49 protein-coding genes and 1 tRNA gene (2 of these 50 cut by a window edge) are annotated in these 57,671 nt (G+C 61.2%); 8 read left to right on the top strand and 42 right to left on the bottom strand.

Translation table 11 applies throughout. The features are described 5' to 3' along the window. The 8 genes from AAAV21_RS06780 to AAAV21_RS06745 all read right to left on the bottom strand — a co-directional run. A protein-coding gene (locus AAAV21_RS06780) for a signal peptidase I (RefSeq protein WP_349108338.1) crosses the window boundary here: on the bottom strand, positions 1–269 show its 5' end (the start). It extends 436 nt beyond the left edge of the window; the window shows 269 of its 705 coding nt (coding positions 1–269); it begins with the start codon at positions 267–269; the stop codon falls past the left edge of the window. After that, entirely contained in the window at positions 269–2,533 is a 2,265-nt protein-coding gene (locus AAAV21_RS06775; RefSeq protein ID WP_349108337.1) for a DUF2357 domain-containing protein, read from the bottom strand. Before AAAV21_RS06775 ends, AAAV21_RS06780 begins: the two co-directional genes overlap by 1 nt. 69 nt (positions 2,534–2,602) lie before the next feature. After that, the gene (locus AAAV21_RS06770; RefSeq protein WP_349108335.1) at positions 2,603–4,294 is read right to left on the bottom strand and encodes a hypothetical protein; all 1,692 of its coding nucleotides are present in this window, start codon (positions 4,292–4,294) and stop codon (positions 2,603–2,605) included. Beyond that, the gene (locus AAAV21_RS06765) at positions 4,287–5,036 is read right to left on the bottom strand and encodes a signal peptidase I (protein ID WP_349108334.1); all 750 of its coding nucleotides are present in this window, start codon (positions 5,034–5,036) and stop codon (positions 4,287–4,289) included. The genes AAAV21_RS06770 and AAAV21_RS06765 overlap by 8 nt, the downstream gene beginning before the upstream one ends. Before the next feature lie 60 nt (positions 5,037–5,096). Next, positions 5,097–5,900 carry a hypothetical protein gene (locus AAAV21_RS06760; protein WP_349108332.1) on the bottom strand — a complete coding sequence of 268 codons (804 nt, stop codon included), beginning with the start codon at positions 5,898–5,900 and terminating at the stop codon, positions 5,097–5,099. Between the two features lie 2 nt (positions 5,901–5,902). Further along, the gene (locus tag AAAV21_RS06755) at positions 5,903–6,889 is read right to left on the bottom strand and encodes a hypothetical protein (protein WP_349108330.1); all 987 of its coding nucleotides are present in this window, start codon (positions 6,887–6,889) and stop codon (positions 5,903–5,905) included. Between the two features lie 14 nt (positions 6,890–6,903). Next, the gene (locus AAAV21_RS06750) at positions 6,904–7,740 is read right to left on the bottom strand and encodes a hypothetical protein (RefSeq protein ID WP_349108328.1); all 837 of its coding nucleotides are present in this window, start codon (positions 7,738–7,740) and stop codon (positions 6,904–6,906) included. Between the two features lie 11 nt (positions 7,741–7,751). Then, positions 7,752–8,636, bottom strand: a complete 885-nt coding sequence (locus AAAV21_RS06745; RefSeq protein ID WP_349108325.1) for a hypothetical protein — start codon at positions 8,634–8,636, stop codon at positions 7,752–7,754. 230 nt (positions 8,637–8,866) lie between these two features. Between AAAV21_RS06745 and AAAV21_RS06740 the strand changes: the two genes are divergently transcribed. After that, positions 8,867–8,941 (top strand) — tRNA-Val (locus tag AAAV21_RS06740). 465 nt (positions 8,942–9,406) lie between these two features. Here the strand turns inward: AAAV21_RS06740 and AAAV21_RS06735 are convergent. Then, positions 9,407–10,420 carry a hypothetical protein gene (locus tag AAAV21_RS06735; RefSeq protein ID WP_349108322.1) on the bottom strand — a complete coding sequence of 338 codons (1,014 nt, stop codon included), beginning with the start codon at positions 10,418–10,420 and terminating at the stop codon, positions 9,407–9,409. Between the two features lie 408 nt (positions 10,421–10,828). Between AAAV21_RS06735 and AAAV21_RS06730 the strand changes: the two genes are divergently transcribed. Beyond that, a complete protein-coding gene (locus tag AAAV21_RS06730; RefSeq protein WP_349108319.1) occupies positions 10,829–11,527 on the top strand; it encodes a DUF5710 domain-containing protein in 699 nt (232 codons plus the stop codon). A 550-nt stretch (positions 11,528–12,077) separates the two neighbouring features. Here AAAV21_RS06730 and AAAV21_RS06725 read toward each other — a convergent pair. The 4 genes from AAAV21_RS06725 to AAAV21_RS06710 form a co-directional block, all read right to left on the bottom strand. Beyond that, positions 12,078–12,560, bottom strand: a complete 483-nt coding sequence (locus tag AAAV21_RS06725) for an HNH endonuclease (protein WP_349108317.1) — start codon at positions 12,558–12,560, stop codon at positions 12,078–12,080. A 101-nt stretch (positions 12,561–12,661) separates the two neighbouring features. Further along, a complete protein-coding gene (locus AAAV21_RS06720; protein WP_349108315.1) occupies positions 12,662–13,057 on the bottom strand; it encodes a hypothetical protein in 396 nt (131 codons plus the stop codon). Between the two features lie 249 nt (positions 13,058–13,306). Next, on the bottom strand, positions 13,307–14,251 hold the full coding sequence (locus AAAV21_RS06715) for a hypothetical protein (RefSeq protein ID WP_349108312.1): 945 nt from the start codon (positions 14,249–14,251) through the stop codon (positions 13,307–13,309). A gap of 64 nt (positions 14,252–14,315) precedes the next feature. Next, a complete protein-coding gene (locus AAAV21_RS06710; RefSeq protein ID WP_349108309.1) occupies positions 14,316–15,101 on the bottom strand; it encodes a hypothetical protein in 786 nt (261 codons plus the stop codon). 399 nt (positions 15,102–15,500) lie between these two features. Between AAAV21_RS06710 and AAAV21_RS06705 the strand changes: the two genes are divergently transcribed. After that, the gene (locus AAAV21_RS06705) at positions 15,501–16,010 is read left to right on the top strand and encodes a hypothetical protein (protein ID WP_349108307.1); all 510 of its coding nucleotides are present in this window, start codon (positions 15,501–15,503) and stop codon (positions 16,008–16,010) included. A gap of 56 nt (positions 16,011–16,066) precedes the next feature. Here the strand turns inward: AAAV21_RS06705 and AAAV21_RS06700 are convergent, their stop codons facing one another. The 8 genes from AAAV21_RS06700 to AAAV21_RS06665 all read right to left on the bottom strand — a co-directional run bounded on the left by AAAV21_RS06700 (position 16,067) and on the right by AAAV21_RS06665 (position 23,139). Beyond that, a complete protein-coding gene (locus AAAV21_RS06700) occupies positions 16,067–17,188 on the bottom strand; it encodes a hypothetical protein (protein ID WP_349108305.1) in 1,122 nt (373 codons plus the stop codon). A gap of 5 nt (positions 17,189–17,193) precedes the next feature. Beyond that, on the bottom strand, positions 17,194–17,859 hold the full coding sequence (locus AAAV21_RS06695; RefSeq protein WP_349108303.1) for a PilZ domain-containing protein: 666 nt from the start codon (positions 17,857–17,859) through the stop codon (positions 17,194–17,196). A 552-nt stretch (positions 17,860–18,411) separates the two neighbouring features. Then, complete coding sequence (locus tag AAAV21_RS06690; RefSeq protein WP_192924133.1) at positions 18,412–19,260, bottom strand: PTS system mannose/fructose/sorbose family transporter subunit IID; 849 nt, start codon at positions 19,258–19,260, stop codon at positions 18,412–18,414. Beyond that, a complete protein-coding gene (locus AAAV21_RS06685) occupies positions 19,260–20,033 on the bottom strand; it encodes a PTS sugar transporter subunit IIC (RefSeq protein WP_117563725.1) in 774 nt (257 codons plus the stop codon). Before AAAV21_RS06685 ends, AAAV21_RS06690 begins: the two co-directional genes overlap by 1 nt. Positions 20,034–20,114: 81 nt before the next feature. Next, entirely contained in the window at positions 20,115–21,149 is a 1,035-nt protein-coding gene (locus AAAV21_RS06680; protein WP_117797216.1) for an SIS domain-containing protein, read from the bottom strand. A 194-nt stretch (positions 21,150–21,343) separates the two neighbouring features. Beyond that, the gene (locus tag AAAV21_RS06675; protein WP_349108298.1) at positions 21,344–21,817 is read right to left on the bottom strand and encodes a PTS sugar transporter subunit IIB; all 474 of its coding nucleotides are present in this window, start codon (positions 21,815–21,817) and stop codon (positions 21,344–21,346) included. Positions 21,818–21,889: 72 nt separating this feature from the next. Next, positions 21,890–22,309: a hypothetical protein gene (locus AAAV21_RS06670; RefSeq protein ID WP_349108295.1), complete on the bottom strand. Its 420-nt coding sequence runs from the start codon at positions 22,307–22,309 to the stop codon at positions 21,890–21,892. A gap of 125 nt (positions 22,310–22,434) precedes the next feature. Beyond that, positions 22,435–23,139, bottom strand: a complete 705-nt coding sequence (locus AAAV21_RS06665) for a GntR family transcriptional regulator (RefSeq protein ID WP_349108293.1) — start codon at positions 23,137–23,139, stop codon at positions 22,435–22,437. Positions 23,140–23,728: 589 nt separating this feature from the next. Between AAAV21_RS06665 and AAAV21_RS06660 the strand changes: the two genes are divergently transcribed. Next, positions 23,729–26,770, top strand: a complete 3,042-nt coding sequence (locus tag AAAV21_RS06660; protein ID WP_349108290.1) for an insulinase family protein — start codon at positions 23,729–23,731, stop codon at positions 26,768–26,770. Positions 26,771–27,098: 328 nt separating this feature from the next. Here the strand turns inward: AAAV21_RS06660 and AAAV21_RS06655 are convergent, their stop codons facing one another. Continuing rightward, a complete protein-coding gene (locus AAAV21_RS06655; RefSeq protein WP_349108287.1) occupies positions 27,099–29,198 on the bottom strand; it encodes a heavy metal translocating P-type ATPase in 2,100 nt (699 codons plus the stop codon). A gap of 118 nt (positions 29,199–29,316) precedes the next feature. Then, positions 29,317–29,574, bottom strand: coding sequence for a DUF6110 family protein (locus AAAV21_RS06650; RefSeq protein WP_117758500.1), 258 nt, complete (start codon positions 29,572–29,574; stop codon positions 29,317–29,319). Positions 29,575–29,896: 322 nt separating this feature from the next. Between AAAV21_RS06650 and AAAV21_RS06645 the strand changes: the two genes are divergently transcribed. Continuing rightward, positions 29,897–30,529: a 5-formyltetrahydrofolate cyclo-ligase gene (locus AAAV21_RS06645; protein ID WP_349108285.1), complete on the top strand. Its 633-nt coding sequence runs from the start codon at positions 29,897–29,899 to the stop codon at positions 30,527–30,529. 24 nt (positions 30,530–30,553) lie between these two features. On the opposite strand, the gene metA is transcribed toward AAAV21_RS06645, so the two are convergent. Then, complete coding sequence (gene metA / locus AAAV21_RS06640) at positions 30,554–31,480, bottom strand: homoserine O-succinyltransferase (RefSeq protein ID WP_271739874.1); 927 nt, start codon at positions 31,478–31,480, stop codon at positions 30,554–30,556. Positions 31,481–31,734: 254 nt separating this feature from the next. On the opposite strand from metA, the gene AAAV21_RS06635 reads away from it, so the two are divergent. Beyond that, positions 31,735–32,712 carry an L-lactate dehydrogenase gene (locus AAAV21_RS06635; protein WP_349108283.1) on the top strand — a complete coding sequence of 326 codons (978 nt, stop codon included), beginning with the start codon at positions 31,735–31,737 and terminating at the stop codon, positions 32,710–32,712. Positions 32,713–33,124: 412 nt separating this feature from the next. Here AAAV21_RS06635 and AAAV21_RS06630 read toward each other — a convergent pair whose 3' ends face one another. The 3 genes from AAAV21_RS06630 to AAAV21_RS06620 form a co-directional block, all read right to left on the bottom strand. Beyond that, positions 33,125–34,093: an SIS domain-containing protein gene (locus AAAV21_RS06630; protein ID WP_349108280.1), complete on the bottom strand. Its 969-nt coding sequence runs from the start codon at positions 34,091–34,093 to the stop codon at positions 33,125–33,127. 144 nt (positions 34,094–34,237) lie between these two features. Then, complete coding sequence (locus tag AAAV21_RS06625; protein ID WP_349108278.1) at positions 34,238–35,002, bottom strand: GntR family transcriptional regulator; 765 nt, start codon at positions 35,000–35,002, stop codon at positions 34,238–34,240. A 2-nt stretch (positions 35,003–35,004) separates the two neighbouring features. Beyond that, on the bottom strand, positions 35,005–36,978 hold the full coding sequence (locus tag AAAV21_RS06620; RefSeq protein WP_349108277.1) for an ATP-dependent DNA helicase RecQ: 1,974 nt from the start codon (positions 36,976–36,978) through the stop codon (positions 35,005–35,007). 291 nt (positions 36,979–37,269) lie between these two features. Between AAAV21_RS06620 and AAAV21_RS06615 the strand changes: the two genes are divergently transcribed. Further along, positions 37,270–38,391, top strand: a complete 1,122-nt coding sequence (locus tag AAAV21_RS06615) for an IS110 family transposase (RefSeq protein WP_349108274.1) — start codon at positions 37,270–37,272, stop codon at positions 38,389–38,391. Positions 38,392–38,816: 425 nt separating this feature from the next. Here AAAV21_RS06615 and AAAV21_RS06610 read toward each other — a convergent pair whose 3' ends face one another. From AAAV21_RS06610 to AAAV21_RS06570, 9 genes are all read right to left on the bottom strand, one after another. Continuing rightward, complete coding sequence (locus AAAV21_RS06610; RefSeq protein ID WP_349102589.1) at positions 38,817–39,536, bottom strand: GntR family transcriptional regulator; 720 nt, start codon at positions 39,534–39,536, stop codon at positions 38,817–38,819. A 219-nt stretch (positions 39,537–39,755) separates the two neighbouring features. Continuing rightward, on the bottom strand, positions 39,756–40,763 hold the full coding sequence (locus AAAV21_RS06605; RefSeq protein ID WP_271743097.1) for a YitT family protein: 1,008 nt from the start codon (positions 40,761–40,763) through the stop codon (positions 39,756–39,758). Positions 40,764–41,117: 354 nt separating this feature from the next. Next, a complete protein-coding gene (locus AAAV21_RS06600; protein WP_271743096.1) occupies positions 41,118–41,747 on the bottom strand; it encodes an HAD family phosphatase in 630 nt (209 codons plus the stop codon). A gap of 156 nt (positions 41,748–41,903) precedes the next feature. Beyond that, a complete protein-coding gene (locus AAAV21_RS06595; RefSeq protein ID WP_226790479.1) occupies positions 41,904–42,887 on the bottom strand; it encodes an SIS domain-containing protein in 984 nt (327 codons plus the stop codon). A 200-nt stretch (positions 42,888–43,087) separates the two neighbouring features. Further along, complete coding sequence (locus tag AAAV21_RS06590) at positions 43,088–43,921, bottom strand: PTS system mannose/fructose/sorbose family transporter subunit IID (protein ID WP_346971924.1); 834 nt, start codon at positions 43,919–43,921, stop codon at positions 43,088–43,090. 13 nt (positions 43,922–43,934) lie between these two features. After that, entirely contained in the window at positions 43,935–44,729 is a 795-nt protein-coding gene (locus tag AAAV21_RS06585) for a PTS sugar transporter subunit IIC (protein ID WP_022095161.1), read from the bottom strand. A gap of 36 nt (positions 44,730–44,765) precedes the next feature. Continuing rightward, positions 44,766–45,689: a PTS sugar transporter subunit IIB gene (locus tag AAAV21_RS06580; protein WP_349102590.1), complete on the bottom strand. Its 924-nt coding sequence runs from the start codon at positions 45,687–45,689 to the stop codon at positions 44,766–44,768. 183 nt (positions 45,690–45,872) lie between these two features. After that, the gene (locus tag AAAV21_RS06575; protein WP_349102591.1) at positions 45,873–46,955 is read right to left on the bottom strand and encodes a DMT family transporter; all 1,083 of its coding nucleotides are present in this window, start codon (positions 46,953–46,955) and stop codon (positions 45,873–45,875) included. A 310-nt stretch (positions 46,956–47,265) separates the two neighbouring features. After that, on the bottom strand, positions 47,266–48,258 hold the full coding sequence (locus AAAV21_RS06570; RefSeq protein ID WP_118226093.1) for an SIS domain-containing protein: 993 nt from the start codon (positions 48,256–48,258) through the stop codon (positions 47,266–47,268). A 205-nt stretch (positions 48,259–48,463) separates the two neighbouring features. Between AAAV21_RS06570 and AAAV21_RS06565 the strand changes: the two genes are divergently transcribed. Then, the gene (locus AAAV21_RS06565; protein WP_117637435.1) at positions 48,464–49,186 is read left to right on the top strand and encodes a GntR family transcriptional regulator; all 723 of its coding nucleotides are present in this window, start codon (positions 48,464–48,466) and stop codon (positions 49,184–49,186) included. Between the two features lie 374 nt (positions 49,187–49,560). Here AAAV21_RS06565 and AAAV21_RS06560 read toward each other — a convergent pair whose 3' ends face one another. The 6 genes from AAAV21_RS06560 to AAAV21_RS06535 form a co-directional block, all read right to left on the bottom strand. Beyond that, positions 49,561–50,163, bottom strand: a complete 603-nt coding sequence (locus AAAV21_RS06560) for an N-acetyltransferase family protein (RefSeq protein WP_349102592.1) — start codon at positions 50,161–50,163, stop codon at positions 49,561–49,563. Between the two features lie 78 nt (positions 50,164–50,241). Beyond that, complete coding sequence (locus AAAV21_RS06555) at positions 50,242–51,267, bottom strand: aminotransferase class V-fold PLP-dependent enzyme (protein ID WP_118271027.1); 1,026 nt, start codon at positions 51,265–51,267, stop codon at positions 50,242–50,244. Positions 51,268–51,312: 45 nt separating this feature from the next. Beyond that, positions 51,313–52,176 carry a phosphatase PAP2 family protein gene (locus tag AAAV21_RS06550; RefSeq protein ID WP_271743089.1) on the bottom strand — a complete coding sequence of 288 codons (864 nt, stop codon included), beginning with the start codon at positions 52,174–52,176 and terminating at the stop codon, positions 51,313–51,315. An 87-nt stretch (positions 52,177–52,263) separates the two neighbouring features. Further along, complete coding sequence (gene mfd / locus AAAV21_RS06545) at positions 52,264–55,896, bottom strand: transcription-repair coupling factor (RefSeq protein WP_349108272.1); 3,633 nt, start codon at positions 55,894–55,896, stop codon at positions 52,264–52,266. Positions 55,897–56,016: 120 nt separating this feature from the next. Next, positions 56,017–56,682 (bottom strand): endonuclease III, encoded by a 666-nt coding sequence (nth, locus tag AAAV21_RS06540; RefSeq protein WP_349108271.1) that lies wholly within the window; start codon positions 56,680–56,682, stop codon positions 56,017–56,019. A gap of 63 nt (positions 56,683–56,745) precedes the next feature. After that, a protein-coding gene (locus AAAV21_RS06535; RefSeq protein WP_349108269.1) for an ABC transporter ATP-binding protein crosses the window boundary here: on the bottom strand, positions 56,746–57,671 show its 3' portion. 877 nt of this gene lie beyond the right edge of the window; only the last 926 of its 1,803 coding nucleotides appear in the window; its start codon lies off the right edge, out of view — the gene reads right to left on this strand; its stop codon occupies positions 56,746–56,748.

Here is a 57,671-nt window from a genome sequence, read left to right as displayed (position 1 = left end):
TTGAGCGAACCCTCCAGCGCGTCATCGGACGAATGGAAGGTGATGATATCGCCTACCTGGTAGGCCTGGCTGCTGTCGGTATCGACGACGATAAACGAGTGCACGGGAATCGCCGGCTCCATCGAGCCGGTCAGCGTACGCATAAAGCCGTAGCCCATGATGGTGGGAATCTCGCCGGCGGGCGTGAACACCGTGCGCAGCAACACCACAAAGGCGACCAGAATCACCACGGTCGCCAGCACGTTGATCACGCGGAGCACGTGCTTCATCACTTGTCGTCGTCCTTTGCAGAAAGCGCAGTGTCGGCGGCGTCAGTGGCCTCGGCGGCGTCCTCTGCAGAAGCCGTAGCGTCGCCCTCGGCGCCCGCGGCCGTCTCGGCACCCGCAGCCGGCTCGCCAGCCTCGCCGCGCAGGCGGGCCAGCAGATAGCGCGACAGGCTGTTGCCCTCGGCGCGGCGCTCGGCACGCTCGCGATTGCGCTCGGCCTGCTCCAGCTCATGCGCCAACGAGTCCAAGCGTTGCTGCATCTCCGCGCGGGCGGCCTCGAGTTCGCGCTCGTGCGCGGCCTTGGCGGCGGCGAGTTCTTGCTCAATACGCTCCCCTGCCTCGAGCTCGGCTGCGGCGACACGCGCGTCGGCGTCGGCACGAGCCTCCTCGGCGGCACGCGCGGCGGCATCGCGCTCGGCAGCGGCAGCGGCGACCTTCTCGTCGGCATCCACCGCAGCCTGCTCGACGGCAGAATCGGCGGCAGCACGGGCGGCATCGATCGCGGCATCGGCCGCCTGCTGAGCGGCGGAAACCTTCTCCTCGGCCGCGGTGACGGTGTCGGCAAGCGCCTGCTCCGCTGCTGCCGCGGCGGCGTCTGCCGCCTCCTGCGCGGCGCGGGCATCGCGCTCAGCCGCTAGCTGCATTTCCTCAATCTGCAGCTGAGCGGCGTCCAGCTTGGCATGCAGCTCGGCAACCTCCTTAGCGCACGCCTCGCGCACGCCGGCAAGCTCAGCCGCGGCGGCATCCTTGGCGGCCTGCAGCTCGGCGGCATCGGCAGCCGTCTTGGCAGCAAGGGCCGCGGTAGCGTCGCTCTTGACCTGTGCGACCTGCTCAGAGGCTGCCTGCTCGGCGGCGGCAACCTTCGCATCGGCATCAGCGTGAGCAGCCGCGACCTCGGCATCGGTCTCGGCGCGCATCTGCTCAAGCTGTGCCGCAGCGGTCGAACGCACCTCGGCGGCAGCTTCCTCGGCGGCTTTCTTGCCGGCCTCGACATCCTCCAGAGAGCCGCGCAGCTCTTCGGCGTCTGCCTCGGCAATCTGCGCGCGCTGCGTCAACGCCAGCTCACGCGTCTTGGCCTCGTCCAGCTCGTCGGCCAGGTCGTCACGCTCGTCGGTCAGCGCGTGCGCCTGCACCTTCCAGGACTTGAGCTGCCCCTGCAGCTCCTCAATCTGCTCGCGTGCCTCGGCCAGCGCCTGCTCGGCATCGAGCTGGGCCTGCGTGACCTCCTCCACAAACACACGACGGACCTCGACATCGGGCAGGTCGGGGCTATCGACCTGCACCTCCTTAATCTCTTTAATAAACTTGGGCGCCACCGGCGCGTGTTGCACGCTCTCGAGCTCCTGCAGGTTGCGCTCATCGTCGGTCAGGCTCTTAAAGACGGCGTAGTTGTTAATGAGGTTGGTGTACATCTGCACCATGTACTCGTCATCGAACGCCAGCGCCTGCTGCTGCACGTCGATGTTGTAGCCCACCTTGTCGTAGCGCTCCATAAACTGCCACAGCTGGTAGCACTTGCGGTAGTTGGGGTCCTTCATGATGAGGTTGGTGCGCTGGATGGGGCTACGGACCGCGCTGCACCCGTTCATAATCTGGCAGAACGACGCGCCGCGCAGCGCCATGACCAGGCGTCGCACGCGGTCGATGCGCATAAAGACGTCCATGTTGTCGGCGTCGTTCTCGGCAAAGCTCTGGCGGTTTTTGACCGTCATCTCGACGTTGTACTCGATCTCTTCGTACGCGTCGTCGATCTTGCTGTGCATCTTAAAGCGGTTGCGGATCTCGTTGCCCGTCGACCAAAAGATCACATCGGTGCGCTTGTCCACAAACGTCAGCAGGCGCTGAATCAGGTGGTAGATAAAGCGGTTCTCGTACAGGTCGTACGTCTCGACGGTATTGACGTTGAGGATGCGCGTAGGGTGAACGCCGCCGTCCTCACTCGGCGCCAAAAACTGCGTGTTCTGGCTCAGATGACGGACGCTGTCGGCGCTAATCTTTTTGGCGAGCGAGACCGGCACCACCTCTTCCTCGGTGGTGATAAAGCGGCGCGGCTTTTCGATAATGGTGTTGATGGCGTCGAGCGAGTCTTCGATCATGCTGATCCATTCCTCGTCCACCACCTTGACGAGCTCCTCGCGCTGCTGCTCGATCGTGGTGCCCGAGGCCTGCGCCATCTCAAACAGATAGCGAAAGTAGCGGCTGTCCTCCTGGATGGGCTCCATCTGCTCGGAGAAGCTGGTATAGAGGTCCTGAATGGTCTCGGACATGGGTTACTCCATAGGTTGGATCGATCGGAAAGGAGCGGGGCGACGTCACGCCGCCCCGCACTTACGCCATTAGTAGAAGTTCTGGATCCGCTGCAGGTACATGACGGAATCGGGCAGGCCGCCCTCGCCAAAGGTCTTCTCGATGTACTCGATCAGGCCCTTCATCTCGTCGCGCACAAAGCTCACGTTCATGGACTCAAACTTCTTGAGCACCTTACGGGCGATGATGTAGTCCATGCCGCCCAGCTCGGTGCCGCCGCACGCCACGTACACGGGGATAAAGTCGTACATCTGCTTGATGATACGGTTGCCAAAGGCCAGCTTAAAGCGGGTCTGCAGGTACTGGTCCAACTTGTGCATCTTCTGGAGCAGTTCCTCGTCGATCACATACTCGACCTTGGCCTTTTGGAACAGATACTGCAAGTGGTCGGCCGTCACGTGCACGCGCTCGTGCGGCTCGCACTCAAACGCGTCGGCGCGCTCGTTGAGCTCGATGGGGATCGCACGGTCGTACACCTTGTCCGTGATGGTAAAGGTGGAGTCGTCGTTGTTGGCCGTGCCAATGAACCACAGGCTGTCGGGGATGGTGAGCTTGCCGTCGTGCAGGCCCTTGGGGTCGGCGGCCCACTGGGTGGGGACCAGATCGAGCACCCACTCGTCGTGGCTGGGCATCTCGAGCACCGACAGGATCTCGGCAAAGTAGTACTCCACGCGGGCGAGGTTCATCTCGTCGAGCACGATCATGGACGGGTCCTGGCGAAGGCCCGCCTCGTACACGGCGCGGAGGAACTCGGTCTCGTTAAAGCGCTTGGAGAACTCGTTAAAGTAGCCCAGCACCTCGGTGCGATCGCGAAAACTCGGCTGCACCGACACGATGGTCGCGGGGTTATCCAGGTAGCGGCTAAAGCTGTAGGGCAGCGACGTCTTACCGGTGCCCGAGATGCCCTCCAGGATCAGCAGCTTGGAGGCGGCCATGCCGGCCACAAAGCGGCGGATGATCTCGGGCGTGTAGTAAAGCTTCATCTGGCTGCACGCAAACGCGCGGAAACTGTCGACAAAGTCCTCCAGCGAGATGGCATCGTCGTAGACCGGCGATTCCCAGTCGCGGTACTTAAGGTCCACCAGGGACAGCTTGGGGAAGCGGTTAGCCTGGGCGATCTCTTTTTCCTCGGCAAGGGTCTTGGCCTCGACGGTGGCCTTGGCCATGGCGGCCGCGGCATCCTTGACGCCCGCGCCATCGAGCGCGAGCGATGCGTTGCCCGACACCACGGCGGCCGTGGCACCCTCGCCCGCACCGGCACCCGCGGCGGCGCCCACCACGTTGCCCACCGTGGGCAGATGGTCGTCGGCCAGGGCCGAGGCGCCCACGTACGGAATCTGCTTGGTGCCGCCCATGGCGTTGACTTTGAGCGCCAGCAGCTTGTTCTTCTCGTCCATGAGGTCGAGCACCTGCTTGTTCAGGCGGCCGATCTCGCGATAGAGCGCCTTGTTGGACGTATCGTCGCGATGCAGGCGACGGTTGATGCGGTAGTGGTGGATCAGAATGGCCACGATCAGCACGGGGACCGCGATGAGCATGGCAAACAGGATGACAGCGCCAATCTTGCCCACCAGGTCAAACGTGGTGAAGTAGGTCATAAAGATGTTGAAGTACTCAACCCAGCCAAACACCAGCAGGTTAAGGATGGAGCTCACAACGGCAACGACGTTGTAGACGACCTTTGCCAGCAGCTCCCAGGCAAATCCCAGAAACTCACTCACCGTCGGTATCCTCCTGCTTGGTCGCGTTCATCGCCGCCTCGGCCTCGGCCTTCAGACGACGGGCTTCCTCGAGCTTGGCCTCGGCCTGGGCGAGCTGCTCGGCGGCGTTATCGGCGGTGACGATGGCGGCAGCGCCCTTGCCCTCGGCGTCCACGATGGCGGCCGCGGCGGCCAGGCGGTCTTCCTCGGCCATAGCGCGCTTGAGGTTCATGCCCACCACGATAAGGTGATACACCTGGTAGATAAAGAACAGCAGCATGGGCAGCACAATCACAATGAGGAAGCCCATGGAGCTGGACAGGAAGTCCATGACCTTGCCCATCTGCGGCAACGCGAACAGGTATTTGCCCACGATGTCGCCGTCGCTGATGATGTGCGTATCGGCCACGTCGTTGTTGTCGCCCTTGGTGGTAAAGCTGCGCATGCCGTTGACCTCGTCGATGGCGGCGATGCGGTGCGTGTTGAGCGCGTACTCGTTGTCGATGATGGTATGGAACGTCACGATGTCGCCCACCTCGAGCTTGGAGGTGTCGCACTTTTTGATGACGATGAGGTCGCCCTTGTTAAACGTGGGCGCCATGGAGTCGGACTGCACGGCGAGCGGGGTGAAGCCGGCGATGTCCGAGACGCTGCCGTCCTCGCGCGTGGCAAGCGTGGTAAACGCATACAGGGCCGCCACCAGGATGATGATCCACATGACAACGCTCAGCGCGATGGATGCGACTTTTTTAACAGATTGCATGATGTCCCTTACTACCGTGTCTGTCTAGGCCGTGTGCGGCCCGATGGCCGCCGTGCATATCTACTGTTCCTCGATGCCCTCGAAGCGCATCGATACCGAATAGTTAGCTCCCTTTAGCATATTAGTGCAATTTGGGTCCGTTCCCTCGAGCCATATGCGAACGGTTACCGGCTTGTCCGTTTCTGCTATCAGGTCGAACATGTCGCTGGCCGCGGTGGCAGCACCCGAGTCGAGCCCAAAGACGGTGGCCGCGCCGGACGAGCCCCCGCCCCCGTTGGGGTTGTAGACCCAAGTATGGCCGTCGGCGGTAAAGCTCATGCGCATGGCGCTGGCCATGCCCTGCGTGTCGGAGCTAAACCGCGTGCCGGACACGCCGCCGTCGCCATCCTGCCCGGTCAGGCGAACGCGCAGGTCCGTACTGCTCATAAAGTGCAGCGTAAACTCCAGGTAGGCGCCGGTGGCGGGATCGGCGGTGGAGCCGTCCTCGAAGGTGAAGGTCTGGTAGTCGCTCGTGGTGACGGGCTTGAGCTTGGACGCGTCGATGTCCACGCCCTTTTCGCTGGTAATGCGCGCCGAGATCTGATCAAAACCCAGGCTGTGCACGTATTCGTTGAACGCGGCGTGCCCGTCCAGGTCAAAGCGCAGCGAGCCGTCGGCGTTGGCATCGATCATGAGCATGCGGGTCTTGGCGCTATCGGCAATGGAGAACCAGGCAAACGTTGCCATGGCTATCGCCACCAGGGCAAACAGCACCAGTACCACGGTGGTGGTGAGCTTGCGGCGCAGGTCGGTGTCGGCGGGCGCGGCGGCGTTGGGCTTGCCGGTGGCGGGCGTGCAGTTGGCGGCGGGTCGCTTACGCGTCATGGCTACTCACCGTCCAAGGTCGCAAAGAGGGCCAGGTGCAGGGTGCCCGGGTCTTGATGCAGGTAGTCGGCGCTATCGGGGTCGGTACCCTCGATGTAGTAATAGATATCCAGACGATAGGTCTGGTCAAGCCCCAGCGTGGCAAGCGTGTTTTGCGGACGCGCGGCCGCCTCGCTCGTGTCCAGCGTAAAGGTGGCCGGGTCCTGCGTCACGTTGGCGCCGCAGGTAAGCTGACCGTTTTGCCAGCCCAGGAGCATGCCCTCGGTGTAGCCCGCCAGGCCTGCAGGGGCAGTCGCCGGGTGCTCGGCGCGGTGACCACTATCGGAGCCGTCGAGTTCAAAGATGTTGGTGGCAAGCACCTGGTTGCCGCTCGAGATCTTTATGCCCACGCGGGCCGCGCACAGCAGCTCGGCATCGGCGCCCTGCGGGACCAGCGATTCGGCCAGATACAAGCTGACCTTACCCTTTACTTTACTGGCGCCCGTTCCGGTAATGGTGGGGCGCAGATTGATCCAGCCGTGGTAGAACGCGGAACCGTTGTCTTTTGCCTGCTCAAACACCGTGGCATCGCCGGCGGAGTTGTTTTGCGCGCAGGCAGCAAAGCCGTTGAGATCGAAGGTCGAGACCGGATAGAGCGTCACGGCGCCAGTCGCATTGGAAGTCAGGGAAACATCGCCCTGCTGCGACCAGCTGCCGCGATCGGCGTCGCCCAGCTCCAGCACCAGCTTGGACGTGTCGCTGTGCACGCTCACCGAATTGGTGTTGACCTTCATGTTGTTGGTAAACCAGGCGTAGGTCGCGGCGCCCAAGGTGGCGGCGAGCGCCACCATAACGAGTGCGATGTAGGCACGCGCGCGGCGGGCGTGGCAGCGGGCGGAGGTGCCCTCGTGGCCTTGGCGCCCGGCGGTCGCGCTGGAGGGGGCCGCGTGACCCGTGCTCTCGGTTTGGGCCTTGCGGCTATCTTCTGGCATGCGCTTCTTGTCTCCCATGTCGCTTCGCCCCCTTATGCCTTGTCCGCGGCAAAGGCAAGCTGCAGCACCACATCGCGGGCCTGAGCCTCGTCTATGCAATTGGCGTCGCAGCCTTCCATGTACACAACGTAGCGAACGCTTGCCACCTCGTTGGCGGCCAGCGTGCAGATGGGCGTGGCGCCCGCGCGCGCCGTGGGCGTGTCGCCGGTGCCATCCATGCTGTAAGCGCTTATGGCGCGGGCCGGGTCGGCAGTGTAGCTCCAGCCCGAGGCGGCGCCCGCTACGACCACGCCGCCCTGCGCCGTGGTGCGCCTGTTGGTGGCGCCTGCGGTGTTGCCCAAGTCGTCACAGGTAAAGATATGCGTCTGCGTGCCCGACTGAGTCGTAATGACCAGACCCAGGCGCAGCGCGGCCAGCAGTTGCGGGTCGCTCGTCACGCTCATCTGGCCCTGATACAGGTACACATTGAGCGCGCTGTCGCTACCTTTGAGGTACAGCGTGCCCGAAAGGGCGTAGTCGTCCAGCTGCGCGGTGCAGTCGGCGTAGTCGGTCGTGATGCCCGCGGCGTTTTGGAACGTGCCACGCCAAAAGCGGGAAAGATCGGCCGTCGAGATGGGATAGAGCGTCTTGTCGGCGGCAGCAAGCGTTGCCGTCGCGTCCCAGGGGCCGTTGGCCGAAAGTCCAATCTGCAGGTCGGAGCTCTCGTCGCTTACCGTGTGTGCCACGGGCGTCACGTTGGTGTAGCGCGAGTTACTAAACCAGGCGTAGGTGGCGGCGCTCAGGGCGGCTGCCAGCACGAGCATCCACGCGGCCGCGACAACCATGCGACGACGCGAGCTTAGGATGTCTTTGATGTTCGATGTACTCATCCCTGGCCCCCTTATGAACGCTTGCCGGCAAAGCGCAGCGCCAGCGATTGCAGGCTGGTAGCGGCCAGATTGTTGGTGCAGTCGGGGTCGCAGCCTTCCAGCCATACGTACACATCCACGCGCACGGGCGTGCTACGGTTGGCGCCCTTGGCAGCGGCGGGCAGGCTGCAGATCTTGGTCGTGGCCTCCTTGAGGCTCACGATGCCGGTGTCTTCGTTGTAGTCGCAGAAGTTTTCGCTGGTCAGCTGGTCAAAATGGACCGTTGTTCCATCGGAGCGGGTGCTGTCGAGCACCAGGTGATTTTGCTCGCTCTCGGCGGCATCCTTGCCGTCGAGGGTGTTGTAGCGCGCTTGGGGATTGTGCTCGCCCGAGACCTCAAAGATGTACTGGCCCGTAACGGTGTCGCCCTGTCCCGGAGCATAGGTAACCAGGCCCACCCGCAGGGCGGTGGAGATGGGGTTTGCCGGATCCTGCTCGGTAAAGTCGATGCCCGACAGGTACACGTCGGTCGCGGCCGAATTGGTGGCCAGGTACAGAGAGGTCTTGTAGTAGTCGGAGTGCTCGGCGGCGCCAAACATGCTGGCAAAGAGCGAGTCCTGAGTGGTTCCGCCGGTAAAGCCCGTAACCTTTTGGAAGCCGTTGAGCACGTTGTCGGTCGAGACGGGATCGAGCAGGCCCGAAAAGCTCAGGCCGGCGTTGGTTTTGTATTCGCCGTCGTACTCGTTGGAGATGAGGAAGGTCACGCCCGTGCCGGCGGCCATCTTGACGTCGGTGATGTGGCGGTTGGCGTTGTAGATGTACCAGGCGTACGTTACAGCTCCGGCAGCAACAAGGGCAACCAGCAACGTGGCGAGCATGCGATTGAACTGTTTTCGCAGCGACTGCGCGTCCGACATGCCCCTCCCCCATTTGCCGCGTTGTAAACTGCCTGGGCACCATTTGCCCATAATGGATTTATTTTACGCGAATGTGCAGTTCATCGGGGGTACAAACGGGACTTTTCGCGTGCTGTTCGCGCTGCGGCAGGCTCCGATGGGGCCACAATTCACCAGTTTTTTAAAATAGTTCTTGCCACCGGGTGGGAGCTCCGTTATATTATTCCCTGCGCACTCGCGCACCCTTGATCGGGCGTTTAGCTCAGGGGGAGAGCGCTTCCCTGACACGGAAGAGGTCAGAAGTTCAAATCTTCTAACGCCCACCAAATGTTCGCAGCTCAGAGGCTTCGCCTCTGAGCTGTTTTGTTTTACGGCTCCAAGCCAAGAGAGCGCCGCGGTACCCAAAGTCACTTCAGCGGAGCCGGCAACCACCCCAACCAAGACCGATGTCGCCCAAAGAACCCTTGTGATCGCCCCGGCTGCACCCAAAGCACCCAAACGCCCCCAGCGATTGCCCCGATCACGCTCGAGTGAGGCTCACTGCCATATATAAATAACCCCCTTCTGGATTGAGGTCTAATACTATTCCTGCAAAGTGTACGAGTTTATTTGGACCCCCGAAGCATCCACACTTTTTGACGCCAAAACCGCAGGATTGCACCAGTAAAACCGCAGGAAACGAGCCCCTAAAAGTGTCGATGTTTCGGGGGTCCGTTCTGGTTCGTTCACTTCCCAGGAAAAGTATTAGACCTGAAAAAATAACCGTAAATATCAACCCCCTACAATCGCCCCTACCAATACTGATGGGCTTTGATAACGGCATACCAGAGCCTAAATCGCTTCATCTCGACGCGCTTGAGGGCAAAATATCGCTGCTCCTCGCTCATGCGCTTGTTAAAGATGGGGCGCTTGTTCCGATGCAGCTTGCGCCGGATGCGCTCGCACAGGCGAACGAGCTTGTCGTAATCATTTGCCTGGTCGGTCGTCACGGTAAAGTGCGCCACGCCGTCAAGCAGCTCCAGCTCGTTGCGGCGCTCGGCATCCTTGTGGATCTTCTCGCGGCCGTCATGGATGGCATCGCTGTCGTAATCGACCATCGCAGTCAGCACCTCGGGCAGTAGCCCGGCCTTTACCTTATCCCTGCCCACCTCGACTTTAGCCGTAAGCGTAATGTCGGGCGTGCGCTCCAGCACGCGCAGCTTGCGCTCGCGCCCATCGTTGCGTCCATCGCGAATGAAGACTTTCTTGTTGAGCACAGCCTTTCCCAATGCATACCCGCCGTGGCGTGCAGGCAGTGACATAAACATGCACAGCCCCGACTCCCTCGGGGAGCGCGACCCCTCGATCACATATGCAAGCAGCGCCTTTGCTTTCGCAAGACCCCTCACCTTGGGCGATGTCTCGATATACGCCGCAATGAGCTCCTTGGTCGTGAGCCTGCCGTCGCGCATGCCCTCATCCCTGCTTGTCACCCCACCGGGAGCAAGGTTATCCAGCCGATAGTCCGATGTCATGGCATAGCCGGCATAGATGGCCTCGGCCGCATCGCCATCGTGTGCGGCTTGCACAAACGCCAGCTCGGGAGAGCACACATACGCATCCAGGTCGCCCATCCAGTGGCCCAGCGAGATAAACGAACCCGCCGGGAGCTCGTTGGTGCACAGGTGCGCCTTAACATGCTTGCTCCGCCGACGGTCGGCGCGCGACGGCACCAGCAAATCCAGCGTTTGGATCCCCAGATCATAGCGATCGATAAACTCCTGCGCCTCTTGGTCCAAGAGCGCGCAGGCACCTGCGATCGACACGACCTCTGGTTCCGAATCCACAAATCGAGGGTTCGGCAAGTGCGCCAAAAGCGCCAACGCAGCGTTATGTGAAACGATAAAGTAGCTCATGGCGCAAAGGTAGCACGCGCGTCGGCGGACGCCGGCGGCCCCGTCACGATTTCGGCAAACGACCGGCGGTTTTTTTGCCGCGGCGCGTCCAAAGTGTTCATTCGTCGACGTCTAGCTGCAAATCCGTCAAGCTTTTGGCAAGGTTGCCGCTCAACTGACCAAAAGCTGACCATTTGCTTGCCCATTTGCTTGACGGCGCGCCCTCGCCAAAATGCTCCGCGACTTCTCGGACGGTCGAAGTGCTCGTTTAGCGACCACGCACCCGCCGCTGGGGTATCCTTGGAGCACATACACCGCAAGCCGCACAAAGGAGCCGCCATGCGCACCGAGCTCGATGTTCCCTTTTCGCACAAAGATGAGGCCAAGGCCCTGGGCGCCAAGTGGGACCGGGTCAAGAAGATCTGGTACGTGCCCGATGGCGTCAACCCCGAGCCCTTTGCCGCATGGCTGCCCGGCGTGGATCGCTCCGACCCCAGCGCGCCCTACATCTACCTGGTGCTGGGCAAGCGCGAATGCTGGAAGTGCCACGAGCAGACGACGGTCGCAGCCTTTGGCATTCCGTATCGGGTGGCCGAGGACTCGGGTAGCAAGGCTGCGCCCGGCGCAGTGCCCGCCATGGATGACGCGGGCCACATCGCGATCGACACCGTCCACGCCAACGCCATAGCCATCGTCCCCGCGCTGGGCTGCGTGCCGGCCGAGATCCGCGACTACCTGCGCGAGCGCTGCGGCTACAAGCCTGTAACGTCGCGCACCACCAAGACCGCATCGCTTTCCAGCACCTGCACCGGCTGCGGCGCGCTGCAAGGCAGCCATTACCTGTTCGAGGAGCCCACGTCGCCGTTTGCGCTCACGGCCATCAACAAGCTCCCCGCGCTGGAGTTCGTGCGCGTGGAAGTCGCCGGCGTCTTTGGCATCCCCGCCAGTCAGGACAACTTTGACCAGGCGCTCTTCACCTGGGCACGCGACCACCACACCCAGTTTCACAAAACCTTGTGCGAAGGGATCTACCTATAGGGCAAAGCTCGAAAATCGAGTGCGGAAATCCTCGAAAATCGAGTGTGGAAATCCTCGAAAATCGAGTATGCGCAGGTAGCTAACTTGTTGGTGCGACGCAGAAAATGTCGAATCACTGGGTTTGCCCGACTAGATATTCAGTCTTCGAAGCTATGGCTCCGCATCGTCATAGGTAATGGCGCATCCGCAGGTGGGGCATTGCTGAGGATAGACCGGAAGACGAAGACCTGTTCGAATCCGCGGGTCGGTAGCGTGTTTGTCGCGAGCGTCGATGAAGCTGATGTCTAGGCATGGAAGGTCTGCGCCGCAGCTAGGGCAGGGCAGACAGATTTGGCTGCAGCTGGCCTCGATGAGCGGAAATAAGCTCCGATCCATCAAAACGCGCGGTAAGTTACCGTATGCGCCGCGCGCGATATCGCTTCGCCATCCCATGGCCTCCCCTTTCCGGTTTTACCTGTTGAGGAGAGGATGGCAGGATCGTGCAGCTCTCGATGCGACGCGATGCGATCCGATCAATCAACATGATTGGACTGCGGCGGGCCACACCTAGCTAATACCGAGCAACGCCCTCCGCGTGACGCCGCGATTCGGAGAAATCGAACTCGGCTCGATGGGCTTCGAGGAATCGGGCATTGGGACGCAAGCGATGTTCGTCCGGCTCACGCAACACCGACCCTGCAAACGCCGCATAGTCCGTATGCCGCAGAAGATACGACCCGCAAAGTTGATAGTCGCCGCGTACCAGCTCAAACGAAATCAGATGAGCGTCGAACATCGAGTGCAGGTCGCGGCGCAGCAGGATACCGTTGCTGACAGTCTGCAACTTGGGATCCGAGTAGTTCTCGATATGCGCAGCCTCGAGAGCTTCATCCACATTGCAGCCCGAGACGGCACATCGACCGGTATAAGCCTCAAAAAGCTGATTGCGAAAACGCTGCTGGCCGATTCGCTCGCGACGCAACGCATAACGGACCTTTTCATCGTCGCTCGCCGGAGTGCCAGAATACTCCGCCGCGACCGGAGCGTCCTTCATGTAGCTCATATCGGGGAAGAAACGTGCGTCGGGCCCACCCTTATGGACGGGGCCGTGCAGCACAAACCAGCTATTCTCGGGTTCGTAGCGCTCGACGAACGCTAGGCCAGCACCTTGTAGCCAGCACTTGTTGCAAAGAAAACGCCAACGGGAACGCCGCACTCCATGCAGTTGATCATCTTTTGGTTGTAGTCCTGGTCGCGCCAGTTTTCGACCGAAGCGCTTTGCGACGAGTACTTGAGCACCCACGTGCCGTCCTCAAGATAGAGCGGCGGAACATCGGGGTAGGCGCCGCGCTTGGAATTGTGCACCGAAAGGGCAAAGGTCTTCTCGCGCGGATGCTTAACGCGCCCGCGACCAGGCCAAAAGATGCCCGAATCGCGCGACACCGGAAAGAGTTCGGAATCAATCGTCAGACGGAAGGAATATTGAGGGCTATCGGCATTGGTACGATGCGGAAGCTTGTCCCATAGGCCGCCACGCTGCTCCTCGCGCAAGAACCACTCCCAAGCCAAAACATACTCAGACGGCACAAAGCTACAAGCGCGGTCATAACTCGGCTGAGCAATCAGCGGAACACTAGAAGCAATGCGTCCATAAGGAACCTCCAGAAAGAACAGTTCCTCACATTATCGCTGATCTACGCGGGCTCGCGTGCAACCGTTTTGCGCAAAGCCATTGCACAAAATAGAGGCCGCTTCGATTGAAGCGGCCCCTATCAGGCAAATTTAGTTAATGGCTTAGCCCTACTTGGAATCAGGAACGATGCCGACCAAGCTAACGGTGACATCGAAGGTCGGGCTTCCTTCACCAACATCAAGGCCAGACATGTTTTGGCAATCGCTGTCGGTGCCCTCCATCCAAATGACAACCTTGAAGTTCGTCCCGTTGTAACCAACGTGGGCGAGCATTTGGGCATCGCCTGTCGGCTTTACGTAGGAGTCGCCGCTTCCGGTTGCTCCCCAGTTTTTGCCATTCTGATCAACCATGTTGTCACCGCACACATGGGCATAAGACGGCGCCATTGTCACCGAAAGGTTGCCAGAATTCACGCAGCTCCAGCCCTCGGTAGCGGAGACATCATTTCCCTTACCAGTCGGGAGGACGGGAGCATAGACGACTTTAAGTTTATCGTCGATCAACAGGCCCACGCGAAGGCTGCCTTTGATCTTGTCGAACCAATCTTGCGAAGCGCCCTCCGACGCAGTCACAACAACGGGACCGTTCGAGCTGCTGTTGTCGAGATAGACGTCAGCCTCGCCAGTCTGGTTAATCGTGTAGAGCGTATATTCCGCCATCGTATAGGCGTAATAAGTCTCGGTATCTCCCTTGAGCGTATAGGAACCATGACGCTGGTCAAAAATCGTCGCCCTCTGATAGCCACTTACATCTGTACCGTTCCACGATTTTGGAACATGCCAGTTAAGGGCATCGTCCGTTGAGGACGGGCTAATTTCATGACCATGACTTGCGGCGGTCGTTTGGTGATCGCTGCCGTTATGAATGGCATTTGGACCAGAAGCAATTTGGAGGACCATGCCGTTTGCCTGAGCGCTAACGGTGCTGGTGGTGCCATCTACCTTTGTATTCGAGACGAACCAGGCATACGTTGCAGAACCAAGCGCAACTGCTGCCATAACGACAGACAAGGCTGCGATTGCAAGCTGTTTTTTCATCTGCTTAACGCTCAACGGAAATCCTCCTCTCTAAAGAAAAAGGCGGGGGATGCCTCTCCCCCGCCCATGAATCTCAGCGCTATTTGTTATCAGCGGTAGCAGTAAGGGTAACCTTGATCTTCTTGGAAGCATCCTTGAGTTTGCCCAGATTGTTGGTGAAGATGGCGGTGTCGTCGCCGTCATAGAACACGTAGATGTCAACTTCGACTTCGTGATCTTCTCCGGGCTGAATCTCGTCTTTCAGGAGATTGGTGTTGTCCTTCGTCGAGCTGTCAAGAACGCTACTCTTATCGCACAGGACCCAATTGTCGCCGCACTTCACAAGAATACGGAGCGCGTTGTCAAGGTTAGCGTTGCCGGTAGCGTCACCAGCAATCGAAATGCCATTGTTTAAAGGGTCAACAACAAGATTGGTCAGCTTCGTGCCCTTAGAACCGACCTTGAAAGTGTTCTTGACTGCATACTTCTTGAGGACTTCGTCCGAGTCAGGAGCACCGACAGCCCTACGCGTCCCATCCTTGATGGTCGAGGCAGTAGAAGACTGAGCAGTAGCAGTCTCGAACTGATAAACAAGCGCGCCCTCATTCTTTTTGTTTTTATCAAAGTGATTGGCCCAAGTCGCGGGATAGAGCTCCGTGTTAGCCTCGATATCGGCAGCATCGGAAGTCAGGTCAGTGTTATTGTTATCCTTGTTGTGGATATACATGAACGCGGCGTTCGACTGAGCGGAAATCGTGCTCGTTGTGGCGTCGACCTTGTTGTTCGTCACAAACCATGCGAAGGTGGCGGAGCCGAGGGCTACGGCTGCCACGAGGACCATGGCGATGGCGGCGCCCATCTGCTTCTTTAATGCCTTGGTATCCATACGGACCCCTTTCTTTCCCCATTCATCCCAGATGACCCTCGAGAAGCCCGGAAGGGGAGCCCGCGCTTTCGTGTTGGATGTTGCTTGCCCATCCTTTTGATATGGAGTTGAGAATACCATAATTCTTACGATTTCCTTATGAGTTTTCGGCAGCCTACATTCCGGCAGATTCATAAGTCTACCTCAGGTTATATGTGGTGCTATGTGAACATCGTTTACCTTATTTGATCTCTCTCCCGCAAAGCTGTAAGTCCCTCTTAAGCCTTGCGACCGCAGTTCCACGCCATCGTATACATTCACCCTCCGCCGAGCTTCGCCCTAGCCCTTCCCCACCCGCTATACTGATGTAGCACGTGTAATTTCTGCCTGCTTGCGTAGGCTGTTTGTTAGGAGGTCCCTATGGCTGCTGCCGCTCAACCCAAGGGAAGCGTTTCCGCCGGATCGATCAAGCCGGTGACGCGCAAAGCCGTCCGCTGCCAGCGCGAAGTCGCCTGGCTGGTCACGCAGGCGGCTGGCAAGCTCGTCGCCACCACCGACGACGTCAACGCGCCCACGCCCAGCTTTGTGCTGGCAGCGGCATTGTCGTACACCCGCGAGCAGGAGCAGGCCGCCCAGGACGGCGGACACGCGATTGACTATGAGGCCGTCATGGGTCCCGACCTCGCAAGCTTTTGTGCGGCCGCGGGGCTGCCCACAGCGCCCAACGCGCTTTCGGACGCGGGCTACATGTTCACCCTCTCGGGCGCGGACCTCATCCGCGACCTCTACGCCTACTGTAGCGACCTGGGCGAGCGCATGGGAGACGCGGCGCAGGTCAAACCGGGCTACGCGATCAAGCTCGCGCTGCGACTGTTCTTGCTGGACGGCGCCTCAGCCGCCACCGCCTCCGATGGCAAAACCTCGGCATAAGCCGTCACCAAAAGCGCCGGGCCAGGAAATCAATCCCAGCCCGGAGCTTGTTCGTTCTACTTGTCCCCGTCCCCTGCGGGCGAGTTCTTTTGGTTGCGGCGGTTACTCCACGTCACGTTGTGCTCCTTGTAGTAATCGGGCGCCTCGTTGCCGCTCGCGCTAATGGGGTCGTTGCCGGTCAGGGTGTCGGCAATATCCTGCACAAACTTAATGAACAGGCTCGAGTCGTCGGTCTCGGACGAATCAAAATCGAAGCCGAACTCCACCGCGCCGCCGATGATCTTGTCCACGCACTCCGGGTCGTCGCCGTCCAGCCAAATGACCACGGTGTACTTGTCCACGTCGCCCACGCGGAAGTTCGCGTGGCTAATGGTCGTCACCACGTCTTTGGACGCGAACGGCTCGGTGTTGGGCTCCGGGTTGCCGTCGGCCGCGGCAGCCGCGTAGGTGGTGGGCTCGCCGTTGCGATACACCCGCACGCGCGCCGCCTTCTCCACACCCTTGCTGGCGCTGACCACCTTGAGCTTGGCGCTGTAGCCCAGATCGGTCTTGCCGGCGTTGCGGATATAGAAGGTGTACGCCACGTAGTTCTTGCCGTTGTGGCTGCCGTCGATGTCGTCTAGGTTGTCGGGCAGGTCCTCGGTAGCGATATTGGTGCCGTTGTCCACGGCGTCGGCCGCCAGGCGCGCGGTGGCGTTGTTAAAGTCGCCGTTGTCGGCAATGGCCACGCCGCGGCGGAACAGCTCCAGGCGGTTGAGGTTGATGGTGAAGTTACCCATGTTTTCCTGCATAAACGACAGGGCAAACAGCACGCCAAAGGCAAGTGCCAGCACCACGAGGGCCTTTTGCAGCTTGTCCATGCGCAGCAGCGCCGCGCCGATGCGCTCCATGCGGCGCTTGGGCATATACATGGACACGACCGCGTCAGGGTCGATGTCGTCGAGGTCCTGGTCGGCCAGCGCCTGCTCCAGCTCCTCGATGCGCACCACGCCGCGCAGGTTGCGCTTGAGCTTGGCCTTGCGGTTGGGTTTTCCGAAGCGCTTGCGGGAGGTGGGGTCGGTGCTGGGGGTGTCCTCGGGCTGACTCTCGGTCAAATCCTCAGTCATGCCCTCGGCCACGTCCTTGGCCAAATCCTCGGCAGCTTGGTCTTTGTTGTCGTTACGCTTGAACAGTGCCATGGCGATCAGAGCTTATATTTGGCGCGGATGTAGCCGACGTATTCTTTGACGAGCTCGCGCTCCATGTCGTCGGCGTAGCGGAACTGCAGGCCGCAGACGTTGCGGTACAGGCTGCCCTTGGGCGCGCGGCGCACCCAGCACACGATGCCCAGCTGCTCGGGCAGCTCGTGGCGCTCGCCCTGCAGGCGGATCGTGGGCATTTGCACGGCCAGGGCCTCGCCCACGTCGGGGTAATCGTTGAGGTAGATAGCCAGACCGCCGGCCGAGACGTCGATGGTCATGGCGTCCTCGGGCTCGGGGGTCGGCGCGTTGTCGCGCTGGTAGGTCAGGCGCATGGCGACCTTAAAACGCTCGTCGCGGCGCTTGACAAAGCTGCGCTGCTCGGCGACTTTGCGCATTTTCCAATAGGTGCGGATGCCCTTTTTCTCGACTGCCTCGGGATAGCCGGCGAGCACGAACGTCTCCTCGCCTACTTTGTACTGCAGCAGCAGCTTTTGGTTTTCGTCCATGATGAGCGGCTTGCCGGCAAGCATGGGCGCGCTCATAAGAAAGTACGCCTCGTCCAGGTCCTCTTTGTACGTGGCGAGCATGTTGAAGTCGGTTTTTTGGCCCATGGGCACGTCGAATGCCACCTGAAGCTTAGTCCCCGGCGTTATCTGTTGCTCTGCCATGTATTCTCCCCTAGTCGCGGGCGCCGATATCATCGTCGTGCGCGATGCACATTGGGCTATTGTAACTGCTTTGCCGCAGGTTTCGGTGGGCAGTGCGCGAAATGGCGGGATGTGGGGCACGGGTGAACGCGCAGCCGCTCTGTGCGCGGCATCAATCTGGCAGCGATGCATGTCCCCCGACAGACCGTCTGTCTGTCTCTCAGCCATCTCTCATTTATCTTTCAGCTTAGAGATGAGTGAGAGATGAGAGACAAAAATGCCGTTATCGGTTCAAGCAAATCACGTTCGCGCAGGTAAACTCATGTATACGGGAACTTTGACTCGATCCCCTAGCCACCTTGCAGCATTGTTATCTCTCATATTTATCTCTCGTCTTTCTGTTATCTCTCGTATTAGTGACGAATGAGAGATGAGAGATGCGTGAGTGATGGACGAGTGTGATTTTTTGGACGGTCGGAAAATCCCTCAAATAAAAAACGGGGCCGGCCTTACGCCGAGCCCCGTTTTCAAACGGTCAGTTAGTTATCCAACGCGCGAGCATTGCAGTCAACATTACGCCGCCGCGAACACTCCCAAGCCCGTTCCGATGATGCAGATTGCGAAGATGCCCAAGATGATCCAAATGGTCTTGACGCCCTTTTTATAGAGGGCAACGCAAGCGAACGTTGCCAGCAAGGGCAGCAGACCGGGGAAGATCGAATCGAACAGATCCTGCAGGACAATCTCCGAACCACCCACGTCAAAGGTCAAAGCCGTGGACAGCGAGACCTGTGCCGCAATCATGGCGCCGATAACGGTCATTCCGAGAACACCGGCAGCATGCGTCATGCGAGACATAAGGTTGCTCTCTTCGGACTGCTGCAAAAACTTGGTTCCCAAGTCGTAACCCAGATGGGCGGCGACGATACGCGTTGCAAAGTTAATCACGGAGTAGATGAGCGCGTACACGATGGGGCCGAGCGGGTTGCCCGTCGAAGCGATGCCAATACCAATGCCGGCGGCAACCACGCGGAACGTACCCCAGTAGAACGAATCGCCGATGCCGGAAAGCGGTCCCATAAGGCCGACCTTCATGGCGTTAATCGAGGACGTGTCGAAGTTCTTATCGGCAGCCGCCTGCTCTTCCATCGAAACCGTTAGGCCGGCTACAAACGGAAGCACATGAGGCGTGATGTTAAAGAACTCGGTATGGCGATCGAGCGCCGCATAGTAATCGTCGTCGTTGGGATAGATCTTTCGCAGGGGCTTCTGAATGGTGTACATGAAGCCCATTGCCATCATCTTGTCGTACGACTGCGAGCACTGGCTCGTAAACTGGCGAAGGAACATGCTCCGATACATATCGGGAGTCATAATCGCGTCCTTCTTGGCCTCTTTGAGGTCGGTGTTCTGGATAGCCATTAGAAGTCCTCCTCTTCATCTGCAGCAACCGTCTGCGGACCGGACGAGCCCTCGCGGAAGGCCAGGAGCAGCGCGACGCAAATGGCAGCTGCGGCGACGCCGACCACGTCCATCTTGAGGTAGATGACCATAATGAAGCCCAGGAACAGCCAGGGAAGGAGCTTGTTATCGCCCATGGTCCTGATAAGAAGAGCGAAGCCGATGCAGACCATGACGCCGGACGCAACGTTGAGGCCGTCCATCACAAACTGCGGAATCGCGTTGAGCGCATTGTTGATAAGGTCGGCACCAAAGAACAGCGAGCCAAACACCAGCAGTGCAGACGGAATGCCAATCGACAGCGGCACGATGGTCAGATGGTACAGATTCGCCTTGGCAAGATCGCGATTTGCCAGAGCGGTCTCAATCTTCTTGCAGGCAAAGGCACCCGGAACGGCGTAGCAGAAGTTGCGCCACACCTGAAGGAAGACGGAGACGGGAAGGGCGAGCGCGACTGCAGTTGCCGTGCCCGTACCCGTAATGACGGCAAACGCGCAGCCAAGCACGCCGGAGGCATAGACCTCGGGAGGAACCGCCGCGCCGACCATGATGGCGCCCATGAACATGGACTCCAAAGCAGCGCCGACGATAACGCCCTGCTGGACATCGCCAAGGATCAAGCCGACAAACAGGCTCGTAAACAGCGGACGACCAAGCATCGTAATGCCAAATAATTGCTCGTCCATGGACGCAATAAATGCGACCAGTGCAACTAGAAGATACTGGACAACCATTTCGATCAACCCCAGAAACAGGTCTGCAGGCGAGGCATTCTGCGCAGCTCGCCTGCAGACAACCGCAGCAATTTGAGAGGATTAGTAGTTCATCTGGTGATAGTAACGACGCGTGGTGAGCGGGTGGTTACGGACGTGCTCGAGATGGCAGCTCAGACGCTCGGTGATGGTGTAGGTGACCATCGGGGAGACGATCTTGCGGAACTCGGGGTCGCTGAACGGCAGCTCGACCTCGGCGGTGTCGAACTTGTTCACGCGGACATGGACGCCCTTCTCGTCGGCGAGCATGTGAGTGAAGTTGTCCACGCGGTCCATGAGCTTGCGGGTGTCGTCCTCGCCGTAGAGCATGATGAGGCTCGTGCCCTCCTCGCACAGCTCGATGGTGCCGTGGAAGAACTCGGCGGCGTGGATGGACTTGGTCTTGATCCACTGCATCTCCTCGAGGATGCACATGGCGTAGTCGTAGGCCTCGCCCCAGAGCATGCCGGAGCCGATCACCATGTGGTAGTCGGTGTCCTTGAAGTCCTCGGCCATGGCGGCGCAGCGCTCGTCCTGGGCGTCCTTGGCCTTGATGAGGTACGGGGCGATGTTGCCGAACTCCTCCATGAAGGTGTCGTACTTGGGGAAGGCGCCGGCGTTCTTGAGGAAGCGGGCGACCAGCGTGATCTGGTAGGTGTAGATGGCCTCGCACAGGACGTCGTCCTCGGCGAAGCTGAAGAACTTGTAGTCGGCGTACTCGGTGGCCGGGGTATTGTCGTTGGAGACGTACATCAGCGTGCGGGCGCCCTGCTCCTGGCAGAACTTGGCAGCCTCGATGATCTCGGGGGTGGTGCCGGTACGGGTGGAGAAGACGCAGACCGAGTCCTTGGTGAAGGCCTTGGGCGGGCACGCGAGGAACTCGGCGGCGATCTCGCAGTGGACGTCGACGTCGGCCGTGGTGGTCTCGACCCAGTACTTCATCGGGAGCGTGTGGGCCCAGGTGCCGCCGCAGCCGATGAAGAAGATGTTGGAATAGCCCTGCTCGCAGACCTCGTCCACGGCAGCCTCAATCTGAGGACGGAGAGCGAGGGCATCGCTCACAACCTTCTCGTAACGAGGCTCATCGAAATTGAACATCCCTTACTCCTAACTCACTTGGATGAACCCTTCATTCATCCCATGACGTTATAATACTTTATATAACTAACTATGCAAGAACTATTTCAGATTTTTTTGATTTTTCTTTAATAAAAAGCCCGCCGATCAAATAATCGGCGGGCTTAGGAATGGAGCATTAGTTCAATAAACACTCATTACTGTACTGTCAATGATTAGAAGACGTCTTTAGCAAACACCTTGGCGTCATTGGGAACTTGGCGGATTTCGATGGCTACGCCCTCGCCCAGGAGCTCTTGGATGTGTTCGGCATCCTTGTCGGTCGCAAAGATCGCGGGGGTCGGGTGAAGTGTCGTTTCGGGAGTCTTACGGGTTCCACCCAGATTAATCTCCTTGATATCCTTGCAGCCCTTGGAGAGACGATACACGTCCTCGATGGTCTCAACGATGATGAGCAGCGAATACTTGTCGGTAACGCCGCTGTTGAGCGCCTCGATAGCAGCATTGATATCTTTGATGACGAGCTTCACGCCGTTGGGGCGGGCGAGCCTCAAGGCCGCTTTCCTCATGTCGTCTTTTGCCACGGCATCGCTGGCAAGCAGGATGCAATCTACATCCAAAGCATGAGTCCAGGACATGGCGACTTGGCCGTGAATCAGTCGGTAATCAACTCTCGTAAGCTTAATCATCGTTATCATCTCCGCACGTGATAAAGGTAATGACAGGTGTGTGGCCCTAGCTAGGGCTCAAGCCGGAACTAACTAGAACTCTTCTTCCTCGGCGCCGGCAAGCATGTCCGCCGCCTCACAAAGCTGGATAAACGAACGCGATCCCTCAACCACAGCTTTGGCCTTGTCTGCATCCAGGGAATCCAGCTGCGTGACCATTTCGACAAGCAACGGCAGGTTCATTCCGGCAATCAACGTAAACGATCCGGCGACTTGCCTCTGAATGAACTCGTTGTTTACAGACCCGCCGAAGATGTCGGTCACAACAAACCATGTGTCGGCCGGATCTTTCGCATCCACCCACGCATCAATCAACGCCGCGACGTCTCTTGAATCGTCATCAACGTAGGCGCACAAACACTCGATTCGATCGTTGGCGCCCATCAGAATCTCGAGAGAGCTTTTCATACCTTGGGCGAGATAGCCGTGACTCGCTAGTAATATCTTATTCATAGTTCTCCAATAGTAATAAGACGTACTATATTGTCATATAGTATATGAGCAATCTCACCTGTGCAGAATGTCATTTTTCTAATTCCGCGAACGGTAACAATCGGTCGGTAAATCGCTGGATCTGCTTACAGATAGAACTTCAGTCGCTCGGTGCAATACACCTGACGGGAGACGAAGAGCGGCTTGCCGTCTGGAGCAAAACGTCTATCGACAAACAAGAGCAGCGAGGAGTCCAGCTCTACGTTAAGGTATGCCGCCTCGAGCTCGCTCGCATAACAGACCTCGAGCGTACGCGTGTTGGGGCCCATCTTGATCCCATGGCGATCGAGCACCGCCATCAGCGAATCATCGAGGGACTCATGCTCTAAGAATGAAAGCGTGTCAGAATAGCTGTTGGTTTCCAACATCGTAGGTTTGTCATCCACAAGGCGCAGACGGCGACTGCGCAACACCTTTTGGGTGTCGTCAACGCCCAGGAACTTTGCGTCTCGCAGGCTTGGAAAATCCCAGCCCATTTCAAGCACCCTGGTAGACGCCTGTTTTCCCGCAAGCTGGCACGAATGAGTAAAGCTCTCGCGGTCGTCCGCGGCATACATCTGCGTATCCGACGAAACAAACGTGCCCTTGCCACGAGCCCTCTCAACAAGCCCAGCATCTTCCATTTCTTTGATTGCCGAGCGCACGGTAATTCGGCTTACGCCAAATTGCTCAATGAGTTCTGTCTCGGTAGGGAGTTTGTCTCCCGGGCGGTACATGCCGTTGGCAATCAAATCAGAAAGTGCGCGAACAATCTGCTTGTACAGGGGGACAACGCTGTTTGCTTCAACCATATCAACCATACCTTTGCAACGAATCTGCAGTTCACTGATAAATGGCTTATATTGTATTATAACTTTTTATCGCTCCATGCCATTTCCAGCAAGTTTCGGCAAGCGGGGGGAGTTATTTTGAGCAGCGGAGTGTGGGACCCATCCACCTCCGCATACGGCCTCAATCTGACAGCGGTATATGCGTCCGATAAGCCGTTTGTTTTTTCTCCTGTCTATCTCTCGTAGTTATCTCTCGTCTTTCTGCTATCTCTCGTATTAGAGATACGTAAAAGATACCGAGAGTGGATTATTAGACGGTTTGAAATCGAGAGTGGATATTTGGACGGTTTTTGGGCTTTTTGAGGCTGATTCCGTCCGAAAATCCACTCTCGTTCGGTAACCGTCCGGATTTCCTCGCTCGTGTGTCCGGATTTCCACTCTCGTGTAGCGGACGTCCAGAAATCCACGTTCAAGCAGTGGCCGCACGCGGAGGCATCGTCCGATCCGCCGGCATCGTCTGCAGTTCGTCGCAGAGCTGCGGGCCCATATGGGTATACTCTCGGGGATTCGACTCGATTCGCCCCCGCTGGGGCGTCAAAGGAGACTGCATATGTCCACTACCTCAACCGACCCGCGCGCCGCTGCTGCCGTGCTGCTGGTGCCCGGCACCACCTGCCACGGCTTTGCCGTCGAGCGCCGCGAGACCGTGCCCGAGCTCGACTCGGACGCTTACGTGCTGCGTCACGTCGCCTCGGGCGCCCGCCTGCTGTACCTGGCGTGCGACGACGAAAACAAGGCCTTTGCCATTGGCTTTAAGACGCCGCCGGCCGATTCCACCGGCGTGTTCCACATTCTTGAGCACTCGGTGCTGTGCGGATCGGCCAAGTTTCCCGTCAAGGAGCCGTTCGTGGACCTGATCAAAAGCTCCATGCAGACGTTCCTCAACGCCATGACCTACCCCGACAAGACCATCTACCCCGTTGCCACCACCAACGAGCAGGATCTGTACAACCTGATGGACGTGTACCTGGACGCGGTGTTCAACCCGGCCATCTATACCAAGCCCACCATTTTTGAGCAGGAGGGTTGGCACTACGAGCTGGACCTGCCGGAGGGCGCCGCGGGCGAGGGCGACGGCAGCTCCGCGAGCCTGCGTGAGGGCACGCTGCGCTATAACGGCGTGGTGTTCAACGAGATGAAGGGTGCGCTGTCCGATCCCATGAGCGTGCTGGACGACGCCGTCAACGCCGCGCTCTATCCCGACACCGCCTATGCGCACGAGAGCGGCGGTGACCCGCGCGCGATTCCCGCGCTCACCTACGAGCAGTTCCTGGACACGCACGCGCGCCACTACAATCCTTCCAACTCCTACATCACGCTCTACGGCGACCTGGACGTGGACCGCGCGCTGGCTTTTTTGGACGAGCGCTATCTGTCGCAGCCGAGTGCCGCGAGCCGCCGCATGGACGCCGCCGTCGCCGCCGGCGAGAACCCGTCTGCGCTGGCACCCAATCCTCTGGACGTGCAGGCGCCTGTGACCTGCGAGTATAAGCGCGTCGAGATGGCCACCACGCCCGAGAACGCCCTGGTGGGCCTGGGCCTGGTGCTGGGCAGCGCGCTCGACCGCAAGCGCACGATCGCGGCGGATATCCTGTTCGAGGCGCTGCTGGGCTCCAACGAAGCGCCGGTTAAGAAGGCCATTCTGGCCGCCGGCCTGGGCGGCAACGTGGTGAGCTACACCGCGGCCGAGAGCCTGCAGCCCTACGAGCTCATCATGCTGCAAAACGCGCAGCCCAGCGTGGCGCGCGAGCTGCGCCGCGTGTTCCAGGACGCCTGCCGCGACCTGTGCGAGCACGGCGTTCCGCGCGAGCGCCTGGAAGCTATCATCAGCAGCAACGAATACGACCTGCGCCAGCGCGACTACGGTATCGCCGACGGCGTGGCCATTGCGTGCGACGCGCTGAGCACCTGGCTCTACGATGACGACGCCGCGACGCTGGCGCTCAAGTACGGCCCGGTGTACGAGGAGCTTCGCGACGAGCTGGACGGCAACTACTTTGAGGACCTGCTGCGCGAGCTGGTGCTGGAGAACGACCACATGGCGTTGGTCGAGCTGGTGCCAGTGGACACCGGTGCCGGCTCGGAGGGCGCCGAGGCAGCCGAGCTCACCGCCAAGCGCGATGCCATGACCGAGGCCGAGCTGGCCGACGTGGTCGAGCGCACGGCCTCGCTGCGTGCCGCGCAGGAGGCGGAAGACACGCCCGAGGCCAAGGCAACGCTGCCGCGCCTGCGCGTGTCCGACATTGGCGAGGCGCGCCCCGAGCCGCCGCTGGTCGTGGACACGACCGCGCCTATCCCCTGCCTGCGCCACGGTATCCCCACCAACCGCCTGGCCTACGCCATGCAGTATTTCGACCTGAGCTGCGTCGCGTTTGAGGACCTGCCCTATGTGACGCTGCTCTGCCGCCTGCTTAAGCAGCTGCCCACGCGCGAGCATTCGGCCGAGGAGCTCGACAACTTGCTCGCCGGCAAGCTGGGCTTTTTGAGCTTTACGACCGAGGTCATGACCCAGCCCGACGTGGACGGCGTGCGCCCCTACCTGCTGGTGAGCGCCGGCGCCCTGTCCGAGAAGATCGACGCGCTGGCGAGCCTGCCGCGCGAGGTGTGGTCGAGCACGCTTTTGCTCGATGCCGACGCTGACCGCGTGCGCGACGTGCTCACGCAGATTCGCATTGGGCTCGAGCAGGGCTTTATCAACAACGGCCACTCGGCGGCGCTCGGTCGCGCGATGAGCTACAGCTCGCCTTCGGCCGTGGTGCGCGAGCAGCTTTCGGGCGTTGATTTCTATCTGTTCCTGCGCGATCTGCTCGAGCACTTTGACGAGCGACTGGACGACCTGCGCGCCAAGCTTGCCGAGTTGGCAGGTCGTATCTTTGTGGTCGACGGCTGCATGGCGAGCTTTACCGGCAGCGACGAGGACTTTGACGCGTACTGGGCCGCCGCGGGTAACCTGGGGCTTGGCGCGGGCCACGGCGGCGCCGGCCGCGACGCGCTCGTGGTGCCGGCACCGCGCGACCGCCACGAGGCTTTTGTCATCCCCAGCGACATCTGCTTTGCGGCAAGCGCGTGCGACCCTCGTCGTCTGGGTATTGACGTGACGGGCGCCTGGGCGGTTGCCGCCAACGCGCTCTCCTACGACTACCTGTGGAACGAGATCCGCGTTAAAGGCGGTGCGTACGGCTGCGGATTCCGCGCGGCCGGCGAGCGCCAGACGGCGTTCTACACCTACCGCGACCCGGCAATCGATCCCTCGATTGAGCGCGTGGCGCACGCAGGCGAATGGCTCGGCAGCTTTGAGCCCGACGAGGCCGCCTTTGAGGGCTTTATCGTGAGCTGCGTGAGCGGCATGGACGCGCCGGTGAAGCCGTACGCGCTCACCAAGCGCCGCAACACGACCTACCTGGCCGGGCTCGATCCGCATGCGCGCGAGGAACGTCGTGCCCAGATGCTCGCCGCGACGCCCGGTGAGCTGCGCGCACTCGGCGCCGATGTGACGCGCATTGCGGCCGAGTCGCCAACCTGCGTCTTTGGCGGACGCGACGTCATCGCCAAGAGCAACGCCAACTTCAACGTAGTCGACCTGCTAGGCTAACGCACAAAGGTAGATTTTTAGGACATGCCTAAAAATCTACCTTTTTTCTGCGGCTTGGACGGGGCGGCACAGCCCACTGCGACGGTTTGTCTCGATCTGTAACAGCTAGACGGCAATATCGGCTCCAGATGTTACAGATCGAGATAGTTCCGAATGGCACCGGCCCTTTGTCTCGATCTGTAACACCTAGGCCCGTTTTTGCCGAGTAACTGTTACAGATTTAGACAAACTGCCCCAGACACTCGTCCTCAGCAAAAACCACCACAGAGGTGCCTGTCCCCTTTGTGGTGGTTTGTGTGGTGGTTTGGGCTGTCTTAATCTCGCACGGCTAGCGTACCTGGTAGGCGCGGGCGTTTCGCGCCGAGAGGAAGACCGTGGAGCCGTTATGGATAAGCGAGCTCACCTGCGGGGCGATAATCCCCGCAACGCCTCCCGCCAAGAGCAGCGAGTTGAGGCCGATGACCTCGCTAAACGATGCGTCCATGCGCTCCTCGAGTCCGAGCGCCAGACGGCGCAGCACCACGAGCGAGGCAAGGTCGCCGTCGGTGAGCGTGATGTCGGCGACCTCTTTGGCGATCGCGGTGCCCGAGCCCATGGCCACGCCCACGTTGGCGGCCGAGAGCGCCGGCGAGTCGTTGACGCCGTCGCCCACCATGACCACGCGGCGCCCAGCCGCGCGCATCTGCTCGATCACGGTGTGCTTGTCCTCGGGCAAAAGGTCGGCGCGGAACTCATCGATCCCCGCCTTGCCAGCGATGCGCGCGGCGGCGTTGGCGTTGTCGCCCGTGAGCATCACGATATGCTCAAAGCCCAGCGCACGGAGCTGCGCCAGTGCCTCGGGCGCGCCCGGTTTGAGCGGGTCCTGGATGCCGATTGCACCCTTGAGCACGCCATCGACCGCCAGGTAGAGCTTGGAGAGGCCGTCGAGCTTCTCCTCAATCAGCGCTCGCACATCGTCGGCGATCGCGACGCCCTCGTCCTCGACCACAAAATGCTCGGAGCCGATCACGCAGCGCTTGTCGTCGAGCGAGCTCGCGATACCGTGCGCCACCAGGTACTCGACCTCGGCATGGCGCTCGCGGTGCTCGAGCCCGGCCTCGGCAGCCGCATTGACCACGGCGCGCGCCACCGGGTGCGGAAAATGCTCCTCGAGGCAGGCCGAGAAGCGCAGCACCTGCGTGCGATCCCAACCGTCAAACGAAAGCACGTCCGCCACCTGCGGGGCGGCAGCAGTCAGGGTGCCCGTCTTGTCGAAGACGATGGTGTCGGCCGTGGCGAAGGCCTCAAAATGCTTGGAGCCCTTGACGGTGAAGCCCTCGCGCGCGCTCTGGCTCATGGCCGTGAGCACGCTGATGGCGCCCGTGAGTTTGAGCGCGCAGGAGTAGTCGACCATAAGCGCGGCGCTCGTGCGCACCAGGCTGCGGGTCTTGAGGTAGACGCCCGCAGCGAGCAGGAAGTTCCACGGCACAAAGGCGTCGGCCATATGCTCACGGCGGCTGAGCGACTCGGCCTTTAAGGCCTCGGACTGCTCGACCAGGCTCACGATCGAGCGCAGCTTGGTATCGGTCGCAGCAGCGCGCACGCGCACGTAGGCCTCGCCGTCCTCCACGGCCGTGCCGGCAAAGACGTCGTCGCCTGCACTGCGCTCGATAGCCAGCGGCTCGCCGGTGAGCGTGGACTGGTTGACCATGGCGCAACCCCACTCGACGGTGCCGTCGACGGGGATGGGCATGCCGGTGCGCACCACGATGAGGTCGCCGGCGACAAGGCTCGATGCCTGGACGCGGCGCTCCTCCGCCCCGCGCAGCGTCGGGTCGCCGCAGGGGATGAGCTGCGCGTAGTCTGGCACGTCGAGCAGCGAGTAAATGAGCTGGTTTTGCGATTGCGCGCGGGTGTAGTCCTCAAGGAGCTCACCCAGGTTGAGCAAAAGCATCGTGCTGGCGGCGGTGCGCCAGTCGCGCTTGAGGAAGGAGATTCCGATGGCTGCGGCGTCGAGCACGGGCACGTCGAGGCGCGCGCCGGCAAGAGACGCGAGCGCGGCCTTGAGAAAGCCGCGGTAGCTCCAGACGGTATAGATCGTGGAGAGCGGTGCCGGCAGGAACCAGCGGCGGGCTAAATGTCCGCCGAGGAGCGTGGCGATATCCATGAGCAGGCTGTTGGTGCGCGGCGCAAGCGCGACGGTGCAGTCGCGGCGGGCCTCGTCCACGGCCGTGCGGTCGATAGCGGCGATGGCGGCGAGCGCCTGGGCGCGGGCGGCAGGCTCAAACGCGACGGCGAGCGAGCCCGTGCGCGGATAGACCGTCGCCTTTTGGATGACGGGATGTTGGCGGAGGGCGCGCGTGAGGGCGTCGATATCCGCCTCGGGCACGCGACCGGCGAGCTTAACGCGCACGCGGCCGGGAACCTCGTGTTGGATGGTGTAGTTCATGCGTGAAGGCCTCTCTTGGTACGGGGCGTCAAACGTGCGCCCCAAAGAGCAGCAGCTGCGTCGCCCGGGGGCGATCGCAGCTGCTTAGAGTCGTTGAGACAAGCGTTGGGCGCGAGGTCTACTCGGCCTTGCCGCCCTCGACGACCTCCACGTCAACGGGGTTGTTGAGGTACTCGGCCTCGGCAACGATGTCGTCGACCTGGGCCTTGGCCTGCTCGACAATGTCCTGGTAGCCGGCCTTGACGCGCATGCCGGCGGCAACGGTAGCCACGGCGGCACGCTTGGCGGTATCGGACGCGAGAGCCTTGGGAACAACGACGCCCAGGACGGCGCCGGCGGCAACGAGCAGGGAGTGAGTCTTGGAAATGCTGACCATGGATGATCCTTTCGGACGTGTGGATAGAACGGTAGTTAGTTCAGACTAACATTCTTTGAGTAGACGAGGATGCAAAGTTACCGTACGGCAACCCCGAACGCGCGTCTTTTTGCGTTGTGCTGCTGAACTGGGGTTCAATCTACCCCGCAAGTGCGGAGGTAGGCCATGGTAACTCGCGTTATGCACATCTCAACCATAGTTGCGCACATGCAACCGTTAGCGGTGGCTAACCGCCGGATTGTCGGCCGACCCGAGGACCGGCGATCAACCTGCCCATTCTCGCGACGGAAGGGATAGACTTTGTAGCAACCGAACAGCTGCTTTGGAGGAATGCATGCTCGACGTTGTGCAACAAAAACAAGCCACCCGCGCCGAAGCGCTTGCCCGGCGCGACGACATCCCGCAGGCTCTCCGTGAGCAAAAGTCGGCCACGATATCTTCCCGGCTCGCAGCAAAACTCGACCGACTGCTCGACAACCATCAAGGCGGCCCGGTAACCGTGGCAACGTATTCGGCAATGGGATCCGAGCCCGATCCCTCTGCATTTGCCAGCTACGCCGAACGGCGCGGCTGTCGCGTCGTGTACCCCTGTATGCTCGCGGCAGCCGAAGCCGCCGCGAGCGGCCAGCGCATGTGCATGCGGGCAGTCGCAGCTGGAGACGCGTTCGCGGCCCCGTTTATCGCCCACCCCACGCGAGCCTTCGCGGCCGCGGACATCGACAGCGACCGCTTCCCCATCGTGCCTGCCGAAGCGCTCGACATGATCGTCGTGCCGCTCGTGGCCTTCGACCTCACCGGCGCACGGCTGGGCTACGGCGGCGGCTGCTACGACCGCTACCTGCCCACACTTCGTCCCGACTGCCAGATCATCGGCATCGCCTTTGACGAGCAATGCGTCGACCACGTCCCCACCAATGCCCACGACCTGCCGCTACCCAACATCATCAGCGCTTAACGGCCGGCGCACCTCCCGACAGGTCTAGTGCTCCTCGCCGGCGCGGGCCAGGTCGTAGGGCGTGGTCTGGTAGACGTAGTAGTTGAGCCAGTTGGTGTAGAACAGCTGAGCCTGGCTGCGCCAGACGTTGCGCGGCTCGGCCGTGGGGTCGTCGCCCGGGAAGTAATGTGCCGGCACCTCCGGATTAAGCCCACGCTTCACGTCGCGCTCGTACTCAAGGCGCAGCGTGTCGGTATCGTACTCGGGATGGCCAAAGACAAAGAAGCGACGGCTGTCGGTCGACTTGACGATGTACAGGCCCACCTCGTCGGACACGGCCACGACCTCAAGCTGCGGCTCGGCCTCCACGTCCTCGCGGCGCACATCGGTGTTGCGCGAATGCACGGCATAGAAACGGTCGTCGAAGCCGCGGACCAGCGGGCTTTGCGGCTTCACCAGATAATGCTCGAACACGCCGCTCGCCTTTGCCGGCAGGTCATACTTCTGAATACCGTAGTGGTGATACAGGCCCGCCTGTGCGCCCCAGCAAATGTGCAGCGTAGAGTGCACGTGCGTGGTGGACCAGTCCATGATCTGGCAGAGCTCGGGCCAGTAGTCGACCTCCTCGAACGGCATCTGCTCCACCGGCGCGCCCGTGATGATCAGGCCGTCGTAGTGGATGTCGCGGATGTCGTCGAAGGTGCGGTAGAACGTCTCCAGGTGGCCGGCACTCACGTGCGTGGCCTCGTGCGTCTTGGTGCGCAGCAGGTCCACCTCCACCTGCAACGGCGTGTTGGAGAGCTTGCGCATGATCTGCGTCTCGGTGGCGATTTTGGTTGGCATGAGGTTGAGGATGAGCACGCGCAGCGGACGAATGTCCTGGTGCAGTGCGCGGTACTCGGTCATGACAAAGATGTTCTCGCTCTCGAGCTGCGCGGCGGCAGGGAGGGCGTCGGGAATGCGAATGGGCATGGATGCTCCTTACGAGTCAGTTGCAGTTATGGTACAACGAGCGGCCCCATCCGCGCGAGTGTATCGCCCAGCGGTAGATTTTCGGGACATGCCTTAATTTCTACCTTTCGGCCATCCGGGCACAGTTCGCCCCAAAACGCCCAAAAGTAGAAATTAAGGCATGTCCCGAAAATCTGCGACGCTTTAGCCTAGCAAAGTGACGGTAGGACGCTACAATGGTTCGACGCGAAAAACTCGGCCGAAAGGATACATATATGTACCAGACGCGTAAGATCGGTGTGGTCGGCCAGGGCCACGTAGGAGCACATGTCGCCAACAGCCTGCTCATGCAGGGCATTGCCGATGAGCTGTACCTGTGCGATATCAACGAGGCCAAGGTGACGTCCGAGGTCCAGGACCTGCGCGACTCCCTTTCGTTTGTCCCGTACAACACCAAGATCGTCAACTGCTACGACCACTACGAGGAGCTGGCCTGCTGCGACGTCATCGTCAACGCCGCCGGCAAGGTCGCGCTGGCCGCCGGCAACCGCGACGGCGAGCTGTTCTTTACCACCGACGCCGCGCGCACCTTTGCCAAGCGCATCGTCGACGCCGGCTTCGACGGCATCTTCGTCTCCATCTCCAACCCCTGCGACGTCGTCTGCACCGAGCTGTGGCACCTGACCGGCTACGATCCCAAGAAGATCATCGGCTCGGGCTGCGGTCTGGACTCCGCCCGCCTGCGCACCGAGATCTCCAAGAAGGTCGGCGTGAGCCCCAAGTCCATCGACGCCTACATGATCGGCGAGCATGGCTTTAGCCAGCTGGCCGCCTTTAAGGCCGCAACCATCGCCGGCAAGAGCCTCAACGAGCTTCAGGCCGAGAACCCCGACAAGTACGCCTTTGACCACATGGAGGTCGAGGAGCTTGCACGCAAGGGCGGCTACGTAACCTACCAGGGCAAGCAGTGCACCGAGTACGCCGTTGCCAACTCCGCCGCGCGCGTCTGCGCCGCCGTGCTTCACAACGAGCATGCCGTGCTTTCCGCCTCCACGCTCATGACCGGCCAGTATGGCGAGGAGGGCATCTTCACGTCCCTGCCGTGCGTGATCGGCGCCGAGGGCGTCGAGGAGGTCTACACGCTCGACCTGTCCGACTACGAGCTCGAGGGCTTCCACAAGAGCTGCCAGCACATCCGCGACAACATCGCCCAGCTCGACTGGTGGGATGCCGAGGCCTACGACGCAAAGTAGGCCGCCGCTTGACGCGACACTTCGCGCATATCGATGCCATGCAGAGCGGGCCGCGCGGGAAATCCCCGGCAAGGCCCGCTTTTTTGACCCCCTACAGCACGCCCGTAGATTCAGGTCTAATACTTTTCCCGAGAAGTGAACGAGTCAAATCGGACCCCCGAAACATCGACACTTTTCAGGCCCCATTTCCTGCGGTTTCATTGGGATTTTCCTGCGGTTTTGACGCCAAAAAGTGTGGATGCTTCGGGGGTCCCAAAAAGGTCGTTCACTTCTCGGGAAAAGTATTAGACCTCGTTTTCCGGCTGTTTCCGGCACCCAGAAAAGGGCGCCAAAACACAAACGGGGCCCGCGTTTGGCGAGGGCCCCGTCGCAAAAGATCGCTCCCGGTTAAAAAGTTCGCTTTCCCGATTACCTAGTACTGTTCGATGCCCATGTAGCGACGAATCTCGGGGCTGTGGTCGAACACCTTACCGCGGGCTGCGCGCAGCTCGCAGCTCATCGCGTAGAAGAAGATCGGCTCCAGGTACGAACGCACGCTGGCGGGCACCTCGCCCACGCCGTACTCGAGCGCATCGAGCACCATAACCGTATCGGTGTGCGTGTCGAGGAACGCAAGCGCGCGCTCCTCCATGGGGCGGCACTCGCCCGATCCGAGCTGCACAAAGTAGAACACGCCAGGCTCGGTAGCCTCGAAGGGACCGTGGAAATACTCGCCGGAGTGGATGTAGCAGCAATGCTGCCACTGCATCTCCATGAGCGAGCAGATGGCCATGGCGTAGGTCTGGCTAAAGTTGGGGCCGGAACCCAAGATATAGAAGAACTTGTGCTGCTGGCAGAGCTCGGCAAAGCGGTCGCCCAGCTCGGCGTTGACCTTCTCGCGCGCGGCGGGCAACAGCGCGTCCATCTGCTTAAGGCCGGCGTACATGTCGGGGAGCGCCTCGTAGCCCTCCTGCTGGTCGAGCAGCTCGGCAGCCATCAGAACGCCGATGCCCTGCGGGACCTCGGCCTGCGACTCGCCCTTGCCCCACGGATAGACCCAGGTGGTCCACTTGCCGTTATCGATCTTGGAGCCCGCGTAGTCGGTCATAGCCACGACCTCGGCGCCGGCGGCCAGCGCCATCTCGCAACCGTCGATGACCTCCTGCGTGTTGCCGCTGTGGCTGCAGGCGACGACGAGCGACTTCGGCCCCAGGCTCTTGGGGGCCATCAGGCAAAACTCGCGCGCGGTGTAGACCGTCGAGGCAAACGTGGTGGCCTCGCGCTTGAGCAGCTCGTTGGCCGGCATCAGGTCGATCATCGAACCGCCGCAGGCGATCCAAAAGACGCTCTCGATCTTACCCTTGCGCTCGATAATTTCCTGAATCAGATCGTGTGCGTTCACGGTGACGCTCCTCCTTGTGTGGCGGCTTTGAACGGCGGCGGCTCGTACCTGCGGTCGTTCTATGTTGTCCTATTTATAGCACGCACGACGACGCCCGTGAAGTCATCTCAGCAAATTTGTTCTATGTTGTTCTATCTGTGGACGTTAGATGTCGAAGACGTAGCGCGAGCCCACGATCTTTTGGCGCCCGAGCAGCAAGGGCCGCTCGTCTGCATCGGTAAAGTAGGCCTCCATATAGAAGAGCGGCTCGCCGACCGGCACCTCCAGCAGCGGGGCCGCCTGGGCATCCGCCAGCGCAATCTCCACGGTGCAGGGATCGGACTTGAGCGGCGCGCGACCCGAATGCTCGGCAACGAGCGCAAAGATTGAGTTATCGGTGAGGTCCTCGTCGGCCAGCGTCTGCAGGTAGGGATGGTCGGCGAGCACAAAGGCGTTGTTCTCGAGCATGACGGGGATGCCGTCGGCCGTGCGCACGCGCTCGACCACGATAAGCTCGCAGCCGGGCTCCACGCCAAAGAACACCGCATCCTCACGTGTCGCCGCGACCACCGTGCGCGACACCAGGCACGCTCCGGCCACCATGTCGTTGGCGGCGCAACCCTCAGTAAAGCTCTGGACGTCGCCCTTCTGGCGAATCTTGCGCTTGAGCTTGGGCGCGCACACAAAAGTGCCCCTCCCCTGCTGACGGCTGAGATACCCCGCGCGCGAAAGTTCCTCGATGGCGCGGCGCACGGTAATGCGCCCCACGCCGTAGGACTTTGCAAGCTCCATCTCGGAAGGAATGCGCGAGCCAGCTGCGTACACGCCGCGCGCGATCTCGCCCTTTAGGTCATCCATGACCTGCTGGTACAGCGGCACGGCGGAAACCTCGGCGCGCTCGGAACGTTCGGTCTTGCTATCGGATGCCATCGTTACGCTCCATCCCGCGCATGCTCGGACTCAAACTCTTCAATCGCCGCCATAAACTGCTCGCCAAAGGCGTCGGCCTTTTTCTCGCCGATGCCGCTGACCTGGACAAGCTCGTCGTGTGTCTGCGGGCGCAGACGGCACAGGCCGCGCAGGGCCTTGTCGGAGAAAACCATATACGGTGCCATCTCGAGCTCGGTCGAGATTTCCTTGCGCAGGGCACGCAGGCGCTCGAACAGCTCGGCATCGTCGCCCACGCGCGGGCGCTGATCCAGCTCGGCCTCCTCGCGTAGCAGATCCACCGCGCGGCGGGCGCGGGCCGAGGCCTTGCGCTTGGAAGCGCGACGCTTAACGGTAAAGGCAAACGCCTCGTCCTCGACCTCGCCGGCGCGCGGGCCCAGCCCCACGACCGGGTACTGCCCCTGCGAGGTAGCCAGATAACCGCGGCCGCACAGCTGGCCGATGATGTCCTTGATGCGCCCGACCGATTCGCTCGACAGCTCGCCATAGCCGCGGTCCTCGTCCAGATGCATTTGGCGGATGCGCTCGGTGTTGCCGCCGTGGAGCACATCGGCGATGAGCGATTTGCCAAAGCGCATGGGGCGCGTGGCCACATAGCGCACGGTGGCGCGGGCCATATCGGTGACGTCCTCGACCTCGAACTGTGTGAGGCAGTTGCTGCAGTTGCCGCAGCCCTCGGCGGCGTCGGCGGCGGCACCACCCACGGCCGCATGCTCGGCCGCGGCCTCGTCGCCAAAGTAGCGCAGCATGTATTCGCGCAGGCAGCCGGTGGTATTGCAGTAGCCTTCCATCTGGCTGAGCAGGCGATATCGATTCTGGAGCGCCCACGCGCGCTGCTCATCGTCGAGCGCCTCGTCAGCCGCATCGCCGCGATCGATCAAAAAGCGGCGCATGCGAAAATCGTTGCCGTTCCACAGCAGGTGGCAGCTGGCCGGGTCGCCATCGCGGCCGGCGCGGCCCGCCTCCTGATAGTAGGCCTCGATGCTCTCGGGCACGTTGTTGTGAATGACGTAGCGCACGTTGGGCTTGTCGATGCCCATGCCAAAGGCGTTGGTGGCAACCATCACCTGTATATCGTCGTCGATAAAGGCGCGCTGGCTTTGGCGGCGGGCGTCGTTGCCCATGCCGGCATGGTAGCGGCCAACGCGAATGCCGCTAGGACCCAGCGCCTCGGCAAGCTCGCCCGCCAGCGCATCGACCGTCTTGCGGGTCGAGCAATACACGATGCCGCTCTCGCTCGAATGCGCAATCACATAGTCGCGCACCCACGCGGCCTTGGCCTTGTCGCCCATCTCCTCGCAGCCAAAGTAGAGGTTCTTGCGATCAAAGCCCGTCACCGCGCACGCGGGGTTTTGCAGGCCGAGCATCTGCTGAATATCTGCACGGACGCGCTCGGTTGCCGTGGCGGTAAAGGCCGCCACGATGGGGCGCCGCGGCAGGGAATCGATGAACTCACGAATCTGCAGGTAGGCGGGGCGGAAATCCTGGCCCCATTGGCTTACGCAGTGGGCCTCGTCAATGGCCACGAGCGGCACGCCAATGCCGCCGTCCGCTGCGGCCTCCTGTGCAAAGGCTAAAAAGCGCGGCTCGAGCAGGCGCTCGGGCGCCACGTACATAAGCTGGTAGCGGCCCTCGCGCGCCCGCTTGAGCACGGTGTTTTGTTGGGCCGGGGTTAGGCTGGAGTTGAGATAGCTGGGGTGCGCGCCCGCCGCGAGCAGCGCGCGAGTCTGGTCCTCCATAAGCGACAGCAGCGGACTCACCACAAAGGTGATGCCGGGCAGCATGAGCGCGGGCACCTGGTAGCAAATGGACTTGCCGGCGCCCGTGGGCATAACGCCCAGCGCATCGCGGCCGGCAAGGATCGCATCGACCATGCGGTCCTGTCCCGAGCGAAACGAGGTGTAGCCAAAATAGGCGCCGAGCGTGTCGAGCGCCATCTGCTGCATGCTATCGGTCATGGTTTCCTAACGTCCAAGTCATCTGCCGCCGATTATACGCCGCCATGCGGACCAGTGCCGCATGGCTGCCAGCCACGGGCAGCGCGATCCGAAGGGTAGTCATTTAAGTCTGTCCCCAATGAGTACCTGGAGCAAAACAACACCGCAGGTAGAGGACGGACAGACACTATGACCCAATCCAGGGGCACGGAAACGACAGGAGCCCCCGCTCGTGACCGCGGGTCGGGGCTGCGACAATGTTGTTGAAGTGCCAGAGGCGCAGCCGCGCCGCAACGAGGTTGGGAGGCTCCCGTGCCTAGATATTCTACCGCCTTCGGAATGGACGTACACCTCAGGTCCACCACCGTCTGCGCGCTCGACGCGGAGACGGGCGAGGCCGTGACGAGGAGGTTCCGCGGCAACCCCTGGGGCGAGGTCGCGGAGTGGATGTCGGGCTTCCCCGGCCCGTCGCTCGCCGCCTACGAGAGCGGCTACCTCGGCTTCGCCCCGCAGAGGGAGCTCTCCGGGCTCGGCGTCGACTGCGTCGTCGCGGCCGTCTCCAAGGTCCCGAGGTCGGCCGCCGACCTCTCGTCCAAGAACGACCGCAACGACGCGGCCAGGATGGCCAAGGCGATACTGTCGCACGACGTCACCCCGGTATGGGTGCCGTCCCCCGAGATCGAGGGGCTCAGGGACCTCGCCGCCGCCCACGACGCCGCGACCGCGAGGCTCGCGGCGGCGAAGCAGCGGCTCCTGGCGTTCCTGGCCCGCCGCGGCTATGTCTACGGCGGCACGACGCCGGCCGGCAACCCCCGGAAGTACTGGACGTACGGCTTCCTCAGGTGGCTCGACGGCATACACCCCGCCGACGACGGCGGCATCCGGGCGCTTGCGGCGCTGAGGAACGAGGTCGAGGCGGCCGACGAGACGAGGGAGGCCCTCCTCGCCGAATACAGGGCCGCCGTCGCGGCGGGCCCCCTCTCGGCCGAGGTCGAGGCGCTCCAGTCGATCAAGGGGTGCGGGTTCGCGCTCGCCGCCGCCTTCGCGTCCGAGGTCGGCGACTTCTCGAGGTTCCGCTCCGGCAGGCAGGTGACGGCCTACTTCGGCCTCGCCCCGAAGCAGAGGTCGAGCGCGGACTCCGTGCGCCTCGGCGGAATCAGCGGGGCCGGCAACGCGCTCGTCAGGAAGCTGACTGTCGAGGGGTCCTGGTGCTACGCCCAGGCCGGCCACCAGCCGAAGCTGATGCCCAAGGGCTCCGGCGTGCCCCTCGAGATAAGGATGCACGGGAGGAAGGGGTCCGAGAGGCTCCTGCGCCGCCGCGAGGAGATGATCGCCCGCGGGATGCCGCAGGCGAAGGCGAACGCGGCCACCGCGGCCGAGCTCGTGAGGTGGCTGTGGGCCCTCGGCACGATGTGCCGGGAGGGCGCGGAATAGACATAAGCCCCCGTCCCGGCGAGCCGGGCAGCCTTCGGGGACACCCCCGTTCTCGCTGTGCGCGCGGCGGCCGCCGCATGCGCGAAGACAGACTAGGGGAACCCCGCCGAAGGAGAGGATTGCGGGCCGCCGGAGCGGTATCCGCGGATATGAGACTGAGCCGAAGGCGTCGATGACATGCCGGGGGCGGACCGGGACGGGTTAACGGCAGGCCCCGCCGACCGATTGCAAGCGGTCGGCGGGGCCATTGTGGCCCTTGACAGTGGATTGGGTCATATGAGCGAGCGACGTCCAGGGCGAACAAGTTGGCATGAAAAAGGCAAGGCATAGACCTTCTGGTCATGCCTTGCCTTTTGAATGACAAATTGTCGCCCTGGGCGGCGCGCAGCGTCGGCCCGTTACGCGGTTTGGTAAAACCGCGTAACTTACATGACCATAACGTAGCGCGATCCCACGTAGTACTGCTTACCCATCAGGACCGGCTCGCCATTGGGGCCGATAAAGCCGGCACGCAGGTTGAGCAGCGGATCGTGTGGAGCAATGCCCAGCTCAGCCGCCTGCTCGGCATTGGCGCGAACGGCCTCGACCGTGCGGTAGCCAACCGAGACAATCGGCGTTCCGCCAACACGCTCGACCTCGGCAAAAATCGACTTGTCCTCAAGATCGGCCGTCAACAGCTCACGGTAGGCGTCAAACGGCACAAAGATGTTCTCCTCAAAGATGGGCTCGCCGTCGGCTGTGCGCACGCGCTTAATATGCAGCAGCAGCGCGTCCTTTTGCAGGCCAAAGAACTCCATCTCGTTTTGACGTGCCGGCACAATCTGGCGATCGACCACATGCGCGCCCGCCTTCATGCCGTTGCTGGCACACAGCGCGGTAAACGTCTGCAGCGTCGAAGCGTGGAACTGACGATTGATGTGCGGCGTGGAGACAAAGGTACCACGGCCCTGCTGCTTAACCAGGTAGCCATCGGAGCACAGCTCCTCGACGGCGCGGCGCACCGTAATGCGGCTCACGTCGTACTGCTCGGCTAGCTCAAGCTCGGACGGAATACGCTCCTTGGGTGCATAAACACCTTTCTCGATCGCATCCTTGATTTCGTCGTAAATCTGCTGGTAAAGCGGTGCATTTTTGGGCGCAGGCATATCTAATCACTCTTATCGAAATATCGAAATAACTAATACGTATATAACGTCTAGTTTCATATTACCTCATAATGATAAAACGATACACCCTCCCTACCAAAAAGCGACAGCTTCATTTTGGTAGGTTTTATCTGGGCAAACGAGAGCCTCTCGAAAGCAACGGGGCTTTCGGGGGGCTCGTTCGGATGGGTTGCGCAGGACCGGCAAAATGCCAATACCCTACTTGCCGTCGTCCTGCTGCAGGCTGTCCTGTTCGCTGAGGCGCGCCTGCCTGCTGGCCATGCGTGCGGGCTTGTCGGGATCGGGAACGGCCGTGGGCATGGGCTCGTCGACATGACCACCCCACCAGCCGCCCACAAAGTTGAGCGTGTGGAACACGTTGATCACGGCGCCGGGATCAACGTCGCACACCAGCTTGATAATGTCCTGACTCTCGTAGGTCGAGACAACGGTGTTCAGCAGGTACATCTTTTCGCGGCTATATCCGCCGACGACCTCGGCGCAGCTAATGCCGTGCTGAAAATGGTTTACGTAGGCAGTCATGACCTCGTCTGCCTTGCGCGTCGTGATCTGCAGCGTCACGCGATCGTAGCGACGATAGAAACTGTCGATGGTCTTGGTCGAAATAAACTGGAACACGATGGAATACGCCGCCTTGTCCCAGCCAAACATAAAGCCAAAGATCGCCAGGATAAAGCAGTTGAAACCAAAGATGACGCCCCAGATGGTCTTGCCCGTGTGGTTGGAAACCCACAGCGCGATAAAGTCGGTGCCGCCGGTGGATGCGCCGGATTTAAGTGCGATGGCAGCGCCCAGACCCGAGACCACGCCGCCAAAAATGATGAGCATGATCTTGTCGCCCAAAAACGGCGCGAAGTGAAAGACGTTGAGGAACAGCGACGAGAGCACGACCTGCATCATCGAGAAGATGACGAAGCGCTTGCTAATGCCGCTCCAGCATAGGAGCGCCACGGGGATGTTGAGCGCGAGCATACCGAGCGAAATGTCGATGCGAACGCCGCCCAGCGAGGTAACGCGATCGAGCAGGACCGCAACGCCGGTGAGGCCGCTCGGAAGCAGGTCGGCGGGCTGAACGAACGCCTGGATCAGGAATGTCTGGAGAACGGCGGAAATCGTGACCGCCACGGCAGTAATGGCGCGGCGGACGATGGTGAGGCGGCCGAGTACGAGCACTCGGTCCGTGAGCTGATCGATGGCGTTCGCCACGCAGGCTCCTTTCGAAGGCAGATGTAGTTGTGGGGTATGTCCGCGATTGTAGCATGGAGCGTGCGGGGGCGCTTCAATTCACCCTCTCTCGACAACCAAAGCGGGACCAGCAACCCCACGACCAAAGGCCCAAATTACAAGTGAGTAGACTTTACGCGACCTGCAGAGCACACCCAAAACCGCCACCCATGTGACCTGCGGTTTTACTAGAGCAGATGCGCTTTGTGCTCGTCTTGCATCAAAAAGTCTACTCACTTAGTCCGAATCGAAGCCAAACGGATCCAAATAGATGACAAATTAAGCCAATCCGCAGCAAAAGACGCGTGAATCAGTGCTTCTCTCGGCGGATTGACGCTACAAAGCGGCCAAAATGTCGGTCAGATTATCGATAACGGCATCGGCTCGCGATTGATCGAGGTTGACACCCTCGTGCGGACGCAGCGCCAGGACGCGGGCGCCGGAGCGCTTACCAGCCTCGATGCCCAAAGGCGAATCCTCGATAACCAGGCACTCGGCAGGCTCCACCCCCAGCGCCTCCATGGCACGCAGGTAGATCTCGGGGTCGGGCTTAAACGCACTGCACTCGTGACCGCTGATGGTGTAGTCCAGCACGTCGGCGATACCGGCAATCTCCACCAGCTCGTCGATCAACTCGCGATAGGACGAGCTCGCGATGGCACACTTCACGCCACGCTCATGCAGCTCACGCATCACCGGCTCCGCCTGCTCGTTGAGCAGCTCGGCATACGGAACGGGGTGGTCCGGGCTGTAGACCTGCTTGTACTCCACGCGTAGGCGCTCGCGCAGCTCAACATCGTCGGGCACCAGCGCCTCCCAAATGGCCGGCTCGTTAGACCCCGAAAGATCGGGAATCTCGTCAAAGTGGAACCCCTTCTCTTCCATAAACGCCACGCGGCGGCGGTTGTAGAACCACTCGGTATCGACCAGCACGCCGTCCATGTCAAACAGCACTGCCTTGATCATACGCATCTCCTCCTACCTGCCAAAAAGGGACAGGTTTATTTTGGTAGGTTTTATCTGGGGTTTTATGACGCGACAGACACGCCCCCAAAGCAAAAAGGGGACGGGGCGCAAACCCCATCCCCTCTCAATCAACCTGTAAGGTCTACTTACTTGTGATTAGTAGGAAAGCTTCCACATGTAGCGACGCATGGTCAGCGGGTGCTGACGGGCCTCGGCGATCTGGTTGCCGTACTCGCGCATAACGGCGAGGTGCAGCAGCGGGTTGAAGTAGGTGATGACGCTCGCGGGCACGGCGTCAGCCAGGCCGTAGTCCTTGGAGTCGATCAGAGCGACCTTGGCGCCCATGCGCTCAAGGAAGGTGAGGGCGCGGGCGTCCATCGGACGGGTGGCGCCATCGGACATGAAGAAGACGTAGGGCTTACCCTCGGTGGAAACCTCGAACGGGCCGTGGAAGTACTCGCCGGTGTTGTAGGCGGCGGCGTCGATCCACTGCATCTCGGTGAACAGGAAGGCGGCGTGAGAATAAGCCATCTTCTCGGAGGCACCGGAAGCCATGAAGTAGATCATCTTGTCGTCCTTGAAGTCCTCGGCGAACTTCTTGGCGAGCTTCTTGCAGTGCTGAGCGGCGTTCTCGCAGAGATCGAAGATGTTGGTGAGGCCGGTGATCATGTCCTCGTAGTGGTCATAGCCCTCGGTCTGCTGAAGGATCTCGAGAGCAAGAGCGATAGCATAGCCGGGCTTCTCGCACTTGGCAGCGTAGTTGGCGTGGAAGCCGTGAACGATGACGTGGTCGGCGTCAACGGTCAGAGCGGAGCCAGCCTTGTTGGTGAGGGAGACGACCGGGCAGTTGTGCTTCTTGGCGGTCTTGTTGGCCTCGACGGTCTCGGGCGTGGAGCCACCGAGGGAGCAGGTGATCACGAAGGTGTGCTCGTTGACCCAGGAGGGCGTGTCGTAGTTGAACTCGTTAGCGGTGAAGATCTGAACGTTCAGCTTGTCCGTGTTGTTGGCCAGGAAGTACTTGGCGGGGTACAGGTCGGACATGGAAGCGCCGCAGCCGACGAAGGCGACGCTGTGGATCTCGTGGTTGGACAGGACGTCAGCGACGATCTGCTTAGGGAGGTTAAGGTCGATCTCGTACATCTGACACATTCCTTTCGATTTTTGCGGCGCCACATTGCCGGGCGCTCGCAGGGTTACCGTGGTTTGGACCGAGTCGCCGGCCCGTTGAGGATGCGACAAAGGAACTGTCCCTTTGTCACATTATTGGGGATGGAAGCCTGCCTGGGGTATGGGATGCCAGGCAGGCCCCCGGGGGAAAGCGGTTAGGCGCTTAGTCGCGACTAGGCCAGGATGCCGGCCGCGGAGAGGGCGATGCCGCCCACGATGGCGATCACGAGAAGCCAACCGGTGTTGACGTTCTTCTTGATGAGCCAGTACATAAGGCCGGTGAGGCCAAGCGAGATCATCTGAGGCATCATGCCGTCCAGGATGTCCTGGATAACGACGGTACCCTCAGCGAACTGCAGCGGGGTGGTGGCGCCGATTAGCGTAGCGATCATGCCGCCCACGGACATAAGGCCCACGATGCCGCAGACATACATGAGCTTCTCCATGAGGTCGCCGCCCTGGAGCTTGCTCAGGTACTCGTGGCCACCCTGGTAGCCGATCTTGGCGGCAAACCAAGTGATCAGCACGGAAGGCACGATGGAGATGAGCATGGCCAGGATCGGGCCCATGATGGAGCCCTGTTGAGCCAGCTGAACGCCCAGGCCAAAGGCGATAACGCGGATGGTGCCCTGGAAGAAGGAGTCACCGATGCCGGAAAGCGGACCCATGAGGGAGGTCTTGACCGCGTTAATCGAATCGGGATCGAAGTTCTCGGGATCCTTGGCGTACTCCTCCTCCATGGAGGCGGAGAGACCCAGGATGAAAGCGCTCGTCTGCGGGGTGCAGTTGTAGAACGCCATGTGACGGTGGTAAGCCTCTTTCTTAGCAGCGAGCTGCTTGGGGTCGGACTCGTCCGGATAGAGGCGATCGAGCGTGGGAACCATGCCGTAGAGGAAGCCCATGTTCATCTGACGCTCGTAGTTCCAAGAGGCCTGGATGGCCCAGGAGCGCCAGAAGAACTGGCTGACCTTCTTGTTCAGGGACACGTCCTTGGTTGCGGTTGCCATAGTGTGTTCCTCCTTAGTCTTCGTCGTCTTCGAGCGGATCGTAGTCGGAATCAACGCCGGCAGCAGCATGGGAACCGTTGAACTTGAAGCCCATGAAGACGACAGCCAGGCACACACCGATCAGAGCGACCGCGATGACGGACAGGTTGAGGTAAGCGGCGAGCAGGAAACCGATGAACAGGAACGGAGTCATACCCTTCTTGATCATCATGGTGAGCAGCAGGGCCAAGCCGTAGGCGGTCATGATCTTGGTCGAAACGTTAAGACCAGTGGACAGCCACTCGGGAACCATGTTGACGATGGCCTGAACCAGGTCGGTGCCAACAAAGACGGCGAGGAAGATCGGCAGGAAGTACATGATGGCGTACAGACCGGAGCCAGCGCAGATGTGCATACGGTAGGCGGTCTTGAACTTTCCGTTATCGATCGCGCTATCGGCCACATGGGTGAGGGCGGCGATGATGGAACGGAACACGATGCCGAGGAGCTGACCCAGGACGGCGACCGGGATGGCGATCGTCATGGCGGTCTCGGCGGAAGCATCGGTCAGGCACGCGAAGGCAGCGGCCACGATGCCGCCCAGGACCATATCGGGCGGAACGGCGGCGCCGACCTGCACCAGGCCCATGGACACGAGCTCGACGGCGGCACCGACGGCAAGGCCGGTGGGCACATCGCCCAGCAGCAGACCGACGAGCGTAGCGCCAACGAGGGGCTGCTCGAAGTTAAGACGACCGAGCAGGCGGGAGTCCCACATGCAGAACACGCCGACGAGGCCGACGAGCACCGCACTGATGAACGTATTCATACCCTTCTCCTTTCAGTCAGGCAAAAGCCTGGTTGATTACAGCTTGGCGTCGATGTCGACGCTCTGATACGTAGGGGTCTGCTGGACGTAGAGCTTGATGCCCATGTCGAGCAGCTGGTTGACGTCGGCCTTCTGGTTGGCGTCGAGGAAGACGGAGCTGTCCTTGCCGCCGACCTGATCGGCACCGTCGTGGTTGGCGGTGGCGCCCAGGTTGATGGCGTCGAGCTTGTAGCCCTGGCAGAACTGCAGCATCTCGGCAGTGTTGCCAAAGACGAACATGACGCGCTCGCCGAGGGTGTTGAGCTTGTCCATCTTGGCGAGGGCACGCTCGACGGTGAAGACGTTCAGGCGCACGCCCTGGGGCTTGGCCAGCTTAAGAGCGCCCTTCTTGATGTCATCGTTGGCAGCAGCGTTGTCGACGACGATGATGCGCTCGGCCTGAACCTTGGTGGTCCAGGTAAAGACGACCTGGCCGTGCAGCAGACGGTAGTCAAGACGTGCGAGGACGATCTTGGCGGGACCGGAGCTGTGACGGGACGCCTTGGCCTTCTTGGCGGGAGCCGCGGCGACCTCGACCGGTGCGTTGGGGTTGGTCAGACCGGTGCGGGCCTCGTTGATGAGGGCCGCGAGCTCGGCACCCTTGACGGGGGCGGGGCTCATGGCAAGCGTCAGTGCCAGCGGAATGTTGAAACCGCTGATCACCGTGAATGCTGCACCGTTGCGGGAAAGCTCGACCATGCTGTTGTTGACCGAGCTGCCGAGCATATCGGTCAGCACATAGACGGTGTCGTCCGCGTTGAACGTGGCGATCATAGCGTCCACCTTATTGGTGATGGGCTCCTTGTCGTCACGAGCAAGCGACACGACGTGGACGTTCGACACGTCGCCGAGAACCATCTCGAGCGTGTCTTTGGCGCCTGCGGCCAGGCCACCATGAGATGCGAGAATGATCTGATTCATCTTGCCTCCTCCTTTTCGTTATGGTCATTATAACGTCTCATACGTTGCTTATATTGATAATTAGTATATAAACCGTTCGCGGGTGAAAAACGACCGTTGGCGGGCTTAACGTACTTGAAACGTTGGGGCTTGGTAGGCCGGCGCTGGCTGGATAACCCCAGGTCGGACGCCGCGCGCAATCCCCTATCGCACGAAGTACCAGGGGCTTTCCTGCACGGTGGGCTCCAGCGTAATGCCTGTGCGCTCGCGGAACAGATCCATGTCCTGCGATTTCTCCGTCCACCACGCGTTGGGCTTAAAGGTCATGCTCTCAACGACATGGCCGACAAACACACTGTCGCGTAGCTTGGAAAAGTCGGTGTTCATGATCACGATGGACGCGAGCACCAAAACGATGCCCAGAACCTTGATCGCACCGGCGGGCTCGGCGTAGACACCAATGCCCAGCAGTACGGTGACGACTGTCTCGAATGACATTACGACGGGAACTTTCGACGTCTCGAGCCCCATGGACAGACCCTGCATATATAAGATGTAAGCCACGGCTGTGGGGATGAGTCCAAAGCCAAGGAACAGCAGCAGCAACTGTGGCGACATTGCCGCGGCGACATCCGGCCACGGAGCCGCGATAGCTGCCATAACCGCACCGCCAAAAACAAAGCCCCAAAACGTGACAGCCAGCGGGTGGACCGTCTTGGTTGCTATCCGGCTAAACACCGCGAGCGACGCACCACAAAGGCCTGCAATCACGCCCGACGTGACGCCCCAAACCGAAAAATGAAAACCGGAAAGGTCGCCATTGGTCACTGCAAGTACACAGCCAACGATATTGAAGACAATGGCAACGAGCTTGTTGGGGGTCACGTTCTCGCGATAAAGCACGCGACCGAGCACGACGCCAAACACCGGCGAGGTATAGAGCAGCACCGAGGCCGTGGACATGCCGACCTCGCCCATGCACTCGTAATAGCAGGTGTTGGCGGCGGCCAAACCGACGATACCGACAAGCGCGCAGGGAACAAGCTCTTTAGGGCTTGCCTTGAACAGGGCCAGCGGACCCTGAGCCACGGTAGACCCCTCACCCGGACGGCAGCCCATAAACATCAGGACCGGCGCCAAGATAAGCGCTCCGACCAACAAGCGAAAGGCAGCCATGCTCTGGGACGAAACGCCCATGGCCGAGATGCCGTTTACAAAGATTCCGATGCTGCCCCACATAAGCGCGGCGATCAGCACCAGTACATAGCCCAGATTGCTTTTCTTCAACGCAGCCTCCTCGGTATTGTTTCCAATATGTTTCACACTACGTTATAGTCGTTATATACATTTTTCAAGACACAAATCGGTGAGCGGAAAATCTGTTTCCCCACATACTCATTGGGTAGTCATTGGGGACGTTCTTAAATGACTAGTCGTTGGTTGAGCATAAGTCAGCGAGCGGGTCGCATTTGAGGCAAGGTGGTGTGAAACGAAAGGGCGCTGACCTTCTGGTCGCGCCCTTGAAGTTGAACGCCAGATTGTCCAAATGCGGCCCGCGCAGCGTCGAGCCGTTACGCCGTTCGGTAGAACGGCGTAACTAATACTCAAGCTTCCACATGTAGCGTCGCGTCATGTAGTCCTTGTGGGTGACGGCAGAGAGTGCACGCATGTACACGTTGTTGAGGATCGGGGCAAAGATCAGGTGGTTGAAGTACTCGCTCACGCTGTCCTTGATGTCGTTGAGGCCGAGCTCCTTGGCGTCGAGCTGATAGACGCGCTCGCCACCGTACTGGTTGACGAAGCGGATGCCGCGCTCGTCGTTGCAGCGGCTGCGGCCAACGCTGATGAGCTGGAACAGCGAGGTGCGCTTGTCCAGGATCTCAAAGGGGCCGTGGAAGAAGTCACAGGTGTTGATGGTGCAGGAGTCGATCTGCAACATCTCCTGCACGTTGCAGATGCTAAAGACGTAGGCGGCACCAAAGAGCGGTCCCTGAGCCATGACGTTGATGCAGGGCTTGTCGGCGTTCTGCTCGGCCCACTTGGCAGCGAGCGGACGGGTGTACTCAACGGCCTTGCGGTAGATGGGGTCGACCAGGTCGAAGGCGGCCATGGCGGTCTCGTACTCGGCATAGCCCTCAGTCTGCTGCGTGAGCTCCATGGCGATCATGGTCACGACGGCGGAGTTGGTACGGCCCATGCAGGACTCGTCGACGGCCAGGCTGTCATACTGGATCTTGTAGTCGCAGACCTCGGTGAGTCCGGACTCGTCAACATAGATGGCGATGGTGCTGGCGCCGTGGTCCTTGGCGACCTGAGCAGCGACGATGGTCTCCTTGGTGCCGCGCATGGACACGACGACGGCCAGGGTGTTCTCGTTGACGTAGGCAGGGGTTGCGTGCACGAACTCGTTGCTGGTGTAGCTGGAGCTCACAACCTGCGTGGCCTCGTGCTCCATAAAGTACTGGGCAGGATAGTTGCCGCCGTTGGATCCGCCGGCGCCGATCCACACGACGCGCTTGATGCCGCCCTTGTCCGCCTTGTCAGCCAAAACCTGGGAGACGACGTCCTTAACCTGTTCCTGAGTAGTCATCGTGCATCGGCCTTTCTTCTCGTTTGATGCTCTCGATGGCATACAAGTTATATACATGTTTTGGCTATGTCGACTAGTTGTATGCTATATTTGTCTTAGAAATTTTGCTGGTAAAGTTTTCGGCAATCCATTACCAGCGGTTTTGTTGTCATGTTGGATACATGCTTGGTTCAATAAGCATACAAGTTAGATACAGGTTGTTCGCATGAGCACTTCGTCAAAAAAGAACTTGGCCCAATACGAGCGTCTGGCGGGTACGCTGCGTGACCGCATCGCCGCCGGCACCTACGCACGCGGAGACAAGCTGCCGTCCGAGATGGAGCTCATGGACGAATCGGGGCTGTCGCGCAGCACCGTGCGCCACGCGCTTAAGGTGTTAGTTGACGAGGGCCTGGTGCGCACCGAGCGCGGACGTGGCACCTTTGTGGCCGACACGCCCGCGCTCCACGAGAACAACCTGGTGTTTTCGAGCTATACCAAGCAGGTCGAAGGCCGGGGCATGAAGCCCACCACGCGCACGGTGGACTCGGGCTTTGCCAAAGCAATGGGCAGCGTGGCCAAGTTCTTTGACGCTACCGTGGGCAGCAAGCTTGTCAAACTTGTCCGCCTGCGTTACCTGGACGATGCGCCACTGTGCCTGGAGACCACCTATCTACCACCGAGCTTTGAAGCACTCATAGATCGCGATATCAACGGTTCGCTCTACGCCACGCTGCGCCAAGAATTCCATCGCGCGCCGGCACAGGGGCATAAGACCTTTGAGGTGTGCTATGCCTCGCAAAACGAGGCGTTTTTGCTCAACGTCGAGCGCGGGCAGGCACTAATCCTTATCACTGACTACGTCTACGACACCGACGGCCGCCCGCTGCACATCTCCAAGCGCATCCAACGCACCGACCGCGCCAAATACACCGAGCCCATCGGCTAGCGCACCAAACGAGGCAAAATGTACCTAATAAACGTTTTACCTGCGGTTTTTATTAAATCTCAAGCCAGCATGGCGCAAATGCCAACATCGCCTGGCAACACGCGCCGCCCAAGCTCAACTGTTCCTGCCCAGAATATCCAGCACCGTAAATCTAAGTGAGTAGACTTTTCGCGACCTGCCGAGCACATTCAAAACAGCCACCTCCGTGACCTGCGGTTTTACTAAGGCAGATACGCTTTGTGGTCAGCCTGCGCCAAAAAGTCTACTCACTTAGCTCGCAAGGCGTGCCGAGGGGACAATCCAAGTCAAAATAGCGTACGAACGCCGCGCTTCTTGCGGCGATTTGATACCACAAGACAGCCAAAAACCTGTCCCTAAATGGTAGGTTTGAATCCTTGGGTGACAAGTGCGGGGAACCAGGTTGGCTTGGGTTGGTTGGGTGTGCGCGCGGCCAGGACCAACTCCATCCAACACATGTCGTACCAGCGACCGAACTTTTGGGCGCAGCGATCGAAGGCGCCCACCAGGCGATATCCCATATGGGCATGGAAATCCTGACTGTTGTGCGTCAGGTATTCGTCGTCCTTATCGTGCGGCACGGCGATGAGGGCGCACATGTTGGTGATACCCATCGCGACCAGGCATTGCCTGAGCGCATCGTGCAGCTTGCGGCCCAGCCCGCCGTGGCGCACATCGCGCGCCAGGTAGATCGACGTCTCGACCGACCAGTCGTATGCCTCGCGGCTGTTGAGCGGGCTCACATAGGCATAGCCCACCGGACGCCCGTCCAACTCCATCACCAGATACGGATAGCGCTTGAGTGTACGCTCGATGCGCCCGGCAAACTCCTCAACGCTCGGCACCTCGTATTCGCAGGTAATCGCCGTCTGGCGCACATACGGCTCATAGATGGCAAGCAACGCCGGCGCATCATCGGGCGTCGCCAGGCGAATCGTCGGCTCGGACATCTCGGTCATACAACCCTTCCCCCACAAAAGCAAAGGCCGCCCCGCGCCAAACCCAGGCGCAGGGCGGCCCCTCGTCATTACATCAAGCTACAGGACAGCCGCCAGCGCGTCGATGTCCTCCTGCGTCGTGGCCCAGCTGGTGCAAAAACGTACCACGGTGTGGGTCTCATCGTACTTTTCCCAGTACTCGATCGAGGCGTGCTCGCGAATGCGGGCCATGTCCTCGTTGGGCAAAATCACAAACTGCTGGTTTGTGGGCGTCTCCAAGAAGAACTGGTAGCCGCGCTCGTGCAGCACGCGACGAAGCGCCTGCGCGGTTTCGATCGCCTGGCGACCAATCTCAAAATACAGGCCATCGGTAAAGAGCGCCTCAAACTGCACGCCCGTCAGGCGACCCTTGGCCAGCAACGCACCGTGCTGCTTAATGCGCGGAATGGGATGCGCCGGAGCGTGCATGCCGCAAAACACCACGGCCTCGCCGCACAGAGCGCCGCACTTGGTGCCGCCGATGTAGAACACGTCGCACAGCTGTGCCAGCTCGGGCAGGGTGATGTCGCACTCGTCGGCTGCCAGCGCATAGGCCAGGCGGGCACCGTCCACAAACAGCGGAATCTCGCGCTTCTGGCACACCGCGTGAATCGCCGCGAGCTCGGCCTTGGAGTACAGCGTGCCGTACTCAGTCGACAGGCTCACGTACACCGCGCCCGGAAACACCGTGTGCTCGTAGCTCTCGTTTTCGTAGAACACCTGGATATAATTCTCGAGGTCCTCGGCATGCATCTTGCCCTCGTAGCCAGGGATGGTGAGCACCTTGTGGCCGCCAAACTCGATGGCGCCCGCCTCGTGACAGGCGACGTGGCCAGTCTCGGCAGCAACGACGCCCTCGTAGGGCGCAAGTAGCATGTCGATCACCGTCGCGTTGGCCTGCGTGCCGCCCACCAGAAAAAACACGTCGGCATCGGGAGCCTGACAGGCCTCGCGGATAAGCTGCTTGGCACGCTCGGTATGTGCATCGGTGCCGTAGCCGGGCTGCGGTTCCATATTGGTGTCGACGAGCGCTTGCAGCACCGCCGGATGTGCACCGTGGGAATAGTCGTTGTTGAACGCGAGCATGGCAATCCTCTCTTACCAGGTATCGTCCAGATGATTCAAGTGGGGCTATTGTACGCCGTGAGGATAGGCAATGCGCGCGGCAAGGCACTCAAGTGCCAACACCAGGGCAAAGCCGCAACTCACGTCAGTCAAAAAGTGTGCACCGATCACGATACGGCCAAAGGCGACGAGCGCCGCGACGGCCGCCGCGACCCAAAAGACCACGCGGCGTCGCGACGGCTTTTCCTTAAAGGCCGCCGCGGGAAGCCCGGCGAGCATAAGGCCGATCGCCGCATGCGCCGTGTGTCCGCTCGCAAACGACTTGAAGCCGTCCTTGATCACGCCGGCGGCGATATAGGCCCACTTGTCGGGGTTACCGATCACCCACCACGGCTGAAAACTGAGCCCCGGCGTGACCTCGATCACGCGCATGCGCGGGCGCGACCACAGCGGCTTGACAATGACGTTGAGGATGATGGCCTGAGCGACCCACACGGCAAGCACCATCAGCGCCCAGCGCGTGAGCTCGTCGGGGTCGGTGTCGCGCGTAAGGCGATAGACGACAAAGTTGGCAGCGATAACCAGCACAAACGTCAGTACCAGCTGAGCTGCGATAAGCTTACCGCCAACCTGCAGGGACGAGATAATCTCGTAGCCGGCCAGGCCGACGTTGACGAGGATGCCGAGCACGGCGAGCCATTTGCTCCCCCTGGAATCGGGACGCACCGCGCGCACGAGCATAACGCCCGCGATGCTCGCCGTCAGCTCAAACGGCAGCTCGCCGGCGGCCTCGATAAAGCGACCGTACATGCTGCCGATGTTGAACAGCGCGCTCGAGATCTGGTAATCGAAGAAGCTGCCCACGCCCAGACAAAGGCACAGGACGACCGCAATCATGGCGACATCTTTCTTATAGATGTATCCGAACATGCTTTCCTTTCGATGGGGTGGAATCGGCCCGCAACGTGGTGGGACAAAGAACGACCAATATCTCTATCCCGCTACGCCCCCTACCTGTTAGTCATCATCACTAGCGCCCAGCTGCTGCAGCAGCATGAGGGCGGCTGCCACGGGACCGGTGCCGTCGTTGGCGTCGAGGCCACGACCCAGGCCGCTGCCCGCACCGGCGCCCGCCTTGTAGGGCACTGACAGCTTGCGGCTCTTGGGGAAGTTCACCGCGCCATAGCGGGTCTTAAGCTCAAAGGCCACCTTCTTGGGCACGTCGACGCCCAAAAACGTGATGCGACCGCCGCTGAGCGTGACGCTCTCGAGCCCCAGGCGCTCGCCGCGAATGCGGATGCGCGCGCGGTTGAACAGGTTGAGTCCCGCCAACGGCAGCTCACCATGCGCGGCCTCGGTCTCCTCCTGCACCTCGTCGACACTCTCCAGGTCCTCGGCCGCCGCGAGCTTACGGTACACGAGCACGCGCTGGTCCACCGCCGGCAGGTACTCCTCGGACAAGAAGTAATCGGCCGGCAGGTTAATGCCCACGCTCGCCGCCTCCACGCCGGCATCGTCATCGCCGCGCGCCTCGGCCACGGCCTGGCCCAGCATCTGCGTAAACAGGTCAAAGCCCACGCTCGACAGGTTACCGTGCTGCTCGGCGCCCATAAGCGAGCCGGCACCACGGATCTCCAGGTCGCGCATGGCGATGCGCATGCCGCTGCCCAGGTCCTGGAACTCGGAAAGTGCGGTCAGGCGCGCCGTCGCCTCCTCGGTGAGCGGCAGCTCGCCCGGGAACATAAAGTACGCGTAGGCCTGCGTGGCAGAGCGACCCACGCGGCCCTTGAGCTGGTAGAGCTGCGCCAGGCCCAGACGCTGCGAATCCTCGATGATGAGCGTGTTGGCGGTCGCGTTGTCGATGCCGCTCTCCACGATGGTCGTGGCGATGAGCACGTCGATCTTTTTGGTCGCGAACTCAATCATCACATCCTCGACCTCGCGCGGGCTCATCTTGCCGTGCGCCACGCCCACGCGCGCCTCGGGCGCGGCCTCGTGCACGCGCGCCACGGCGTCGTCGATGGTCTTGACGCGGTTGGACACGTAGTACACCTGGCCGCCGCGGCCCACCTCCAGGCGAATCGCCGCGCTCACCACATCGGGGTCGTACTCCCCCACATGCACGATCACGGGACGACGCCCAGTCGGCGGCGTCGTGATCAGGCTCATGTCGCGCACGCCGCTCGTGGCCATCTGCATGGTTCGCGGAATAGGCGTGGCCGAAAGCGTGAGCACGTCAATCTGCTCGCGCAGGTTCTTGAGCTGCTCCTTGTGCTGCACGCCAAAGCGCTGCTCCTCGTCGATGATCACCAGGCCTAGGTTCTTAGGGTTCACATTGGCCGAAAGCAGACGATGCGTGCCGATGAGCACATCGATCGTGCCCTCGGCAAATGCCTTGAGCGCGCGCTTTTGCTGCGCCGGCGTGCGAAAGCGGCTGAGTACCTCGACTTCAAGGCCAAACGGGGCAAAACGCTCAAAGAACGTCTCGTAGTGCTGCTGGGCCAGAATGGTCGTGGGGCAGAGCACCATGACCTGGCGGCCGGAGTCCACGCACTTAAACGCTGCGCGCAGGGCGACCTCGGTCTTGCCAAAGCCCACATCGCCGCACAGCAGGCGGTCCATGGGCTTGGGCGCCTCCATGTCGGCCTTAATGTCGGCGATGGCCTCCAACTGGTCGCGCGTCTCGTCGTAGGGAAAGCTCTCCTCCATCTCGATCTGCTCGGGCGTATCGGGCGGACAGGCGATACCGGTAATCGACGAGCGGCGCGTATACAAATCGACCAGGTCAAACGCCAGCTTTTTCGCGTTCTTGCGCGCCTTATTGGTTGCACGCGTCCAGTCGGCGGTATTGAGCCTGGTCAGGCGCGGCTTGTCACCATCGGGGCCAACGTATCGCGTGATACGGTCGACCTGCTCGAGCGGCACGTAGAGCTTGTCGCCGTCGGCATATTCCAGCAAAAAGTAGTCGCGCTCTTTGCCGCCCACTTCCTGACGCGCAATCTCGCTAAAGAGTGCGATGCCGTGAGTGGCGTGCACCACGTAGTCGCCCGGCTTAAACGGGAAGGTGATCTGCGTAATGTCCACCTTGCGGCGGCTGCGCGCGCGGTTGGCATCCATACGGGCGTTGAGGTCGGCGATCGAGAACACGGCCAGGTTGGCATCGGGCACCACCACGCCCTGCGGCAGGGCGGCATCGACAAAGGTCACGCGCCCGCGCGAGATGGTGGGCACGGCGGCACCGGCGGCAGCCTGGGCCGCGCCCGCCTCGAGCGAGCGGGCGTTGAGTGCGTCGGCCTTACGCTCGCGAATTGCAGCATGGGCTTCCTGGCGGGCAGCGCGATCGGCAGAATCCGCCGTTGCCACGCGTACGCGCTCGCCGATGGCGCCGGCATTTTCGGGCGCCGCGGTCAGCGATTCCTCAAAGGTAATGCCCTCGTCGCCAAAGGTGAGCTCCATCGACTCACGCGCGCCGCGGTCGGGAATGGCAAACACGCAGGCATAGCGCTTGCCCACGACCTCCTGGATGCGCGTCATAAAACGGTTGTCCGAGCCTGCGATGGCCGGCTGCTCAATCTTGAGCTCGGCCGTCACCGCACCGCCGGCACGGATGAGGCTTACGTAGTTCAGGCGCTGCTGGGCACCAAAGTCGAGTTGCTGGGCACGTACGTACAGGCCGTCCAGACGGTCGACCCCCGCTTCGCCGGCACGTGCCTCGATATCCTCGTAGGCGCGCAGGCAATCGTCGAACAGCGAGCGCGGCTCGGACAGCACCACGAGCGCCTTGCCGCTCACATGCGACAGCGGGCTCACGGTTTGGCCGTACATCACCGGCAAAAAGCGGTCGAGCTCAGGCGTGACGATGCGCGCATCCACCATCTCGAGCAGCGCCGCCAACTTGCTGTCGTCCTGGCTGGCGCGGTAGAGCGCCACATGCATGTTGTGGACGGCGTCGTCGGTGAGTGCGAGCTCGCGACAGGGGAAGATCTCGATGCTGTCCTCGTTGCCGATGGTCTGGCCCGTGGAGCTCACCATGCGGCGGATGCGGTCAATCTCGTCGCCGAAAAACTCAATGCGCACGGGCGCCTTCTCCTGCGCGGGAAACACCTCGACGGTGTCGCCGTGCACACGGAACAGGCCGGGCACGTCGGCGGCGCCGGCATTGGTATAGCCCATGCCCACCAGACGCTGCGGTACCTCGTCAAAGGGAATCTCCTCGCCCACCGCAAAAGTAGTGGACTCCCAGTAGCGGCTCTCGACCGGCGGCACGCAGCGCAGCAGTGCGCGGGCCGAGGCGACCATGATGCAGTTGTCCCCGCGCACGATGCGCCCGAGCGCCTCGCAGCGCTGGGCCACCACGGCGTCGTCGGGCGCCTGTTCGCGCCAAGGGTAGTCCTTGCGCTCGGGAAAGCGGCACACGTGCGCCAGGCCCACATAGGCGGCCAGACTACGTGCGGCACGGTCGGCGGCATCCTCGCCACTCACGATGTAGACCGTGGGGCGTGGACGACGCGCAAACTGGGCGGCGGCCATAAGCGTGCGGCCCGACTGTGACACGGCCAGCGTCACGTCCTCGCCAGCATCGAGCCCGGCCTCGACGGTCTGCAGTGCCTCGGCAGTGTAGAGCTGCGCGGCTATACGGTGAATGAGCATGCTGTTCCTCCGGCATCGCAACGCCAAAAGCCCGCCGGGGCAAGCTCGGCGGGTCGTTCGTCAAAAGCATTGATTGTCATGGTAGCGCATGGGATGGACGCGCCGACGCGCGCCGGACAGCTACCCCAAAACGCGCACGCTGGGACAAAGGTCTGCCAGCGGGCACTCGTCGCACTTAGGTTTGCGGGCGTCGCAGATCTCGCGGCCAAAGGTAATCCACTGGTGGTTGACTGACTCCCAATACTCGTGCGGCAAGATCTTGAGCAGATCCTGCTCGGTCTTGAGCGGCTCTTTGGCGTGCGTCTTGGGGCTCAGCATCAGGCGGTGCGCGATGCGGTTGACGTGCGTGTCGACCGCGATGCCCTCGACAATGCCAAACCCCACGTTGAGCACGATGTTCGCCGTCTTGCGCCCCACGCCCGGCAGCTTGACGAGCTCCTTCATGTCGGCCGGCACCTCGCCGCCGTAATCGGCGACGATCATCTGCGCGGCCTCCACGGCGTGTTTGGCCTTACTCTTATAAAAGCCGAGCGACTTGATGGTATCGGCCACATCGGCCACGCTCGCCCCCGCCATGGCCTCGGGCGTGGGCCACTGGGCAAACAGCCGCGGCGTCACCTTGTTGACCTGCGCGTCGGTCGTCTGCGCCGAGAGCAGTACCGCGATGAGCAGCCTAAAAGGATTCTCGTGGTCCAAGAAGCACTCGACCGGGCCATAGCGACGGTTGAGGCGCTCGCACACCTCGATGGCGCGTTCGCGTTTGGTGGCATTGGTCTCGCGTGGCATAACGACTCCTCGGCTCAACGGCATAACAAACCTATGGGCACGATTGTCCCACGTATGGGGTCTTTACGCTTCCAAAAAAGCGCCGGTCTGGCGGCTCCACAGGCTTGCGTATTCGCCGCCCGCCTCGACAAGCTGCGCATGCGTGCCGTCCTCGACAATCTCGCCGTCCGCCAGCACCACGATGCGATCGAGCGCCGCCACGGTGGACAGGCGATGCGCCACCACAATGGAGGTGCGCCCGCGCATCAGGTTCTCGAGCGCCTCCTGCACCAACGCCTCGGACTCACTGTCCAGGGCAGAGGTCGCCTCGTCGAGCACCAGAATCGGCGCGTCGGTGAGGATGGCGCGGGCGATGGCCACGCGCTGGCGCTGACCACCCGAAAGCTTAACGCCGCGCTCGCCCACCATGGTGTCAAAGCCATGGGGCAGGCGGTCGATAAACTCAGTCGCGTTGGCCAGGCGCGCAGCCTCGCGAATCTGCTCGTCGGTAGCGTCGGGGCGGCCGTAGGCGATATTCTCGCGAATGGAGCGGTGGAACAGCAGCGCCTCCTGCGGCACGTAGGCAACCTGGCGGCGCAGGCTCTGCTGCGTGCAGCGCGAGACGTCCTGACCGTCCACGAGCACGCGGCCGCCCTGCACGTCGTCCAGGCGCAGCAACAGCTTGGTGAGCGTCGTCTTGCCCGAGCCCGATTTGCCCACCAGGCCCACGCGCTGGCCCGCCGCCACATGGAGCGTCAGGTCGTCGAACACGCTCTCGCCCGCCGCGGCATCACGGTATGCAAAGCTCAGGTGCTCAAAATCAATCGCGCCCTCGCGCACCTTGAGCTCGGGGGCGTTCTCGTCGTCTGCCACCAGACGCGGCTCGTCCAGCACGCGCGTCATCTCGGCCGCATCGCCCAGCGCGCGGTTGATGCGCTGCATCATGGAGCTCACGTAGTTCAGACGCATGGTGAGGTTGTACGTATAGGTAAAGATCATGACGAGCGCGC

Source organism: Collinsella sp. CLA-AA-H302, assembly GCF_040093305.1.
In the GTDB taxonomy this organism is placed as follows: Bacteria; Actinomycetota; Coriobacteriia; order Coriobacteriales; family Coriobacteriaceae; genus Collinsella.
The sequence above is the reverse complement of the archived record's forward strand: the minus strand, read 5'-3'. Positions and strand labels throughout refer to the sequence as shown.

Bases quoted from the DNA above. Each gene is read 5' to 3' on its own strand.
- AAAV21_RS06775 (WP_349108337.1), bottom strand. From the start codon at position 2,533: ATGTCCGAGACCATTCAGGACCTCTATACCAGCTTCTCCGAGCAGATG.
- AAAV21_RS06765 (WP_349108334.1), bottom strand. From the start codon at position 5,036: ATGCAATCTGTTAAAAAAGTCGCATCCATCGCGCTGAGCGTTGTCATG.
- AAAV21_RS06760 (WP_349108332.1), bottom strand. From the start codon at position 5,900: ATGACGCGTAAGCGACCCGCCGCCAACTGCACGCCCGCCACCGGCAAG.
- AAAV21_RS06755 (WP_349108330.1), bottom strand. From the start codon at position 6,889: ATGGGAGACAAGAAGCGCATGCCAGAAGATAGCCGCAAGGCCCAAACC.
- AAAV21_RS06750 (WP_349108328.1), bottom strand. From the start codon at position 7,740: ATGAGTACATCGAACATCAAAGACATCCTAAGCTCGCGTCGTCGCATG.
- AAAV21_RS06745 (WP_349108325.1), bottom strand. From the start codon at position 8,636: ATGTCGGACGCGCAGTCGCTGCGAAAACAGTTCAATCGCATGCTCGCC.
- AAAV21_RS06730 (WP_349108319.1), top strand. From the start codon at position 10,829: ATGCGCACCGAGCTCGATGTTCCCTTTTCGCACAAAGATGAGGCCAAG.
- AAAV21_RS06725 (WP_349108317.1), bottom strand. From the start codon at position 12,560: ATGAAGGACGCTCCGGTCGCGGCGGAGTATTCTGGCACTCCGGCGAGC.
- AAAV21_RS06710 (WP_349108309.1), bottom strand. From the start codon at position 15,101: ATGGATACCAAGGCATTAAAGAAGCAGATGGGCGCCGCCATCGCCATG.
- AAAV21_RS06705 (WP_349108307.1), top strand. From the start codon at position 15,501: ATGGCTGCTGCCGCTCAACCCAAGGGAAGCGTTTCCGCCGGATCGATC.
- AAAV21_RS06700 (WP_349108305.1), bottom strand. From the start codon at position 17,188: ATGGCACTGTTCAAGCGTAACGACAACAAAGACCAAGCTGCCGAGGAT.
- AAAV21_RS06695 (WP_349108303.1), bottom strand. From the start codon at position 17,859: ATGGCAGAGCAACAGATAACGCCGGGGACTAAGCTTCAGGTGGCATTC.
- AAAV21_RS06690 (WP_192924133.1), bottom strand. From the start codon at position 19,260: ATGGCTATCCAGAACACCGACCTCAAAGAGGCCAAGAAGGACGCGATT.
- AAAV21_RS06685 (WP_117563725.1), bottom strand. From the start codon at position 20,033: ATGGTTGTCCAGTATCTTCTAGTTGCACTGGTCGCATTTATTGCGTCC.
- AAAV21_RS06680 (WP_117797216.1), bottom strand. From the start codon at position 21,149: ATGTTCAATTTCGATGAGCCTCGTTACGAGAAGGTTGTGAGCGATGCC.
- AAAV21_RS06675 (WP_349108298.1), bottom strand. From the start codon at position 21,817: ATGATTAAGCTTACGAGAGTTGATTACCGACTGATTCACGGCCAAGTC.
- AAAV21_RS06670 (WP_349108295.1), bottom strand. From the start codon at position 22,309: ATGAATAAGATATTACTAGCGAGTCACGGCTATCTCGCCCAAGGTATG.
- AAAV21_RS06665 (WP_349108293.1), bottom strand. From the start codon at position 23,139: ATGGTTGAAGCAAACAGCGTTGTCCCCCTGTACAAGCAGATTGTTCGC.
- AAAV21_RS06660 (WP_349108290.1), top strand. From the start codon at position 23,729: ATGTCCACTACCTCAACCGACCCGCGCGCCGCTGCTGCCGTGCTGCTG.
- AAAV21_RS06655 (WP_349108287.1), bottom strand. From the start codon at position 29,198: ATGAACTACACCATCCAACACGAGGTTCCCGGCCGCGTGCGCGTTAAG.
- AAAV21_RS06650 (WP_117758500.1), bottom strand. From the start codon at position 29,574: ATGGTCAGCATTTCCAAGACTCACTCCCTGCTCGTTGCCGCCGGCGCC.
- metA (WP_271739874.1), bottom strand. From the start codon at position 31,480: ATGCCCATTCGCATTCCCGACGCCCTCCCTGCCGCCGCGCAGCTCGAG.
- AAAV21_RS06635 (WP_349108283.1), top strand. From the start codon at position 31,735: ATGTACCAGACGCGTAAGATCGGTGTGGTCGGCCAGGGCCACGTAGGA.
- AAAV21_RS06625 (WP_349108278.1), bottom strand. From the start codon at position 35,002: ATGGCATCCGATAGCAAGACCGAACGTTCCGAGCGCGCCGAGGTTTCC.
- AAAV21_RS06620 (WP_349108277.1), bottom strand. From the start codon at position 36,978: ATGACCGATAGCATGCAGCAGATGGCGCTCGACACGCTCGGCGCCTAT.
- AAAV21_RS06610 (WP_349102589.1), bottom strand. From the start codon at position 39,536: ATGCCTGCGCCCAAAAATGCACCGCTTTACCAGCAGATTTACGACGAA.
- AAAV21_RS06600 (WP_271743096.1), bottom strand. From the start codon at position 41,747: ATGATCAAGGCAGTGCTGTTTGACATGGACGGCGTGCTGGTCGATACC.
- AAAV21_RS06595 (WP_226790479.1), bottom strand. From the start codon at position 42,887: ATGTACGAGATCGACCTTAACCTCCCTAAGCAGATCGTCGCTGACGTC.
- AAAV21_RS06590 (WP_346971924.1), bottom strand. From the start codon at position 43,921: ATGGCAACCGCAACCAAGGACGTGTCCCTGAACAAGAAGGTCAGCCAG.
- AAAV21_RS06585 (WP_022095161.1), bottom strand. From the start codon at position 44,729: ATGAATACGTTCATCAGTGCGGTGCTCGTCGGCCTCGTCGGCGTGTTC.
- AAAV21_RS06580 (WP_349102590.1), bottom strand. From the start codon at position 45,689: ATGAATCAGATCATTCTCGCATCTCATGGTGGCCTGGCCGCAGGCGCC.
- AAAV21_RS06570 (WP_118226093.1), bottom strand. From the start codon at position 48,258: ATGACTACTCAGGAACAGGTTAAGGACGTCGTCTCCCAGGTTTTGGCT.
- AAAV21_RS06565 (WP_117637435.1), top strand. From the start codon at position 48,464: ATGAGCACTTCGTCAAAAAAGAACTTGGCCCAATACGAGCGTCTGGCG.
- AAAV21_RS06560 (WP_349102592.1), bottom strand. From the start codon at position 50,163: ATGACCGAGATGTCCGAGCCGACGATTCGCCTGGCGACGCCCGATGAT.
- AAAV21_RS06555 (WP_118271027.1), bottom strand. From the start codon at position 51,267: ATGCTCGCGTTCAACAACGACTATTCCCACGGTGCACATCCGGCGGTG.
- AAAV21_RS06550 (WP_271743089.1), bottom strand. From the start codon at position 52,176: ATGTTCGGATACATCTATAAGAAAGATGTCGCCATGATTGCGGTCGTC.
- mfd (WP_349108272.1), bottom strand. From the start codon at position 55,896: ATGCTCATTCACCGTATAGCCGCGCAGCTCTACACTGCCGAGGCACTG.
- nth (WP_349108271.1), bottom strand. From the start codon at position 56,682: ATGCCACGCGAGACCAATGCCACCAAACGCGAACGCGCCATCGAGGTG.